The organism is Kitasatospora sp. NPDC087861 (assembly GCF_044742585.1).
Lineage (GTDB): Bacteria > Actinomycetota > Actinomycetes > Streptomycetales > Streptomycetaceae > Kitasatospora.
The window spans coordinates 111,530-169,200 of the sequence record NZ_JBIUUS010000019.1; the positions used below are offsets into that span (position 1 = coordinate 111,530).

Genomic DNA, 57,671 nt, shown 5'->3' on the forward strand with positions numbered 1-57,671 from the left:
CGTCGGTGTCGCGCACGGCGCGGGTGACGTCGTGCCCGTAGGTGGAGGCGGTGACCAGGGCGACGCCCCAGCCGGGCTCGTCGAGGTGGACGAAGCGGTGGTTGCAGGCCTCGAACTTGGCGGCGTCCCAGCTGGTGTTGGTGTGGGTGGGCCGGTAGAGGTGGCCGAACTGGGTCTCGGCGGCGTAGCGCTCGGTGTGGACGTCCAGCGGGAACGCGGCCTTGAGGAACTTCTCGGTCTCGTGCCAGTCGACCTCGGTGTCGATGTCGAGCCGCTGCTCGCCCGCCCGCAGGGTGAGCGTCTGGACGACGGTGGACGAGCCGAAGGAGCGGGACACCCGGACGGTGGCCTGGTCCGGGGCGGAGAGGGCCGTCACCGCGTCCACGGCGGTCAGGTCCGTGACGGTGTTGCGGTAGAACTCGTCGACGTCCCAGGCGTCCCACATGTTGGGGAAGTCGGGGTGCAGCTGGAGCAGGTTGGCCCGGGTGCCGGGGGCGACGGTCTCCCGGCCGCTCGCGACCTCGACCACCGAGGCCACCAGGCCCTCGCCGTCCACGACCACGTCCAGCAGCCCGTTGCGCAGCAGGTAGCCGCCCTCCGGCCGCTCGACCACCTCGCAGGCGCCCGCGCCGGAGGCGGCCGGGGCAGCCCCGCCCGCCGGAACGGCCGAGCGCGGGTGCGGCGCCGCGTTGAAGACCAGTTCGCGCTTGCCGGAGGCGTCCCCGGCGAGGGCCTGCTGGGCCTGCCCGATCAGCGACTCCAGCTCCGCGGCCACCGCCGCGTACGTCGCCTCGGCCTCGCGGTGCACCCAGGCGATGGAGGAGCCGGGCAGGATGTCGTGGAACTGGTGCAGCAGGACGGTCTTCCAGATCCGGTCCAGCGGCTCGTACGGGTAGGCCGCGCCGGTGCGCAACGCCGCGGTGGCGCACCAGAGTTCGGCCTCGCGCAGCAGGTTCTCGCTGCGCCGGTTGCCCTGCTTGGTCTTCGCCTGGCTGGTCAGGGTGGCCCGGTGCAGCTCCAGGTAGAGCTCACCGACCCAGACCGGCGGGTTCCGGTACTCGGCCTCGGCCTTGGCGAAGAACTCGGCGGGCCGCTCCCAGCGGACGGTGGCCGAGCCCTCCAGGTCCTTCATCCGGGCGGCCTTGGCGACCATCTCGCGGGTGGTGCCGCCGCCGCCGTCGCCCCAGCCGGTCGGGGCGAGCGAGTGCCGGGCCACCCCCTTGTCCTTGAAGTTCTTCGCCGCGTGGGCGATCTCGCTGCCCTTCATGGAGCAGTTGTAGGTGTCCACGGGCGGGAAGTGGGTGAAGATCCTGGTCCCGTCGATGCCCTCCCAGAGGAAGGTGTGGTGCGGGAACTTGTTGATCTGGCTCCACGAGATCTTCTGCGTCAGCAGCCACTTGGAGCCGGCGTTGCGGATGATCTGCGGCAGGCCGCCGGTGAAGCCGAAGGTGTCCGGCAGCCAGGCCTCGTGGTTCTCCACCCCGAACTCGTCCAGGAAGAACCGCTTGCCGTGCACGAACTGGCGTGCCATCGCCTCGGAGCTCGGCATGTTGGTGTCGGACTCCACCCACATGCCGCCGGCCGGGACGAACCGCCCCTCCGCCACCGCCTTCCGCACCCGCGCGTACACCTCGGGGCGGTGCTCCTTGATCCAGGCGAACTGCTGCGCCTGGGACATGGTGTAGAGGAAGTCCGGCTCGTCCTCCAGCAGCGCGGTCATGTTGGCGGTGGTGCGGGCCACCTTGCGGACGGTCTCGCGCAGCGGCCAGAGCCAGGCGGAGTCGATGTGTGCGTGGCCGATCGCGCTGATCCGGTGCGCGGACGGCACGGCGGGCGCGGCCAGCACCCCGGAGAGCTCCGAACGGGCGGCGGCCGCGGTGCCGTTGACGTCCTGGAGGTCGACCGCGTCCAGCGCCCGCTCGACGGCGCGCAGGATCTCCCAGCGGCGGGCGCCCTCGACCGGCAGCTCGGCCATCAGCTCGCCGAGCACCTCCAGGTCCAGCACCAGCTGCCAGACCGTCTCGTCGAAGACGGCGAGGTCCATCCGGGTCAGCTTGTACTGCGGCTGGTCACCGGCGGTGTCCTTGTCGCCCAACTCGGTGGGCAGGAAGGGGTGGTAGTCCAGGATCACCGGGTTGGAGGCCGCCTCGACGTGCAGCAGCACCTGCTCGCCGCCGGCCGCGGGGGCGGCGATGCGCACCCACTGGTTCTGCGGGTTGAGGCCCTTCACCGGGGTGCCGTCCGGGCGGTAGACCAGGCCCTCGCACTGGAAGCCGGGCATGTTGGCGTCGAAGCCGAGGTCGATCAGCGCCTCGACCGTCCGCCCGGCCCAGGCCTCGGGCACGGTGCCGGTCACGGTCAGCCAACTGGTGCCCCAGGGCGCGCCCCAGGCGTCGCCGACCGCGATCGGGGTGCGCGGCGCGGCCAGTCCCTCGGCGACCGGCACGGGCTCGCCGGGCGCCGTCCAGACGCCGACCTCCAGCGGGACGGACTCGGGGTAGACGGCCGGGCGGATGCGCTCGTCCAGGACGCGCTTGAGGCGGGACTCGACCAGGGTGCGGTCATCGTGCATGTCGGCAGGCTCCGTTGCGTGACTGAGGGGGAACGGCAGGGGCAAGGGGTTGTCAGAGGGACCGTACGTCGTCCGGGTGGACCACCTCGGTGATTCCGCGCGCCGCCAGGTGCGCCCGGTCCCCGGCGCGCTCGGCGAGGACGGTGGTCGGGCGGGCGCCCGCCTCGGCGAGGCGCATGAACGCCTCGTAGACGGCGCCGCCGGGCCCGCAGACCGAGCGCTTGGGCGAGGTCACCTCGTCCCCGGTGGCCACCACCACGGCGGTGGTGCGCGGCGCGGGCGGCTGCCAGGAGCGGCGGGCCTCGGCGGCGGCCTCGGCCAGCCGGGCGCCGGCCGGCTTGACCTTGCGGTCGGTGGTGAGCAGGCCGAGGCTGTACTCCAGCTCGGGGAAGTCGGCCAGCGAGCGGTCCACGTCGTGCGAGCACCACCAGGTGACGCCCCACAGGTCCGGGCAGTCCAGCACGGCCTCGACGGTGGCGCCGGTGAACCGGGCCGCGTCCTCGGCGGTGATGTGCGGGGCGGGGGCGCCGACCTCCTGGAGCCAGACCGGGCGGGCCGGGTCGTCCGCCCAGGCCTTGGAGAGCTCGACCAGGTAGGCGGCGTGCTGCGCGGTGGCGGTGGAGTGCGCGCCGTAGCGCTGGGCGGTGCCGTTGAACACCCAGGAGTGCACGGCGGTGGCGGCGCCGATCCGGGCCGAGTGCCAGGGGGTGAACGGGTGCCCGTCCAGGTACCAGGCGGCGTCGTAGGAGGCGTGCAGGTGCAGCCGGTCGGGCGCGCCCTGCTCGCAGGCGTCGAGCATCCGGCGCAGCCAGGCGTCGGCCTGCTCCGGGGTGATCCGGTCGGGGTCGGGGTGCGGGTCGCCGGAGAACTGGTTGATCTCGTTGCCGAGCGTCATGCCGAGGAAGTTGGGCCGTTCGCGCAGGGCCTCGGCGAGGGTGCGCAGGTAGGCGGCCTGGCCGTCGATGACCTCGGGGTCGGTGAAGATGTTCCGCCGGTGCCAGGTCTGGGTCCACGAGGGCAGGAAGTCGAAGCTCGACAGATGGCCCTGCAGGCCGTCCACCGCGACGTCCAGGCCGCGCTCGCCGGCCGCGTCCACCAGGGCCGCCAACTGGTCGACGGCGCGCGGGCGGATCAGGGTGCGGTTGGGCTGGAACAGCGGCCAGAGCGGGAAGACCCGGACGTGGTCCAGGCCGAGCGCGGCGACGGAGTCGAGGTCGGCGCGGACGGCGTCGAGGTCGAAGTCGAGCCAGTGGTGGAACCAGCCGGCGGTGGGCGTGTAGTTGACGCCGAAGCGGGGGCGCTGCGGTGCGGGGGTGGTCATGGGCGGGTGCTTCCTCAACGGGGTTGGGGCGAACGGGCGGTGGGGCCAGGGCTGGGCTCACGGTGCGCGTCGCGTCAGCGCGCGGCGGGAACGGTGAGCCAAGCCCTAACCCTTGACGGCACCCTCTTCGACGCCCTTGAAGAAGAAGCGCTGGCAGACGCCGAACACCACGACGATCGGCAGGAAGGCGATCATGGTGCCGGCCGCGATCAGCCGCGGGTTGGCGGAGAAGGTGCCGTTCAGGTACTGGAGTCCGACGGTGAGGGTGTACTTCTGCGGGTCGTTGAGCACGATCAGCGGCCAGAGGAAGTCGTCCCAGGCGCCGATGAAGGTGAAGATGACGATCACGCTGAGCATGCCGCGCACGTTGGGCAGGCCGATGTGCCAGAGCCGCTGCCAGACGGTGGCGCCGTCGACCAGGGCGGCCTGGTCGAGTTCGAGCGGGACGGCGGCGAAGGCGGTGCGCATCAGCAGCACGTTGAGCATCGCGATCGCGCCGGGCAGGGCGACGCCGGCCAGGCTGTCGGCCAGGCCGAGGCTGCGCACCAGCACGTACTGCGAGACGATGGTGACCTCGCCGGGGAGGACCAGGGTGGCGAGGAAGAGGCCGAGGACGAGCTTGGCGCCGCGGAAGCGCAGCCGGGCGAGCGCGTAGCCGGCCAGGGTGCAGCCGACCACGTTGCCGGTGATGCAGACGGCGGCGACGATCAGCGAGTTGAGGGCGTAGGTCCAGACCGGGATGGTGTCGGCGACCTTGCCGTAGTTGCCGAAGGTCAGCTGCTCGGGCAGGAAGCTCGGGGTGCGGGTGTAGACGTCCTCGTTGGGACCCTTGAGGGAGGTGGAGAGCTGCCAGAGGAACGGGCCGACCACCAGCAGCAGGACGAGCAAAAGGAGCAGGTAGCGGGCGGCGGTCTGGGCGGGGGAGGGGGTGTTGAAGCCCCGGGAGCCCCGGGAGGCCCGAGAGGCCCGAGAGGCCCGAGAGGCCTGGGAGGCCTGGGAGTCCCGGGCGGGCTTTGTGGTCGTGGACGGCTGCGAGGTCTCTGAACGGCTGGAGGTCATGGGGTTCAGGCCGCCTTCCGGTTCAGGCGCATCAGGAGCAGCATCGGGCCGAGGGTGATGACGAACAGCATCAGGCTGAGCGCCGAGGCGTAGCCGAGGTGCCCGTTGAAGCCACGGCTGTACATCTGGATCAGCATCACCACCGACATGTCCCGCCCGCCGGGGCCGCCCTGCCCGTGCGAGAGCACGTACAGCTCGGAGAAGACGCGCAGCGCGCTGACCGAGATGAGGACGGAGATCAGCATCATGGTCGGCCGCACCCCGGGCAGGGTGACGTGCCAGAACCGGCGGAGGGGGCTGGCGCCGTCGACGGCCGCCGCCTCGTGCAGTTCGCGCGGGACGTTGGCCAGCGCGGACAGGTAGATGACCATGTAGTAGCCGAGCCCCTTCCAGACGGTCAGGGCGATCGCGCTGAACAGCAGCAGCCAGCGGTCGGTGAGGAAGGAGACCGGGGAGTCGGTCAGCCCGCTCTGCTGGAGCATGCCGTTGACCAGGCCGCGGTCGTCCAGGACCCAGCCCCAGATCAGTGCCACCACGACGGCGGAGGCGATCACCGGGGTGTAGAAGGCGGTGCGGAAGAAGGTGATGCCGGGGATCTTCCGCTGGACGAGGAGGGCGAGCAGCAGCGGCAGGACGGTCAGCAGGGGCAGGCAGACCAGCATGAAGACGATGCTGTTGAGCAGGGCGTCGGCGAGTTGTTCGTCGTCGAGCAGGCGCCCGTAGTTCTCCAGGCCGGTGAACTGCCCGCCGCCCAGGGGCTTGGCGTTGGTGAAGGACAGGATCACCGTGTTGACCGCCGGCCAGAGGTTGAAGACGGCCAGCCAGAGTAGTGCGGGCCCGGCGAGCAGCCAGGGGGTGAACCAACGCCGGTGGGTCATGCCGTTGCCTTCCTGGGGGTGGTGCGGGTCATTCCCGGGGGCGGCGGGCCGAGGGGCTCCCGCCGCGTCGCCGGTACGGTCGGGGTGGCGGTGGGGTCAGCCCTTGAGCAGCTTGTTGCACTGCTCGACGGCGGAGTCCAGCGCCTGCTTGGAGCTCGCGTCGCCGCTGATGGCCAGCGCGATCTGCTGGTTGATGATGGTGCTCATCGCGTCGTCGACCTGGACGGGCTGGATCAGCTTGGCCTTGGCGAGCGAGTCGAAGGCGACCACCTTGGCGTCGCCGGAGTTGCTGCCGTCGCTCTTGCTGAAGAACGGGTCGTTCGCGGAGGCCTTGGTGGACGGGAAGACGCTGGTGAGGTGGGAGAACGCGGCCTGGTTCTCCGGGCTGGTGACCCAGCGGGCGAGGGCGACCGCGGCGGCCGGGTTCTTGGTGGTCTTCGGGATGGACAGGCCCTGCACGTACAGCGGCGGGACGCCCATCGTCGGGGAGGAGGTCATCTTCGGGGCGAGCGTCGGGTTGTCGGTGGCGAGGCTGGTGATGAAGTTGCCGCCGCCGGTGGTCCAGGCCGCCGTGCCCGCGTTGAAGAGCTTGGAGTTGCCGACGTAGGTGTTGGTCAGCACGTCCTTGGGCAGCAGGCCCTCCTTGAAGGCGTCGCGGTACTTGTCGAGCAGTGCGGCGGCCTCGGGGGTGTTGAAGGTGAAGGACTTGCCGTCGTCGGACATGATCTTCACGCCGGCGTTGTAGAGGTCGCCGAGGCCCGGCTTGCGGCTCATCAGGTAGGTCTGGCCGCCGGACTTCTCCTTCATCACCCGGGCCTGGGCGATCAGGTCGTCGAGGCTGGCGGGGAGCTTCTTCGGGTCCAGGCCGTTGTTGGTCAGGAGTTCCGAATTCCAGTAGTTCACATCGGTGTTGAGGTACCAGGGGTAGCCGAAGGTGCCGTTCTGGCCGGTGTAGCGGTAGGCCTCGACACCGCCCGCGACGTACTCGTCGGCGAGCTTGGGGTCGGCCTTGGCGACGTCCAGCAGGAGGTCCTTCTTCGCCAGCGGGAAGGCGAAGTCCGGCGGGAGGTTGACCACGTCGGGCAGACCGCCGGCGGCGGCCTGGCTGAGCACCTTGTCGGAGTAGCCCTCGCCGGGCTGGTCGAGCCAGTCGACCTCGACGCCGGGGTACTTCTTCTTGAAGCCGTCGATCACGCCCTGCATGTAGTCGGTGAACTTGGGCTTGAGCGCCCAGGTCTGGATCGAGACCTTGCCCTTGACCTCGCCGGTGGCGGCCGCACTCGCCACACTGTCGCTGTTCTTGCTGTCGCCGGAGCCGAGTCCGCAGCCGGTGAGCGCGGCCGCGGTGAGGGCCGTCGTGGTCAGTGCCGCCCAGATTCTTCGCATGAGGGTCTCCCGGTCCTGGGGATGGGTGGGGGATCGTGCCGAGCTCGGGGGTGGTGCTGGTCACGGGGGTGGTGCCGAGTTCCAGAACCTGACGTACTAAACCGGTCTAGCTATGCCAGGGACTATGCTCCGGCCTAAACTTGGATGTCAAGAGAAGGAGTCGGGTTCTGTGGCCAGACCGACGATCGCCGACATCGCGCGCCAGGCCGGTGTCTCCAAGGGCGCGGTGTCCTTCGCGCTCAACGGCCGCCCCGGCGTGAGCGAGGCGACCAGGGCCCGGATCCTGCGGGTCGCCGAGGAGATGAACTGGCGCCCGCACAGCGCCGCGCGCGCCCTCGGCGGCGCCCGGGCCGACGCCGTCGGCCTGGTGATCGCCCGCCCGGCCCGCACCATCGGGGTCGAGCCGTTCTTCAGCCAACTGCTCTCCGGCCTCCAGGCGGTGCTCTCGGCCAGCTCCGTCGCGCTGCACCTGATGGTGGTCGAGGACACCGCCGCCGAGATCGAGGTCTACCGGCGCTGGGCCTCCGAGCACCGGGTCGACGGCTTCATCGTCGTCGACCTGCAGGTCCGCGACCCGCGGTTGCCGGTCCTGGACGAACTCGGCCTGCCCGCCGTCGTCCTGGGCGGGCCCGGCCGGGGCGGTGGGCCGCTGCGGATCTGGGCCGACGACCGGGAGGCGATGCTCTCGATCGTCGACTACCTGGCCGCCATCGGGCACCGCCGGATCGCCCACCTGGCCGGCCTGCCGCACTTCCAGCACACCCAGCGACGGATTCGCGCGCTGCGCGACGCCTCCCGCCGGCTCGGACTGGAGGAGGCCGTCTCGGTGCCCACCGACTTCAGCGACGCCGAGGGCGCCGCCGCCACCCGCGCCCTGCTCTCCCGGGCCCGCCGGCCCACCGCGATCGTCTACGACAGCGACGTGATGGCCGTCGCCGGGCTCGGCGTGGCCGGGGAGATGGGCGTGGCGGTGCCCGGCGAACTGTCCATCGTCTCCTTCGACGACTCCGTGCTGGCCCGGATCGTCCACCCGCCGCTGACCGCGCTCAGCCGGGACACCTTCGCGCTCGGCGAGCAGGTCGCCCGCAGTCTGCTGGCGGCCCTCGACGAAACCGGGGCCGGGCGCGACCTGCAGATGCCCACGCCGCGGCTGACCGTGCGCGAGTCCACCTCGCCGCCGGGGGCGGACTCGCCCGCAGGAGTGGTTGTTGCGCGAGTCGTTGACAGCGGTTCTGAACCGGTTTAGCCTCGGCGCCGAGCGGGGGCCCCGCTCGGCGCGCTCTCATCCCGGCACCCCCGGCCGGCCTGCCACCCCGAAGACCCGCCGGCCGTGGCGGCGAACCGTCACCCCGATGAGCACCGCCACGCCACATGCACTCGGACCCGTCCGCGCAGACGGGCCCGTCCCCACCCTCCTCCGCTCGATCGGAGCCACCGCATGTCACGACGGATACCCCTGATGTCACGACGGATGCCCCTGCTGCTCAGCGCCGCGCTCGCGACCGCCGCGCTGGGCGCCGCACCCGCCGCCCACGCCGAGCCGAAGGCGCCCGCCACCCCGGCCGCCACCACCGCCGGCAGCCAGCCCTACGCCTCGTACTGGTACCCCGACACCATCCTGAACTGGGACCCGGCCACCGACCCGGACGCCCGCTTCAACCGCTCCCGTGTCCCGCTCCAGCCCCGCACCAGCGACCCGGCCCTCAAGGCGAGCCCGAACGCCCGGGCCGGCGAAGGCAGGATCGCCTCACTGGTCTCCTTCGGGCCCACCTCCAACAACCCCTCCCAGGGCTCCGCCGACCCCAACTACTACGCCTTCGGCTACTGGCAGTACGTCGACAAGCTGGTCTTCTGGGGCGGCTCGGCCGGCGAGGGTCTGATTCTCGCCCCCAACCCGACCGTCATCGACGCCGCCCACCGCAACGGCGTCAAGGTCTACGGCACCGTCTTCTTCCCGCCCGGCGCCTACGGCGGCCAGCTCCAGTGGGTCCGCGACTTCGTCCAGAAGTCCGGCAACCGCTACCCCGTCGCCGACAAGCTCGTCCAGGCCGCCCGGTACTACGGCTTCGACGGCTGGTTCATCAACCAGGAGACCGGCGGCGGAGACGCGGGCCTGGCCACCGAAGTGCGCAACCTCATGCAGTACACCAAGGCGCAGAGCGGCACCGACTTCATGTGGTACGACGCCATGACCACCTCCGGCTCGGTCAACTGGCAGAACGCCCTCACCTCCGCCAACTCGCCCTTCCTCCAGGACGGTTCGAAGCGCACCTCGGACTCGATGTTCCTGAACTTCGACTGGAGCTCCAGCGGCCTGAACTCCTCCCGCACGCTGGCCCGGCAGCTCGGCCGCAGCGAGTACGACCTCTACTCCGGCATCGACACCGAGGCCAACGGCTACAACACCGGCGTCGACTGGAACAGCCTCTTCCCGGCCGGCAAGCCGCACACCACCTCGCTGGGCCTCTACCGGCCCGAATGGACCTGGAAGTCCGCCACGGACCGGGCCGACTTCTACGCCAAGGACGCCCGCTACTGGGTCGGCGCCAAGGGTGACCCGTCCGCCGTCAACCCCTCCGACAGCTGGCCCGGCCTGGCCGGCTACGTCGCCGAGTCCTCGCCGATCACCGCCAAGCCCTTCGTCACCAGCTTCAACACCGGGCAGGGCGACTTCTACAACTCCGCCGGCACCCGGGTCGCCACCGGCGGCTGGAACAACCTCTCCCTCCAGGACGTCCCGCCGACCTACCGGTGGGTGGTCAACTCCACCGGCAGCAAGCTCACCCCGTCCGTCGACTTCACCGACGCCTACCAGGGCGGCTCCTCGCTGCGCCTCACCGGCACCCTGGACGCGACCAACACCGTGCGGCTGTACGAGACCAAGCTCCCGGTGGCGGCGACCACCAAGCTGGACCTGGTGGTCAAGACCCCGGCCGCCGGGCCGACCAAGCTCAAGGCCGCGGTCTCCTTCACCGACGCGCCGAGCAGCTTCACCACGATCGACCTGGGCGCCAACTCCGGTACCGGCTGGGAGCGGCACAGCCTCGACCTGTCCCCGTACGCGGGCCGCACGATTGCCCAGATCGCCCTCCAGGCCGACGGCTCCGACCCCTCCTACGACGTGCGGATCGGCCAGGTCTCCGTCTACGACGGCGCGGTGGACACCCCGGCGGCGCCCAGCGGCCTCACCGTCCTCGGCGCGAGCGACGTGACGGCGGGCTCCAGCCAGTCGCTGCGCCTGTCCTGGACCGCGGCGCCCGGCGGCAACGTCCACCACTACGAGGTGTACCGGCGCAACGCCGACGGCAGCCGGACCTTCCTCGGCGCGACCCCCAACGACGCGTACTTCGTCGGCCGCCTCGACCGGGCCGGGACCGAGGACGCCACCACCCTCGACGTCGAGGCCGTCTCCACCACCTACGGCCGCTCCACCGCCGCCTCCACCACCGTCGGCTGGACCGGCACGCCGCCCGCGACCGGCAGCAACCTGGCGCTGAACCGCCCGGCCACCGCCTCCGGCCGGTGCAACGCCAACGAGGGCCCCGCGAAGGCCGTCAACGGCAGCGTCAACGGCGGCACCGGCGACAAGTGGTGCAGCCTGGACAGCTCCAAGTGGCTCGAGGTGGACCTCGGTTCGACCAAGAGCCTGTCCACGTTCGTGGTCAAGCACGCGGCGGCGGGCGGCGAGAGTGCCTCCTACAACACCCGCGACTTCTCGATCCAGGTCCGCTCGAACACCACCGACCCGTGGACCACGGTCGCCAACGTCACCGGCAACACCGCAGGCACCACCACCCACCCGGTGACCAGCACGGCCCGCTACGTCCGCCTGGTCGTCACCAAGCCCACCCAGAACACCGATCCGGCCGCCCGCATCTACGAGTTCGAGGCCTGGGGCCAGTAGGCCCCCGTACCGACACCGAAAGGACCCCCCGTGCCGGTCACCATCACCGCCGTCGAGAACACCGACCTCTTCATCGGCCCCGAGGACGCCCCGCGCCAGCTGCTGCGGGTGACGCTCGACGGCCCGGCCGCCCGGATCACCGTCAGCGGCCCGGGCGTGCGCGGCGAGGCGACCGGCACGGGGCCGGTCGAAGTCCCACTGGAGCTCACCGGCGCCGAGCCGGGCGCTCAACTGCCCGTCACTGTCAGGGCAGAAGGCGCCTCGGTGGACGCCCTGGTGGAGGTCGCCGAACCCGGCTGGACGATGTTCCTGGTCTCCCACTTCCACTACGACCCGGTCTGGTGGAACACCCAGGCCGCCTACACCTCCCCCTGGGAGCTGCTCTCCGCCGACGCCACCACCCGGCCGCTCTGGGAGCGCAACGGCTTCGCACTCGTCGACGCCCATCTGGACCTCGCGCTGCGGGACCCGGTGTACAAGTTCGTCCTCGCCGAAGTCGACTACCTCAAGCCGTACTTCGACCAGCACCCCGAGCGCCGCGAGACGCTGCGCACGCTGCTGGAACGCGGCCAGGTCGAACTCGTCGGCGGCACCTACAACGAGCCCAACACCAACCTCACCGGCGCCGAGACCACCATCCGCAACATCGTCTACGGCATCGGCTACCAACGCGACATCCTCGGCGGCGATCCCCAAACCGCCTGGCAGCTCGACGTGTTCGGGCACGATCCGCAGTTCCCCGGCCACCTCGCCGCCGCCGGGCTCACCGGCAGCGCCTGGGCCCGCGGCCCCTTCCACCAGTGGGGCCCGATCCAGAAGAACTTCCGCGAGGCCAAGGACGACGCCCGGGTGATGCAGTTCCCGAGCGAGTTCGAGTGGATCGCCCCCTCCGGCGAGGGCGTGCTCACCCACTACATGCCGCACCACTACTCGGCCGGCTGGTGGATGGACTCCTCCCCGGACCTCGCCACCGCCGAACAGGCCGTCTACGAGCTGTACCGCAAGCTCAAGCCCGTGGGCGCGACCAGGAACCTGCTGCTGCCGGTGGGGACGGACTACACCCCGCCGAACAAGTGGGTCACCGAGATCCACCGCTCCTGGGCCGCCAAGTACCTCTGGCCGCGCTTCGTCTGCGCCACCCCGCGCGACTTCCTCGACGCCGTCCGGGCCGAACTCGCCGCCACCGGCCGCCGGCCCAGCCCGCAGACCCGCGACATGAACCCGGTCTACACCGGCAAGGACGTCTCGTACATCGACACCAAGCAGGCCCAGCGGGCCGGCGAGGTCGCCGCCGCCGACGCCGAGAAGCTCGCCACCCTGGCCTCCGTCCACGGCCTCGGCGAGTACCCCTCCGCCGCGCTCGACAAGGTGTGGCGCCAACTCGCCTACGGCGCCCACCACGACGCCATCACCGGCTCCGAGTCCGACCAGGTGTACCTCGACCTGCTCGGCGGCTGGCGCGAGGCGCACGACCTCGCGGCCGCCGTCCGGGACGAGGCGCTGGACGCGCTCACCGCGCGGATCTCCACGGCGGGCGAGGGTGCGGCCGTGGTGGTCACCAACACGCTCTCCTTCGACCGGACCGACCTGGTCACCATCGCGTTGCCTCCCGAGGGCAGGGCCGTACGGGTCCTGGACGACCGGGGCGAGCCGGTGCCGAGCGTCGTCGACCGAGGGACGCTGCGCTTCCTCGCCGCCGACGTCCCCGCGCTCGGCTGGCGCACCTGGCGGCTGGTGGAGGGCTCGGCGGAGGAACCCTGGACGACGGCCGAGGGGGTGGAGATCACCAACGACCGCTACCGGGTGACCGCCGACCCGGCCCGCGGCGGCGGCCTGTCCTCCGTCCACGACCTGCTGCACGACCGGGAGTTGATCCAGGGTGGCCGGATCGGCAACGAACTGAGGGTCTACGAGGAGTACCCGCAGCACCCCGACTTCGGCGAGGGCCCCTGGCACCTGGTGCCGAGCGGCCCGGTGCGCGGCTCCGGCACGGCCCCGGCCGAGGTGCGCCGCGAGACCGGCCCGCTCGGCGAGCGGCTGGTGATCGGCGGCACGGTCGACGGGATCCGCTACGAGCAGACCGTCACCCTGTGGCGCGGCCTCGACCGGGTCGACTGCCGCACCCGGGTCGTCGACTACTCCGGCGCCGACCGTCTGCTGCGGCTGCGCTTCCCCGTCGACCTGCCCGGTGCGCTGCCGGTCAGCGAGGTCGCCGGCGCCGTCGTCGGGCGCGGCTTCGCCCTGCCCGACGTCGACTCCGCCGAGGCGCCGTGGACCCTGGACAACCCGGCGAACACCTGGTTCGGCCTCGGCGCCACCGCGCGCGCCGTCCTGCGTGATCCGGCCGGATCCCCTTCGGGGGAGCGTGCGTTGGGCGTCGCCGAGGTGGTCGTCCCGACTCTGGACGACGCCGCCGACGCCCGCCCGCTGGTGGTCGCCCTCGCCCGGGTCGGCGTCACCGCCACCACCTCCGGCGCCGACTGGGCCCGGTACGGCTGGCTGGACGTCGACTCCAACCTGCCCGACTTCCGGATCGTCCTCGGCGGCCCCGAAGGCAACGACGCCGCACGGGAGTTGATCGAGCGGGCGGGCGAGGAGTACGCGAGCGTCCTCAAGGCCCACGGCGCGGTCTGGGTGCCCGCCCTCACCCCGCTCGCCGAGGTCTGGCAGCCCGGCGCCGACCTGCGCGACCTGCGGGCGCTGCCCGCCCTGGTCGTCACGGACACCGCTGCGCTGGTCGCCGACCTCGCCGACGCCCGGATCGGCGCCGTCTGCCCGTCCGAGGTCGTGGACCAACTTGCCGACCACACCGTCGCGTTGCTCAGCTTCGGCCTGCCCGGCTTCGCGGTCGACACCACCGGCGCCCTGCACCTGTCCCTGATGCGCAGCTGCACCGGCTGGCCGTCCGGCGTCTGGATCGACCCGCCCCGGCGCACCCTGCCGGATGGATCCTCCTTCCAACTCCAGCACTGGACGCACGAGTTCAGCTACGCGCTGGTCGGCGGCCCGGGTGACTGGCGGGACCAGACCCTGCCCGCGCAGGGGCAGGAGTTCAACCACCCGCTGTACGCGCGGATCGCCCCGGCGCAGGACGGCCCGCTGCCGGCCACCCTCTCCTGGCTGCGGGTCGAGCCGCAGCGCGAGGTGCTGCTCGGTGCGCTCAAGCCCGCCGGGAACCCGATCGCGCACGGCTCGGCCGCGGCGGTCGGCAGCGAACTCACCGTCCGGCTGGTCGAGTCGACCGGTCTCGGGCGCACGGCGGAACTCCGCGGCGCGCTCGGGCTGGGCGAGGTGCGGCCCGCCGACCTGCTGGAACGGCCCCTCGGCGCGGCCGCCGAGCGCCTCGACCTGGCCGGCTCGCAGATCGCCACCCTGCTCGCCGCCCCCGGCGTCGCGGGTGTCGCGGGTGTTGCCGGGGGCGCTGGCGGCGCGAGTGTCGCCGGTGTCGCCGAGCCCGGTGGGCCGGTCCTCGGCCCGGTCGCCGAACCCGCGCAGCCCGTCCACGCCCGCTACTGGCTGCACAACCGGGGCCCGGCGCCGCTCGGCTACCTGCCGGTGTCCGTCGGTGCCTCGCCCGGCCTGCTGCGGACGGACGGCGAAGCGGTCGAACTCTCCGTCGCCCTGTCCTCGCAACTGCGCGATGCGGCGGTCGAGGGCACGGGCGTCGTCCTGCCGCCCGAGGGCTGGACGGCGAGCCTCGGCAGCCGCCCGTTCCGGCTGGAGGCCGGCGGCCACCTGCGCTTCCCGGTCACCCTCACCCCGCCCGCCGAGGCCCCGCCCGGCCTGTACTTCGCCGCCGTCCGGATCACCCACGACGGCCAGGAGATCGAGGACGTGGTGACCATCGCCGTGGGCGAGCTCCCCGGCCTGCTGCCCGTCCCCGGCGACGCTCCCGAGGACTGGACGGCCGCCCAGGGCACCAAGGCCGAGGCGGGCCGGGACACCGGCCTCTCCGTCACCGTCTCCGACGAAACGCTCCGCCTCACGCCCGGTGACCGCACCACCCTCACCCTGACCCTCACCAACCGCACCCGAGGTGAGATCCGGGGCGAGCTGCAACTCGTCTCCCCCTGGGGCACCTGGGAGGCCATCGCCGACCCGGTCCGCGGTTTCACCGTCCTGGCTGAATCCTCGACAACCGTCGACTTCGAGATCGCCGCCCCCGAGTCCACCGACCCCGGCGCGTACTGGGCGCTGGCCAAGGTCATGTGGTTCGGCCGCTGCCAGTACGCCCCGACCGTCGCCCTGGAGGTGGAGGCATGACCCTCGGCCTGCTCGACGGACGGCCCCTCCCGCGCACCGCCCTCGACCGCCGCCTCGCCGCCCTCCGCACCGGCCCGCGCTCCACCGCCCTGCCCCAGCCCGGCAGTTCGGAGGACCGCCAGCTCACCCGCTGGGTCGCGCAGGTTCTTCTGACCGAGGCCCTGTGTGAGACGGTGGCCGCCGAACGGGCGTTGGCTGTCTCCGCACCCGGCCCCGCCCGCCTCGACCAACAGGCCGCCGTCGAACTCGGCTCCATCACCGCCGCCGCGTACGAGGGCAGCGCGGCCGTTCGGGCCGTCTACGCGTCCGTCACCGCCGACGTCGAACCCTCCGCCGCCGACCTCGCCCACTACCGCGGCGTGACCACCCGCCCGCCGATCGTCCGCTGGCACCTCGCCCTCCCCGACGGCGAGTTGGAAGCCGACCCCGACACCCTCCCGACGGCCCTCGCCGAAGCCCTCCGCGCGGCCGCACCGGGTGAACGGGTCACCGCCGGTCCCTGGACGGCCGCCCTCCTCGCCATCCACACCGTCACTGATGACCACGACCCCACCCCCGCCCTGAAGGAGGCCGCCCGCCGCGCCGCCTTCGTCCGCTGGCTCGACCACGAGCGCGCCCGACGCCTCACCCTCGTCGAGGGCCTGGAACACCCCGGTGACCCGGCCCAACCCGACAACCACCACCGCCACTGAGGGGCCCGAGGCCTTGGCCGCCGCGCTCGGAGACCGAACGCGGCGGCCAGGCGGCTTCCGGCCCTCGCTACGGCCTGCCTGACAAGTGATCATCCGGCTGGTCCGCGGAGCCCGTGACCGAGTCAACGGCTTCATGTCAGCGGGGCATGGTTCACCCGTGCTGTGACCGGCTCAGGTCGGGCCGCCGGTGACCCAGCCCATCCGCACGTCGGCCGCCGCATCCGCCCAGGGCGCGCGGCGGCCCGCTGTACCGTCACGGACCCGTACTGCGGCGGATTGGTGCCGGGACTGTAGCTGCTGCTCGGCGGTTCGGACTCACCGGGTCATCGAAGGGTGCGGACCATGACGGCGTAGAGCGGGGCGTCTTCGAATGGACGGTGCTCGCCGACCCTCTTGTATGCCCAGCGCTCGTACAGTGCTTGGACCCGAGGGTGGGTGACATCGACGTAGAGCACGGCCAGTGCTTCGTCCCGTCCGGAGAGCAGCGCATCGTGTGTCTGCTCGGCGATGCCGAGCTTCCGCCAGTCGGGGCGCACCATGACCTCGGACACGGCGAACGTTGACGCGTTGGAAGGCGGCGACATGTGCGGGCGCCACCACTCGCGGCCGTCTTCCAGCGGGGCGCCGTAGCAGTAGCCGACCGGCTCGTCGTCGTCGTAGGCCATGACGCAGCTGTAGCCGGGCCGGGACGTCCAGTGCTTGGCGAACCAGGGGAAGCGCTGGACGAAGGGGTCGTCTGCTTGGTCCCGGTAGGCGTCCGCGTGGACGTCGATGAGCACCTGCGTGTGGTCGGCGGGAATGCTGCCGGCCTCGTGGCGGCGTAGGGCTATCGTCACTGGGTGCCTCCCTGGGCGTGGACTCTGTCGGTCCACTCTCGCGTAACTGCCGAGGTCGGTGCCAGGGTGATCAGGCCGCGGTGGAAGTCGCCGAGGAGGGTGCGGAGCCTCGGCGGAAGCGGGTCGGCGCCCATCAGCGCGTACACACTGGTGGCGGTGGCGCTGGCCTGTTCGACTTCTCTCTGTCCGAGCTGGGCGAGCGGCCGGGCCACCGCCGACCAGCGTCGCGCCGCCGCCGATGCGTTCGACGATCTCGTGGCCGTCCTTGCGCTGGGCGGAATCACCTTGCCGTCCGCAGGCGTCGACTGGCGTGCGGGCAGGCTCACCGGATCCTTCCTCATCGAACTCGGAGCGACGACACCGGAGATGATCGTCCGTCTCGTCGAACTCCTCCGGAGTGGCCTTCGGCAGGAACAGCGGGAAGCAGCCGGTGGCAGCTGAACTCGCCTGCGCCATCGGTTCCATGAAAGGTGTGGTTGTCGTTGCTCGGCTCGTGTGGTGGGTGGCCTTCGCCGGCGCCTTGGTGGCCGGATTCGCCGCAGGACGTGATCGCTGACGGCCGGCGGTGGACACGGACAGGCGATCGGATTCCCGAACACCCCCTGGCAGTAAGAGGTCGCGCAGATAGGCGCGGCGGTAGCCCTGGTGGAAAGACAGGCGCAGGTATGGTGATCACGGAGTTGCGACGCTCAGTGGTCAACGGGGGCGACTTGTGCCTGTACTGCCGTCGTGGCTGGCTGAGCCGCTGTGGGATCAGTTCTCGGCGTTGTTGCCCGCTCGGGCGGCCTACCACCCAGACCATCCCCTGCGCTGCCACCGCCCGCGCATCCATGACCGGATCGTGTTCAACAAGCTCCTGCAGGTGCTGCGGTTCGGCTGCTCCTACGAGGCGATCGCCGACACGACCTGCTCGGCGAGTACCATCCGCAGCCGCCGCGACGAGTGGATCCGACTGGGCATCTTCAGCCAGTTCAGGCAGATCGCACTCGCCGCCTACGACCGCATCGTCGGCCTGGTGCTGGATCATATTGCCATCGACGGCTCCATCACCAAGGCCCCCGGCGGTGGCGAGGTTGCCGGGCGTTCGCCGGTTGACCGGGGCAAACAGGGCCTGAAACGCTCCGGCATGACGGATGGCTACGGAATCCCGCTCGGCCATGTCCTGGAAGGGGCGAACTGCCACGACTCTCCGCTGCTGGCCTCGACCCTGGACCGCCTGGTGGACCTCGGGCCGCTGCCCGAGGACATCACGGTGCACTTGGACGCCGGCTACGACTCGAACAAGACCCGCGCCCTGCTCGACGAACGCGGCCTGCACGGCCGGATCGCGCACAAGGGTGAGAAGGCCCCGATCCAGGCAAGCGAACGGTGGCATGTCGAGCGGACCCACGCCTGGCAGAACGCCTTCCACCGTCTCGCCCGCTGCTTTGAGCGCCGCGCCGTCGTGATTGACGCGTTCTTCGAACTCGCGGACACGATCATCACCGTCCGCAGCCTCATTCGACGAGCCTGGACCACCCACCGCTGGCAGATACGTCCCCGCCGTCGCTCCTGAACATCAGCCCCTGAAGACCCCCATGTCCTCGGGGGACCGCCTCTCAAGTGGCTCGTACTGCGAGACGTCTGTGCGGGGCCCGGTCAACGGCGGGCCAACACCGCGACCTCCCAGCCGAAGCCCACCACCAGCCGACCATCCGGCACCACGGCCACCGCGCAGACCGGCAGCGGGAACACCAACTCCGGCCCGACCTGGACGCCGGTGGCCAGGTCCCAGACCCGCACCGTGCCATCGTCGCCGCCGGTGACCGCCAGGGAGCGGCCGTCGACCACCGCCGCCGCCACCGCGTTCACATCGCCGGTGTGGCCGGTGAGGGGTTGGCCGATCTCCTGGACGGTGGTCAGGTCCCAGACCCGCACCGAGCCATCGCTGCCGCCGGTGACCGCGACGGGGCGACCCTCGACCACTGCCGTCGCCACTGCCAGCACGAGGTCGGTGTGGCCGGTGAGGGGTTGGCCGATCTGCCGACCTGCGGTCAGGTCCCAGACCCGCACGGTGCCATCGTCGCCGCCGGTGACCGCCAGGGAGCGGCCGTCGACCACCGCCGTCGCCACCGCCCACACCCAGTCGTCCTGGCCGGTGAGGTGCAGGCCGATCTGCCGACCGGTGGCCAGGTCCCAGACCCGCACCGTGCCGTCGCCGCCGGTGACCGCCACGGGGCAGCCGTCGACCACTGTCGTCGCCACCGCGTTCACATCGCCAGTGTGGCCGGTGGGCGGCTCACCCACCTGGCCGCCCGAGGCCAGGTCCCACACCCGCACCATCCCGTCCTGACTGCCGGCGATCACATGGGGACGGCCGTCCAGCACCGCTGTCGCCACCGCCCGCACCTTGTCGCTATGGCCGATCACCGGCTCGCCGACCTGCTTGCCCGTGGCCAGATCCCACACCTGGAGCGTCCAGTCCTCGCCTCCGCTGACGATGCAGGGGCGGCCGTCGATCGTTGTCGTGACCACCGACAGCACCCAGCCGTCGTGACCGGTGAGAGGTCGGCCGATCTGCCGGCCCGTGGTCAGATCCCATACCCGCACGGTCTCGTCGTGGCCACCGGTGACCGCCACGAGGTGGCCATCGACCACCGCCGTCGCCACCGCTCGCACCCCCTCCTCGTACGGCTCCACCGGTGCGCCGGAGTCGGCGACTGTGAGCGGCTCGCCGGTCTGCTCGCGCGTGGTCAGGTCCCATACCCGCACGGTGTCGTCGTGGCTGCCGGTGACCGCGACGGGACGGCCGTCGAGCACCGCCGTCGCCACCGAGTACACATAAGAGGTGTGGCCGGTGAGGGGCTCGCCGATCTGCTCGCGCGTGGTCAGGTCCCACACCCGCACCGTGTGATCGCCGCCGCCGGTGACCGCGACGGGACGGCCGTCGAGCACCGCCGTCGCCACCGCCCCCACCGCAGCTGCGTGGCCGGTGAGGGGTTGGCCGATCTGCCGGCCGGTGGTCAGGTCCCATACCCGCACGGTCCGGTCAGAACCGCCGGTGACCGCCACGGGGCGGCCGTCGACCACCGCCGTCGCCACCGCGTCCACCTCGCCGGTGTGGCCGGTGAGGGGTTGGCCGATCTGCCGGCCGGTGGTCAGGTCCCATACCCGCACGGTCCGGTCACAACTGCCGGTGACCGCCACGGGGCGGCCGTCGACCACCGCCGTCGCCACCGCCAGCAACGGTTCGGTGTGGCCAGTCGGAATACGACGCACGGACCGGTCCAGCTGGGAGCCGGTGGCCCACTCGACGCCCCACGGTGCGGCGGGTTCGTCCTCCACCGGTACTGCGGTGATCCGTGCCGACAGCTCCCGGTCCCCGTAACGGGCCGCATCCAGCGCCAGCAGCTGTCGGCGTACCCCCGCAGTGACGTCACGATGCAGGTCTGTCGAGGCCCGGTACACCGACGCGGCCAATCGCGCCGCCGGACCCGACGCCGCATCCAGCAACGCCATCACCGATCCCGGGTCCGCGTTCACCAGGAACCCCGGATCGGCCAACCGCTGGGCGGCCACGGAAGATTCAGCACGCGGGCGGCCGTCCCGCAGATCATCAGACATGACCGGCACACTAGTGCTGTGCCCGGGATGGTTCGCCGTGTTTGGGGCGTCTCTCCGTCTGCCCGCGGTAGGTCTGGTCACTCGGCTACTGCCGCCTGCCATGTCCATGAGGTGCGGCGGGGATGGCCGTCCAGGTCGCCCCGGCCGGTGCACCAGAGGAGGACATGAGCCGGGTCACCGGGTGGGGCATCGGGGAAGAGCCGGTGGAGCACTGCCGCACAGAGCGGCGCCGGTGGCAGCCACGGCACGCCCAGCCCCTGGGCGATGTCGCGGGTGTGCAGGAGCACCTCGGCGACACCCATCGCCGCGAAACCTGGCGGGTCGCAAGGACCCCAGTGCCAGGCCCGGACCTCCGGGCGGGCCGTGGCCAGTGCACTGCCGAGTAGCCCTGCGCAGGCGGTGACCACCTGGAGCACCTCGCGCGGGGAGCTGTCCGGGTGGACGGAGAGGTCGAAGGGCAGGTAGGCGTCCGTCGGGCGTGCGGCGACCTGTCCGGCGTAGGCCAGCAGGTCATGGGCGATGTGGGCGGTCGTCGTCCAGCAGCTCCATTCCAGCGAACCTGCCGGTACCGACCAGTCCTGCGCGTCGTGCGGACCGAGTACCCGCAGCATCTCGGTCACGGCTTCGTTGACGTCTTGGTTGTCGATGTTGCGCATCAGGCGATGCTATGGCTGCGGCGAAGAGGGTTCATCCGTCCACAGTTAGGCTGCCGCGCTCGCGAGGGGGCGTCCGCCCCAGCGCAGGCCCTTCTCGCTGCGGATGCGGGCGCGTTCGCGGCGTTGGGCGGCCAGGACGTCGGGGTGGCGGGTGTTGGCGTTGCGCCAGCGAAGGTATCGGTGCAGTTCACGGGTCTGGACGGTGTGGTTGGGGTGGTTGGAGTTGGCGAGGGTGAACTGCCGCAGCGGTCCGAAGTGCGCCTCGATGGGGTTGGCCCAGGAGGCGTTGGTCGGGGTGAAGCACAGCTCCACCTTGTTCTTCCGGGCCCACTGGCGGATCTTGGCGCCCTTGTGGGCGGAGAGGTTGTCCATGATCACGTAGATCGGGGCGCCGTCGGGGCGGGCGGCGCGGATCGACTTGAGTGCGGCCAGGCTGTTGGTGGTGCCCTTGCGGCGGTGGTTGACGCCCCAGAGGGTGTCGTCGCCGATGGAGTAGCAGCCGTGGAAGTAGGTCACGCCGTGGGTGCGGTGGTAGGTCGCCGGGACCCGGTCCGGTCGGCCCTGCTTGGCCCAGCAGGATCCGCCGGTGGGGCGGATGCCGAGCGGCCCGAACTCGTCGAACGCGAAAACGCGGTCGGGGAAGTGCTCCAGGACGTGCTCGATCCGGTCGAGTTTAGCGTCGCGGTCGGGGTCGGTGGACTCCTTCCAGGTCTTGGTTCGTTGGAAGGTGACGCCGCGTCGGGCGAGCAGGCAGCGCAGGGCCTCGCGGCCGATGCGGATCACCCGGCCGTGGACTCTGCGGAGGTAGGCGGCGAGCTTGCGGATGGACCAGCGGGTGAAGGGCTGGGCGAGCTTGGTCGGGCGGGTGGTGGCCGTCTGGACGGCGAAGTTCTCGTCGTCAAGGCTGAGTTGGCGGGGACGGCCTCCCGCCCACTGAGGGTCCAGACAGGCCAGGCCGATCTGGTTGAAGCGGTGAACGACGTCGCGCACCGTGCCCTCGTCGGCCGCCACCAGCTGGGCGATCACCGGGACGCGGTTACCGCCGGCCGAGGCCAGCAGCATCATCGCCCGCCGGTACCGCACCGAACTGGTACTGCCCCGACGCACAATCTGCTGCAGCCGCTGCCCCTCCTGATCAGTCAGTCTGCGGACCTTGACCGGCTCTGCCACCGCGCCTCCACGCGCTGGCTGGGATGTCAGCCCCTATCCAATCGGCCCCAGCCTCGGTGCGGGCAGAAACCCGGTGAACCTATGCGGTCAGAGCACTAGCCGTACCCAGCAACACAGCACCGCAGAAAGCACGACCGCCAGACCCCCGCCTGCACATGGGCAGGGCACCGACAGGACGCGAGCGCAGGCACACGAACACGAAGCGTCACCATTGCACATTACGCAGGCCCCCGCCTGGACCCCGCCGGTATCCTCCTTTCCGCCTATCCGCGCGAGTTCTAAGCCAAGGTCGGGCCGTTGGGGCGGTCGGCGATGCCAGAGGCGGCGGCGATGGCCGGCCCGCCGAGCAGCGTGCTCGGCGGGCCGGTACAGGTCCGGCATCTACGGTTGGAGTCCCAGGGTGACCTGGAAGCCGAGGCTGCCCAGCATCGTGTAGCCGCCGTAGAGGTCGCAGCGGGCGGCGACGAGGACGCCGGCCGGGTAGGCGAGGACCTTCGGCGGCTGGAGGCCGTAGCCGCGGCGGCGGTCGCTGGTGGGCTTGCCGGGGGAGAGGACGCTGGTGGCGCTTGCGAAGAGGATGGCGGTGCCGTCGGTCCGGTCGCCGTGGGGCGGCGGGAGGAGGGTGCCGGTGTCGTCCTCGGGAACGAACAACAGCAGCCAGAACGAACCGGTGGTCTCCTTCCCGAGGAAGAAGTTGACGGTCGCGTCACCGGTGACGACGTTGCCGAGGACCTTCACGCCGGAGAAGGACAGCGGCAGCGCCGTGGGGTGGCCGGAGCCGTCGATCTCGGCCAGCAGCCGGTGCAGGGCCGGGGCGCTGTCGAGCGTGGCCCACTCCCTCAGCGTGATGAGCGCGTCGTCCTGGGCCGGTACTACCTGCTCTTCGTCCATGGCGCCTCCTCGGAACGGTCCTCCTGGTGTGCGGAGGGTCGATGAGCTCACGGATGCCCGCCGCGGGCGGCCGGGGCACCGGGAGCGGAGAGGTGTCCCCCGAACGGCTGCGGACGGTGACCGATACGGGCCATCAGCGGCACGGCGTGGGCTCGGTCCGCGCCGTGCCGCTGATGGGTTCACGCCCAGGGGTCGGTGAAGGAGCGGCCGCGTACGGGCTCGGTGTGGGTGGTGGGCTGGGGGGCAGCCTCGGTCAGGGGTGAGGGCGCACGTTCGAGGCAGTCAGAGGTGGTCGGCCGTCAGACGATCTTGCAGGGCGCGTAGGCGTGCCCCAACCGGGCGGCCGCGCCCAGGCGGTGGTTCCCGTCCTCGATGCTGATGCCGTCTCCGTTGAGCTTGATCTTGATCGGTTCGAGCGCGGCGCTGTTCCTCATACCGGTGACGGCGGCGTTGAGTCGGTTCTCGACGAGCCCGCCCGCCACGGTCTGCGCACGGCCGCTGGCCCCTTGCAGCAACGCGACGCTCACTTCGACCAGTTGGCCCGACCGTACGCCCTGCGTCTCGAAGTCCTGCAGCTGGTCGATCCGTGCCCCGTGGAAGGCCGCGCCGCCGGCCCGGACGTGATAGCTCGTGTCCCGTTGCCGCGTGAAGTGGCCGCTCAGGTCCGCCTGTGCCTGGTCCGGCCCGATCTCCCCGTTGTTGAGGCTGCGGTAGGTCTCCAGGCCGTCGTCGAACTTGATGTACCTGTAGCTGCTTTCCCCGTCGAAGATCACACGCTCCTCGGAGCCGGCGAGCTGGTAGACCTCTACGCCGTACTCGTCGCCGTGCTCTTCGGTCTTCGCCTCGTCCAGGATGAGCCGCAGCCCCGGATAGTCGGGGTCGACGTCGGTGTGGTCGCCTTCCTCCTCGGCGGGCTTCGGCTGGGGCCACCGCTGCACCGAGGGCTCGGCGGCCCGGGTGCCGGGCGTGTGGGCCGCGTGCACCGGCTCGGGGTCCCGGGCCGGCGGCCGGGACAGCACCCGGGAGGCGTTGGCCTCGGCCTCGCGCTCGAAGCGGTCGGAGGGGTCGCTGACCCGCAGCCCGGTCCCGTTGTCGGTGCCCGCGACGGGGCCGCTGCGCTGCTGGATGACGTGGGTCAACTCGTGGGCGAGCGTGTGCTTGTCGCCTCCTCCGGAGCCGATCACGATGTGGCTGCCCGAGGTGTAGGCGCGGGCGCCGATCCCGGCCGCGGACTCCCGGGCGCTCGCGCCGGTGTGCAGGCGGACGTCGGAGAAGTCCGCGCCGAGCCGGGTCTCCATCTCGCTCCGGAGCCCGTCGGCCAGGGGTGTGCCAGGGCTCCTGAGCACCTCGTGGACGGCGGAGCGCTGCACGTCGGGCGCGGCTCGGTCGTGCCCGCACCCGGTCGAGTGCTCGTGCTGCTCCAGCATCCGGCTCACCGCGGCGTTGCCCACGGCCCGTTGCATGGCGGCGAGTGCCGCGGGAGTCACGACCCCGGCACCGGACGGGCGCCGGGCGGCAGTCGTGGGCCGGCCGGTACGGACTGGTCGTCGGTCGGCGGCAATCGCACTGCCGGGGTCGTGGGCGCGCACAGGAAGGCCCCTTCAAGGTATCGGTGACGGCCCCTTCCAGTCTGTTCGACCCCGCAGGTCCGGCGAAAGGTACGACAGGGCAGCGTCCGATGTCTCTTGGGGCCACCTTCCCCGTCGGCCCGCCGAGCTGGGGCTCGGCGGGCCGGGTTCACGAGGTGGCGGGCGTCACACCCAGGGATCGGTGAAGGAGCGGCCGGGGACGGGCTTGGCGATGAGGGCGATGGCGGTGAAGAAGTTGACCTGGCCGATGGCGATGGTCAGGGTCGTCAGCGCCTTCTCGTCGTAGTGCTCGGCGACCTGGGCGTAGAGCTCGTCGGACACCCGCTCGCCTCGGGTGGTGGGCTGGAGGGTGGCCTCGACCAGGGCCAGGGCAGCGCGTTCGGGGCCGGTGAAGTAGGGCGAGTCCTGCCAGGTCGCGACCGAGGTGATGCGCTCCTCCGACTCGCCCGCCTTGCGGAGGAAGCCGGTGTGCAGGACGGTCAGGTACGTGCTGCCGGCGATCTGGCCGGCCCGTAGCTGGACCAGACTGATCGTGGCGCGCGGCACCGCGCCGTTGCCGGCGGCCTTGAACAGGGCCGCCGAGACCTCGGCCAGTTCGGGGACGAGCTGGACGGGGTCCTGGGCCAGCCGGGGGCGCAGCGGGATCTCGGTGGTGATCGATCGGGTTTCCATGGCGGTGTTCCTTTCGGGTTGCTCCTACCGACCCGACGGATCGCGGCGATGGAATGTGACAGCGGAGGTCAGGGGAGCAGCGAGACCTGGTAGTGGGCGATGGACCAGGCGTCGTCGGAGCGGCGCAGCAGGACACCGAGGTTCACGGTGAGGGTGGGGCGGTCGGGGAAGGCGAAGTCGACGCCCAGGTACCCGAGGATGAGGTCGTCGGCGAGCCGGCGGATCTCCAGGACGCGGTAGTCGGCGGTCAGGCCGGGTGGCTGGGAGGCGTAGTACGCGGCGACGCCCGCGCGGCCCACGCTGTACGGGTGGAGGCCCTGGAAGACCGCGTCCTCGGTGAAGCAGGCGGCGGCCTGCTCGGGCCGGTGGGCGTCGACGGCGGTCTTCCAGCGGTCGAGGACGTCACACAGGACGGCTGCGTCGTTCATCGGGTGCCTTCCGGGCCGGGGTCGTTGGGGTGCGGGCAGAGCGGGGTGACGGTGTCCCGCCGCCACACCCGCAGGGGCATGGAGGCGAGCGCCTGTTCCAGCCGCTCCTCGTCGGGGGCGCTGAACAGGCCCCAGGTGCGCCACTCGCCGGGAGCGAGCGGCGGGCGCCAGAGCCGCAACAGGGTGCCGCAGGCTGCGAGTTCGCGGGCACGATCGGCTTCGCGGGCCCGGATGCCGGCAATCGCCTCCTCGGGGGTGCCGTCCGGGACAGTGGTCACCATGTCGACCAGGAATTCCATGGGCGTCCTCTCGTACGGGGTCTACCGGAGTATCGAGGGGGGTGCGGTCACCGCTGCGCTGCCACGCCGTTCACGGCCGGGCGCCGTGGCCCGCGCGGGTCTCGCGGACGGTGAACCGGGTCAGACCGGTTGGAGTGGCTGGAAGACCATCCCCGGCACCACTCTGATCACGGGCTGACACGCCCCCGGGGGACACGGGGATCACAGCGGCCCGGCCGAAAGTGTCAACAGACAGTCGCTGCCCGCCTCCTGGTGCCACGGCGGTCCGGGCATCGCCCGCGCGCTCCGATTGGCCGGCACCGCCCTCGACGACGCGCCCCTGCGCGACCTCGCCCGCGGCACCCTGCTGGCCGCGACGACGCCCGTTCCACCCGGGTGGGACCGGGCCCTGCTGCTCTCGTGACCGGTCGGCGGAGCGGTGACAGGAGCAGCAGGACCCGGCCCGTCAGAGCCGCTCGGGGACCGGGTTGCCGACGGCCTCGATCGCGCGGCGGACGGGGACCTTCACGAGCACCGCGAAGCCGATCACGAAGAACACCAGCAGCGAGATGATCGCCGACCGGTAGCTGCCCGTGACCTGGTACGCGAGGCCGAAGACCAGCGGGCCCATCCAACTGGTGCCGCGGTCGCTGACCTTGTAGACGCTGAAGTACTCGGCCTCCTTGCCGGCCGGGATGAGGTGGGAGAACAGCGAGCGGGACAGCGCCTGGCTGCCGCCGAGCACCAGGCCGATCATGCAGGCCAGGGCGTAGAACCAGACGGGCTGGTGGGTGGGCATGACGTACCCGAGGGAGAGGGTGATCACCCAGCCGACCAGGGAGCCGAGGACGGTCCGCTTGGCGCCGTACCGCCGGGCGATCCGGCCGAGCAGTAGGGCGCCGCCGATCGCCAGGGCCTGGACCAGGAGGACGGCGGCGACCAGCGAGGTCTGGTCCAGGCCGAGTTCCTCGCTGCCGTAGAGCGAGGCCTGGGAGACGACGGTCTGGATGCCGTCGTTGTAGCAGAGGAAGGCGGCCAGGTAGAGCAGCGTGAGCGGGTGCTTGCGCATGCCCCTGAGCGTGCGGCCGAGTTCGCGCAGGCTGCCGGCGGTGGGCCGTCCGGTCGAGGCCGTGGCCCGGCTGGGTGCGACGCCCGCCCGGGAGGGCAGCCGCAGCATCGGGACGATCGTGAACAGTGCCCACCACAGGCCCGCCGAGGCCAGGCAGATCCGCACGGCGGTGCCGGAGGACACGCCGAGCGCGTCGTGCCCCTCGAACAGCGCCAGGTTGGCGATCAGCAGCAGTCCGCCGCCCGCGTAGCCGTACGCCCAGCCCTTGGAGGAGACCGCGTCGCGCTCGTCGGGGGCGGCCAGGCCGGGGAGGTAGGCGTAGGAGAGCGCGACCGACACCGCGTACGCGATGTTGGCGACCACCAGCAGCGCGCCGCCGAGCAGGTAGCGGTCGCCGTCGAGGAAGAACATCCCCGTCGTGGCGATCGCGCCGACGTAGGCGAAGCCGCACATCAGCTCCTTGTGTCGCCCGGTGCGGTCCGCGAGCGTGCCGGTGAGCAGCATCGCCGCGACCGATATCAGCACGGAGAAGGAGACCGTGTACGGGAAGAAGGAGCCCGCGCGGATCGACAGGCCGAGCGGGTGCACGTCACCGGACGCGTCGGCGGCGTTCTTGGCGACGGTGGTCAGGTAGGGCCCGAGGAACACCGTCAGGACGGTGGTGGAGAAGGCGGTGTTGGCCCAGTCGTTGATGTACCAGCCGAACTGCATCCGGCGCAGGGCGCGGCCGTCGGCGGAGGCGGCGGACGTCGGGTCGGTCGGTTGATCGTCCGGCAGGTGCGTCGCCGAGTTCGTGGTGCTCATGGGGTCCCCGTCACCGTGCTGGAGCCGGTACTGCCGTCCGTCCAGCAGCCGCGCTCGCCGAGGACGTCCCGCAGGACGTCGATGCGATCGGCCATGATGCCATCCACACCGAGGTCGAGGAGAGACCTGATCCGTGTGGGATCGTCCACAGTCCAGACGTGGACCTGAAGGCCGAGGCGGTGGGCGGCCCGGACGAAGGCCCGGTCGACCACCCGCAGGCCCAGGTGCCGCTCCGGCACCTGCGCGCACACCCCGGTGAACGGCGAACGGCGCCCCCGCGGCAGCGGCCCGGCCAGCGAGCGCAGCCGCAGCCGGGCCACCTCACGCGGGCCGAGCGAAGTGGCCAGCCGGGGGCCCGCGGCGGCGCGGACGGCGGCGAGCCGGCTGTCGGAGAAGCCGCCGACGCAGACCCGGTCCCAGGCGCCGGTCCGGCGGATCGTCTCGACCAGCGGCCCGATGGCCGGCGCCGCCTTGACGTCGATGTTGAAGCGGGCGTCGGGGAACGCGCCGAGCAGGTCCTCCAGCAGCGGCACGGGCTCGCTGCCACCGATCCTGGCCCGCCTGACGGTCGCCCAGGGCAGCTCCGCCACCGCCCCGGCGCGATCGGTGACCCGGTCGAGGCGGGAGTCGTGGAAGGCCACCAGCACGCCGTCGGCGGTGGTGTGCACGTCCGTCTCCAGGTACCGGTACCCGAGGGCGACGGCGGCCTCGAAGGCCGCGAGCGAGTTCTCCGGGTGCCCGAGGTCGCCACCCCGGTGCGCGAAGGCCAGCGGCCCCGGATGGTCGAGGAAGGGGTGCATGTCGTGCTCCGAGCTGCCGGGGGAGGAGGCCGCGCCGTCCGCTCCGCCGCCGTCCGGACCGCGCGCGTTACAGTATTACGCATCCTGTCAAGCAGTAACGCCCGAGTGTGCGGCCTGGACCGGGGGCGTGGCCGCTGCGCGTCGTGATGACGAGTCCTGATGACGAGTCCCGACGATGCGATCCGATGGCGTGATCCGCCGGGACCTGTGCCGGGAGATCGTGCAAGAAGCAACATTCCGGCGATGTTTGATCACTTTTGATCGTTTAGAGACTTCATTGCTGTGACCTTTGCCACAAGATGACCTGCCATCAAGGTTTCGTTGACGCGATTCACGTGGCTGAAACATTTCATGGTGGCCTGATGGTGCATGACTATTCGTCAGAAGTTCAGATTTGATGGCAGTGTGTGTGAAGCCGTACCACCTTCTGACCTGCTGCACACTGATCGTGTACATGATGACGAATGGCTGAACTGTGCGCATGACCCGTTCGGATCGCGACAAAGCGACCACGCGGCCCCGCCTGACCGGCGAAAAGCTCACCACCCAGGAGTTTTCCCAGCTGGCCGGCACCATCGGGGGCTATCCCTATGTGAAGATCGTGCTCGACCGGGCCGAGTCGGTGCTCCACTTCATCGACAGCGCCGACGGCACCCTCCACGTCCGCTACATCGGGTGCGAGATACTCGGCATGTCGCTCGACGAACTGGCCCGCGGGCTCGATTCGTTCAATGACGACGTCTACCGGAATCCCGATCGCCGTTTCTATCTCGGTACCCTCGCCCTGCACTCCCGGCGCGGTGACGGGGGCGGTACCGGAGAAGGCCGAGCGGATGACGCCTTCCTGTCCCTGGAGACCGTCGACGTCGACACCATGTCCCAGGAGATGCTGCGCTTCTTCTACCACCGGGTGCGCGACCACATCGACCCGACGCTGCCGCTGGTCCTCAAGCCGGCCAACCATCGGCAGGAGGACTACGTCGCCGGGATACCGGAGAGCGAGATACCGCGCGTCCTGTCCCACGAGCTCTACTCCACGGCCTCCTTCGTGCCCCTGAACGACGGGCAGGCCCACGGGCGGCTGCGGGTGTTCCGCTCCGAGGCGGAGTACCGGGCCGACCCCGAGCCGCTGGAGTGGCACGACATCGTGGTGATGCCCCGGGTGCCGGAGGACATCCCCCGGGTGTCGGGCATCATCCACACCGAACACACCACGCCGCTCTCCCACATCAACGTGATGGCCGCCGGGTGGCGGATCCCCAACGCCGTCGGCACCGAGGCCGTCGACCGGATCGAGCGGGCCGGGCTGGCCGGGCGATGGGTCCACTACCGGGTCGACGCCGACGGCTCCGACCTCCACCTCGAAGCCGCGCAGCCGCATTCCGACGGCGTCCCGTCGACGCCCCCGGCCGAACGCGTCACCGTGGACCGGCCCGACCTCGCGCCCACCCCGATCACCGCCCTGTCCGAGCTGCGCGCGGGCGACCACGTCCGGTTCGGCACCAAGGCCGCCAACCTCGGCGAACTCACCCACCTGCTGCAGCACGGCTCACCTCGCTGGCTCGGCTTCTACCGCGCCCCCAGGCCGCCCCGGGACAACCTGCTGCGCTACCTGGCCCGGCAACTCGGCCTCCCGGAGAACGCGGACGAGGTCGAACTGGTCGCCGCCGCCCAGCACCTGGTGAAGGAGTACACCCAGGTGCCGCGCGGGATCGTGCTGCCGTTCTCGCTCCAGCAGCGCTTCCTCGACTCCTCGGCGGAGTTCCGGAGCGTCCTCGGCCGGCTCGACTCCGCGCTCCTGAGCGGGACTTGGCTGGCCTCGCGCACTTCGCAGACCTCGCCGACCCCGCAGGCCGCGCAGGCCACGCAGCTGGGAGAGCTCTGCCGCGAAGCGCAGCGGCTGATCCGCACCACCCCGCTGCCCGACCCGGTCCGCACCGAGATCGACCGCGCGCTCGACCGGCACCTGTACGGCGCACCCGTCCTGGTCGTGCGCAGCTCGTCCAATGCCGAAGACCTGCCCGGCTTCTCCGCCGCCGGACTCTACGAGTCGGTGGCGAACGTCGGCGGCACGAGCCCGGTCCACGGCGCGGTCCACGGCGCGGCCCACGAAGCGGTCGACGGAGAGGTCCACGAAGGGGCCCTCGACGGGGTCCTCGATGCGGTCCGGGAGGTCTGGGCCTCGCTGCTCTCACCGCGCGCCGTACTGCTGCGGCACCAGGCGGGCATCCCCCTGGACCACTGCGGCATGGGCGTGATCGTCCAGGAGCAGGTCGGCGCCACCGTCGGCGGCGTCCTGGTCACCTGCAACCCGCTGAGCCCGCAGGATTTCCGCAACGTCTACCTCAACATCTCGCCGCGCTCGGTGACCGAGGTGGTCTCCGGCCAGGGCGCCCCGCTCCAGTACCTGTGCAACACCATGGAGGGCGGCAGCCGCACGGTCTCGCTGGGCACCGCCACCGCCGACCTGGACGCTGCGACCAAGGACCTCGTGGGCCGACTGGCCCTGATCAGCCGGCTGTTGCAGTCCCACTTCTCGCCCGACGAGAGCTACGCCGCCCCGGTCGACATCGAGTGGGCGATCGAGGACGACCGAGTCAGCCTGCTGCAGCTGCGCCCCTTCCGCACCGCCGGGTGACACCGGCTGAGTGACACCGCCCGGTGGCACCGGCCGAGTGGCACCCAGCAGGGTGCGACATCGCCCGAACGCGACACGGGCCGAGTGAACTTCCTTCAGGAGAAAGTACGTTGAACAGGATTCTGTACGTCTACGTCAAGGGCGGCGCCCCGCTGGAGTACGCCTTCCCGCGGATCGCCGCCTGCGGGGAACTGCACGTCCTCGCACTGGCGCCACTGCCCACGACCGCGGCGGACGCATGGCGGCCCAGCTGCACCAGCATCGAGCTGGTGCCCGAGGCGCCGCGCGGCGAGGAACTGGTCGAATTGATCGTGGAGTACGCGAAGGCCATCGGGGCCGACGCGGTACTGACGCTCTCGGAATTCGCGGTGCTGGCCGTCGCCCACGCCGCGCACCGGCTCGGCCTGGCCGGAGCCGGCGAGGGGATCGTCCGGGCCAGGGACAAGCGGCTGATGCGGGAGGCGTGGGCCGCCGCCGGCGTGCCGATCCCCGGGTTCCGCCGGGTCGACAGCCTCGCGGACCTGGACGCCGCGCTGGCCGAGTTCACGCCCCCGCTGCTGCTCAAGCCGGCCTGGGGCGCCGGGTCGGTCGCCCAGATCGTGCTCGACTCGGCCGCGGACGCCGCCCCCGCGTGGAGCGAGATCGAGCGCGGCCTCCGGGCCGGCAGCCGGGTCGGCATGAACGAGCTCTACGCCGCGGACACCGACCGGGACCGGCTGGTCGAGGAGATCGCCCAGGGCTCCACCGAGGGCTGGTACCAGGAGCCCGGCTACGGCGACTACGTGAGCGTGGAGGGCATCGTCGCGGACGGCGTCTACCGTCCGCTGGCCATCACCGCCAAGCTGCCGACCGTGCCGTCCTTCGTCGAGGTGGCCAGCACCTCGCCCTCCGTCATGCCGGTGCCGCTGCAGCGCCGGATCGAGGAGGTCTCGCGGCATGCCGTCGACGCGCTCGGGCTGGAGAACTGCGGCACCCACACCGAGCTCAAGCTGATGAAGGACGGCGAGCTGGTGGTCATCGAGACCGCCGCCCGGTTCGGCGGCCTGCTGACGACCCGGCAGGTCCACGAGGTGTTCGGGTTCGACCCGATCGGCATGCTGGTCCGGCAACTGCTGGGCGAGCGGGTCGACTACCCCGAGGTCATGCTCACCGACGGGGTCCGGGCCGCCGCGTCGGTGGCCGTCGTCCCCGCCGACGCGTTCGGCGTGCCCTGGCGCACCAGGCCGGTCTGGAACCCGCAGGCCGTGGACTGGCAGAGCCTGCTGTCACCGGGCAGCACCATCGAGGCCGTACCCGCCTTCGCCATGCCCGCGGGACAGCCGGTGCCCGCCTTCGACCCCTCCGCGGGATCGCGCAACTGGCTCGGGGTCTACCTGCTGAGCGCCGTCGATGCCGTCACCCTGCAGCGCGACTGCAACGCCGTGCTGAACGGCCTGGAGGCCGCCCTGCACCGGGCCGCCTCCTGATCCCCCCATCCCGAACAATCGAGGTTCCTTCATGCGTGTACTGTTCGCCGGCGCGCCCGGCTTCGGCCACCTCTTCCCGCTGGTCCCGCTGGCCAGGGCGATGCGCGAGCTCGGCCACGAGGTCGCGGTGGCCTCGATGGACGGCGGCGAGCCGGTCGCCGGGTCAGGGCTGCCGTACCTGCCCATCGCGCCGGGCGTGGACTGGCGCAAGGAGATCAGGGAGGCCGGCCGCACCCGGCGGCCCGACCTGATGCGGCGGGTGGTCGAGAGCAATTCGGCCGATCGCGAGGCGTTCGTCCCGCTGGCCGCCCATGTCAACAGCCGGGTGGCCGACGCGATGGTCGAGCTCGCCACGCGGTGGCGGCCGGACCTGGTGGTGTACGAGTACCAGTTCCCGGTGGCCCTGCTCGCGGCGGCCCGCCTGGGCGTGCCCGCGGTCCAGCACGACCTGGGATTCGTCCGCACCCCGAAGCTGCGCGCGCTGATGCTCGCAGAGATGGCGGACACCTTCGCCCGGCACGGAATCGACCGGCTGCCCGAGCCGGCGGACACCATCGACCTCGCGCCACCGAGCATGGCCGGGGAGGAACGGTACGGCAGCTCGATGCGGCCCGTCGCCTACAACGGCGAAGGTGACGTCCCCGATGACCTGGCCGTGCCCGCCGACCGCCCGCGCGTGGCGGTGACGCTGGGCACCGTTCCGCCCAAGACCGACGGCCTGACCAGGATCGAGCGGGTGATCGCGGCGGCCGCCGACGTCGACGCGGAGTTCGTGCTGGCGACCGGCGAGCTCGACCTCGGCACGCTCGGCACGTTGCCGGACAATGTCCGCCCGTACGGCTGGGTCCCGTGGCGGGCGCTGCTGGAGACCTGCGCGGCCGCGATCCACCACGGCGGCAGCAGCAGCGCGCTCGGCGCACTGGACGCGGGCATCCCGCAGCTCGTTCTGCCCGACGGGTCCGACCGCTTCATCACCGCGGACGCGGTACGGGAGCGGGGAGCCGGGCTCAGCGCGGGCGCCGAGGAGATCGGGCCCGCGTTGCTCGACCGGTTGCTCACCGACGACACGCTGACCCGGGCCGCGCGCGAGGTCAGCGCCGAGATCGCGACGATGCCGAGCCCGCGCGAGCTGGCGCAACGGCTGACCGCCCTCGGCGCCATCGCCGGCTGAGGCCGGGCCGCCCCTGCTCCCCGTTCACCGGCTACCACTGACAGCCCGTCGGAGCGGGGCGGGTGCCACCCCGCCCCGGCCGGCCTCATCGGCTCTCGAACACGGTCCGGCGGCCGGGTGGGAGGGGCCGGTCCGTCAGCCCTTGCCGCCCGCCTTCAGGACCTGGGCCGCCGCCACGCCGGCCGCGCTGTTGCCGTGGCCGCCGCCCTCGACCTCGGCGGCGACGGCGAGGTCACCGCGGTAGGCGATGAACCAGCTGTTGGTGGCCTGGCCTGAGCCCGCCTCGACGGTGCCGGTCTTGGCGCCGATCTGGCCGGACAGACCGGACATCGGTGCGCGGGCGGTGCCCTGGGTGGCGGTCTTGGCCATCATGGAACGCAGGTCCCGGGCGACGTCGGCGGGGAGCCTGCCGGGCGCCGTCACGCGTTTGGCGTCCCCGCGCAGGACGGGCTGGCGGAACGTTCCGCTCTGCACGGTGGCGGCGACCGAGGCCATCACCAGCGAGTTGACCTGGATCTGGCCCTGGCCGATGTACTCGGCGGCGGCCTCGTCCTTGTTCCCCGGCATGGGGATGGTGGCATCCCGGCTCGGAATGCCGATGTGCCACTCCAGACCGAGGCCGAACTGCTCGCGCGCCACCTCGGTGAGCCTGCCGGGCTGCAGCTTCTCCAGGGCCTTGTCGATGAAGCCGGTGTTGCAGGAGTGCGTGAAGTCGTCGGTGAGCGTGTACGAGGGGAAGTCGCCGCGGTCGTCGTTGTGCCAGGACCGCGGGGAGTAGGTGGTGTCCTGGCACGGCACCACGGCGTCCGGGGACACCCCGGCCTCCAGCAGGGCGGCCGAGGTGATCACCTTCATCGTGGAGCCGGGCGGCTGGCCGCCCGCGACCGCGCGGTTGAACCCGCCCTGCGGGGCGTACGCCATCGCCAGAATGTGGCCGGTGCTCGGCTGGACGGCCACCAGCGAGGCCGGCTTGCCGTCGGCGGACTGCTGCTTCACGGCCTCCTCGGCGACCTGCTGGAGGTCGGCGTCCAGGGTGAGCTCGACCTGCGGCGCGCTCGGCGGGGTCAGGACGAACAGCTGCTCGGGCTCCTTCGCGGTGCCGCCCGAGATCACCACGGCCCGCCCGGTGACCACGGCCGCGCCGTCGGCGGGGGCGACCTGGGGCAGTGCCGTGCGCAGCGACGGGAACCCGTCGAGCGCCTTGCCGTTGCGGTCGGTCGGTTTGGTCACCGGGCCGGCCAGCGGCTTCACACCGATCGCCTTGCCCGGAGTGAGGTGGGGGTGGATCACGGTCGGCACCCAGCGCACCACGGCCCGGCCGTCCTGGGCCCGGACGACGCTCAGCGCGCTGTCGTACTCCCAGGCGTCCGCCGCGCCCTCGAACTCGGCCTTCACCCGGAAACCGAGGGCCGGTTCGCCCACTGTGCCGGACGGCGCCGGGCCGGTCCCGGTCAGCGCGAGCGAGCGCGCCCCCACCTGCTCGTGGAACGCCGTCAGCGCGGCGCGGGCCGTCTCAGGGCTGTCCGTCAGACCGGCGGCGGCCGCGACGTCCCCACGGCTCCAGGCCGCCAGGAACTCCGTCGCCACCGACGCGGCCTGCTCGGCGGTGGCCGGCTCCTGCGGGGCCCGCGAGGCGGTGGCAGCCCCCTGTCGGCCGCCGGTGCCCGGGGCGTCGCCGCCGGTCACGGCGTTCATGATGGTGTAGGCGCCGTACCCGCCGACCGCCAACAGCGCCGCGAACACCCCGCCCGCCGTCACCAGGAGGGCCCGCTTCGCGGCCGGGCGGCGCGGGGCGTCCTCCTCGTCCGCCGACTCGGCGTATTCGTGGCCGAGTTCGGCGTACCCGGCGTACCCGGCGTACCCGTCGTGCTCCTGTTCGTCCCGCATGCTTCCGTCCCCCCTGCGTACTCCGTGTGACGCGGGCCCGCCCCCTCCGGCATTCCGGCCCGCCGCCCGGACGGCCTGGTGGCGATCCGTTCGGGCGCGGATCAGCCTATGCGGAGAGGAGTGACAGGTCGACAGAAGGCGGGCCGTCAGCCGAAGTTGCCTGCTCATCGGGGCTTCCGACGGGCCGTCCGTCCGACCGGCCGTCCGTCCGACCGGCCGTCCGTCCGGAAGGGGAGTCCGCTCCTCTTGAGGTGAACCGTGCGGTCACCGGTTCGACGGATCGCGGTGCGGCTCTGTGGCAGCGTGGCCCGCGCGCAGGCTGCGGACGGAGCCGGCCAGGAGCAAGGCGACCAAGGCGAGCAGCGGGGTCGTCCAGGTGCCGGTGGCGCCGTGCAGGGCGGCGGCGAGCGCGGGGCCGGTGGCGGCGAGCAGGTAGCCGCGGGTCTGGGCCATCGTGGAGAGCGCGGCGACGTGGTCGTGGTCGGTGCCCCGGCGGACGAAGAGCACTCCGGCCAGTGCTTGGCCGCCGCCCATGCCGATGCCGAGGACGCCGGCCCAGACCGGCGCGCCGGCGGTGGGGGCGAGCAGGACGCCGAGTAGGCCGAGGACGCAGACGGCCACCACCGCGAGGATGTGCGGCCGCTGGTCGGTGCGGGCGGCGGCGAGCACGGGGACGAGGAAGCCGCCGACGGCGAGCCCGAGGATGAGCGCGGCCTGGTCGGTGCCGGCGGCCGTGCGGCTCAGGCCCGCGTCGACCAGGATGGTGGGCAGCCAGGCGAGGGTGGCGTAGAAGACCAGGGTCTGGATGCCGAAGAAGGCGGTGAGGCTCCACGCGAGCGCCGTCCGGCCGACGGGGCGGTGGTGCACCGGCGCGGCGGCGGCCGGTATCGGCCGTTCGACCCGCAGTTGCGGGGCCATGCCCGCTGCGGCGAGCACCGCCGGGACGACGGCGAGGGCGACCGTGGCCCGCCAGGACCACGCGTCGGCGACCGGCGCGAGTGGCCCGACCTGTCCGAACGCGACCCGGGTGTTGAGGCTGGCGGAAGAAGGGGGCGCGTGGGTACCCGAGGCGGGATTGCTGGTGCAACCGCTCAGTGTCGGCGTGCTTGCCAACCCGCTTTCCAAAGGTTCGTCGGGGACCGGGGCGGGGGTTCCTGACCTGCGGAAGAGCCGGCGCTGAGAGGGTTCGTGAACGGTGCTGGACGCCCGTGAAGGGAACCGAGGGCCGCTCTCGCTGGCCGGAGGGTCGCCGTGCCGCCGACTGTGAGTGGGGACATCAGGACCTCGCTGAGGAGGAGGGCATTCCGTGTGCTCCTGGTCTTGAGAGCACACGGAATGGTGGCGGTTGCCCTGGTGACCCGCCGACTGCTCGGGCGCGGTGTGGCACGGTGCTCGGGCTGCGCCCGTCGGTGCCGCCGGGTCGGCCGGTGGCCGGGCGGGGGTCAGGGTTCGATGACTCCCGCGTGGTCGCTGGACGGCGACAGGATCGCTGACGGGGTGCTTCCGCCGGCGAAGGAGACGTCATAGCCGCCGTTGGCGAGGATGAGCGTCAGGATGAGCGTCTCGTTGAACCGAGCGATGCCTTGGGTGTCGGTGGCGGCGACGCCCAGGAGGTTGCTGCCGATCTTGAAGATGATGGTCTGGCCGGGCACCGGAAGGCCGGTGGCCTGGTCGGTCAGTGTGGCGGTCAGGAACGGGAAGTACACGTGCGGCGGGAACAGCTTCGCCAGCGCCGGGGTCGCGGTCAGCGAGGTGGCGTGGACGGGCAGGACGTAGGTGAAGCCGTTCACCAGGCTGGCACTGCCACCAGGAGTGGTGACGGTGACCGTCGCGGGACCGAGCGCGCCGGGCGGTGTGGTGGCGGTGAGCTGCGTGCCGGCGGCGTTGACGCTCACTCCGGTGGCGGGGTTGCCGCCGATGTCGACGCCCGCCCCGGTCAGGTTGGTGCCGATGATGGTCACGACCGTGCCGCCCGTGGTGGGCCCGTGGATGGGGTTGATGCTGGTCAGCGTCGGGGCGAATTGGATGACGCTGACGTTGTTCGAATTGATGTTGCTGACGTAGACCTTGCCGTTGACGGCGACCGCCACGGCGATCGGTCCGCTGCCGACGGGGATCGGGGCGCCGGTGACGGTGTTGGTGGCGGTGTCGATGACCGACACGCTGTTCGACGCCCGGTTAGCCGTGTAGGCGATCCCGTTGAGGCCGACCGCGATTCCCCATGGCTGGTTGCCGACGGGGATCGGGGCGCCGACGACGGTGTTGGTGGCGGTGTCGATCACCGTCACGTTGTTCGACCCGATGTTGACGACGTAGGCGTTGCCGTTGGGGGCGATCGCCACGAAGTTCGGCTGGTTGCCGACGGCGATCGGGGCGCCGACGACGGTGTTGGTGGCGGTGTCGATCACCGTCAGGTTGTTCGACCCCCGGTTGCAGACGTAGGCGTTGCCGTTGGGGGCCACCGCCACCCCGACCGGCTGGGAGCCGACGGGGATCGGGGCGCCAGTGACGGTGTTGGTGGCGGTGTCGATCACCGACACGGTGTTCGCGGCGAAGTTGGTGACGTAGACGTTGCCGCTGGCCGCCGCCGTGGCCGGCTGGTTGCCGACGGGGATCGGGGCGCCGGTGACGGTGTTGGTGGCGGTGTCGATCACCGTCACGGTGTTCGACCCGCTGTTGGGGACGTAGGCGTTGCCGTTGGGGGCGACGGTCAGCCAGACCGGCGTACCGCCGACGGGGATCGGGGCGCCGACGACGGTGTCTGTGGCGGTGCTGATCACCGACACGTTGGCCGACCCGGAGTTGGTGACGTAGAGGTCGCCGCTGGGGGTGAACGCCAGCCCGACCGGGTTGGACCCGACGGGGATCGGCGGGATGGTCAGAAGTGTGAGCGCCGGGGCTGCCACTCGGCTCACCTCACCCGCCCCGGCGGGCGGCCACGCCTGGCCGGGGAGGTAAAGAAGCGGTGGCACTTCCTGCTGCGTTGTCTGGAGGGTGGTACTCATGCGGACCCCTTCGGAAGGGGGCCGCCCTCGGCCCGGCAAGCTCCCACATGGGAGCACGCAGGTCCAGCGCTCCCTGTCCGGGCTGCCACAACCCACCATCACAGAAGCCACGTCACGAAAACGCAGCGGGCTGCGCACCCCGAGAGGGATGGGCAGCCCGTTTGGTTCGGTGCGAGGCACTTCCCCACGCTGAGGGGTACCGAAACATCCATCCGGTCCTCAACAGCGGAAAGCCCCCCTGCTGCCGGCGTAGCGGACACTATGACCCAACGGTGCCGTGGCTGCTGCCTCGCCCGTCCGTACCGGCCCGAAGACGTTCCTGACCGCGGCCGTCACGGGATCCGGGCTCCGGGTCCATGCCCCTGTGCCGGCCGTGCCCGTGGAGCGGGCCGGGCCGGTGAAGCTCGGCGTGTGCGCGACGCCGAGCAGGATGTTCCGGTAGTCGCCGGTCATCTCCACGGCGGATATGACCAGTTGCCTCACCATGATGCCGGAGCCGCCGGAGCCTGTTCACCGCGATCGCGACCTGCCAGTTGGTGGTGCGCGCCGGCAGGCGGCCGAAAGGGTGCCGTCGGCCTGCGGGATGGAGGATGGCGCCAGCCGGGCTGGTGCTCTCACCAGTCGTTGCCTGGCTGGTAGTTGATGTGCCGTCTCACGGTGTACTGGACGATCCGCACGGTGTGGCCCTCTGGTGGTTGGGCCAGGGAGCGGTCGGCAGCACGTACCTGGCCGTGCCGGACGGTCTCCTTCGGGGTCGGCATGACCGAGATGAACGAGCCGTCGGACAGGACCCGCAGAGGCACGAATACCTGGTTGCTCTTGATCCACCAGGCCAGGTGAGCGCCCGTCGCCCGGGTATGGCCCCACAGTTCGTGGCCGTTGAAGCCGCGGTCAGCTAGCAGAAGCATGTCCGGCTGAAGGCTGGTGACAACCTGGCGGGCCAGCGCGTGCTCACTGGCCCGCGCCACCCCGTCGAAGGCACCGTCGGCCAGAGCGTGGGTGCCGCATTCGGTCAACGCCATCAGCCTGATCTGCGGGTTTCCTGGTCGATCTTCTGTCCTACCGGGGGCTCCGTTGCTGTGTCCCGAGGTCATCTGGCGGACCATCAGATCGCGGTGAACCTCCCCATGCCTGGGGGGGATCCATCCGCCCAAATCGGCCACCGGCATGCGCTCTACCTGTAGAAACGCACTAACTCACCGGCATTGCGGCTAGCGCAGCACCGCCGGCGTCGGCCCGTCGGGGCGGACGGTGATGCTGTAGGCGGCGCCCGTCGGCTTGGACCGGAACGCCAATTCTCCCAGTGGCAGCAGCAGTTCCAGCAGCGCCGTGGTCTCCCGCAGAGCGAACTGGGTGCCCAGGCAGGCGCGGGCGCCGAGGCCGAAGGGGACGTAGGAACCGAGCTGGGTGGGACGGGTGCCGGCGGCGGCGAAGCGGGTGGGGTCGAAGCGTTCGGGGTCCGGCCACAGGGCCGGGTCGCGGTGGGTGAGGTAGGGGCAGGCCAGGACGTCGGTGCCGGCGGCGATGCGGTGGCCGTCGATCACGTCGTCCTCGACGGCGTGCCGGGGGAGCAGCCAAGCCGAGGGGTAGAGCCGCAGGGTCTCGCTGACCAGGGCCTGCGGGTCCGCGCCGCGCGCCTCGGGGTGGCGGTCGAGGAGGAGGAAGAGCCAGGTGAGGGTGGTGGCGGTGGTCTCGTGCCCGGCGACGAGCAGGGTGACGAGCTCGTCGCGAATCAACCGATCGGTGTAGTCCGGGGATTGGCCGCCCGCGTCCAGCAGCACCCGGAGCACGCCAGGCTCCTCCACCGGGCCGCCCGATCGTGCCGCCGCGATGGCCGCATGCGCCACGGCGTCGACCCGGGTCAGGTCCCCGGCGACCGCGTCCCGGGCGTCCGCCGCGCTGGTCGGCAGGGTCGGCATCGCGGCCACCACCCGCTCCACCGCGCGGAGTTCGTGATCCGTCCGGTCGTCCAGCGGCAGCCCGGTGAGCGCGCGCCAGACGGTGTCCAGGGCGAAGCGCCGCATCTCCTCGCCGACGTCGAACGTCTCCCCGGTGCGGAGGTAGCCCGCCCAGCGCGCCGCCGTCCGGCGCGCTGCCGCCGCGATCCGCTGTTCGTAGCGTCGCATCCCGGTGCCGGTGAACTGCGACTGCAGCAGCCTCCGTTGACGCCTCCAGGCATCCCCGGTGGCGGACAGCACGCCGTCCCCGACGAGCATCCGGGCGCGGTGCGAGCGCTTGACGTACCGGTCCGGGTGGCGGCCGAGCACGTGCTGCACCGCGCCCGGGTCGGTCACCAGGACGGTCGGGGTGGGGCCGAGCCGGAACGCGGCGATGCCGCCGATGCCTCGCTGCGCCCGGGCCAGCAACTCGACGAGCTCGGCCTCCTCGGCCCGCCACTGTTCGACGACCTCGGGGCCCAACTCCGGTACCGGGCGGGGGTCCGTGCTCACTGGTCGGTTCCTTCCGGGCTGCTGACGGTGCGTCCGCCCCGACTCTATGCCAGAGCGGGGGGCCGGCCGGGCTGCACCGAACGGCTGGCGGGCCCGGCCGGGGTCCGCGCGGCAGCCCATCGGGCCGTATGCGAACGGGTATCCTGCGGTGGGGCCGACCGGCCCCTGCTCGCTGCGCGGATGGGAGAAGGCATGCCCGGGACCCGGCACATCGGATACGGCAGGGGCCGCCGAGCGGCCCGGTGGCTGGGAGCCGCCCTGCTCGTTCCGGTCCTGGCGGCCTGCGGCGGTGGCGGCGGCGGTGGCGGCGGCTCGGGCTCGGCCCGGCAGAGCGACAACGGCCAGGGCGGAAGCGGCGGGCAATCCGATGGGCAGCGGACCAAGGACGCCGGGAACCAGGGCGGGTTCCGGACCGCGGGCGAGCCCTCCGCCGGTGTTCAGGGCTCGGACGAAACCGCTTTCATCATGCTGTCGTTCCCGTCGAAGACCAGCTTCGAGGCCACGATCAGCAAGGTCGCCGACTGCGGCAGTTCGACGTACGCCACCCCCGCCTCGCGGCAGGTCCCGGTGACCGACGGCAAGGGCCGGCAGGTCACGTTCACCCTTCCGAAGCCGACGTCGGGTGCCGCGAGCCGCACGATCTGCCTCACGGTGACGGTCGACGGGTCCAGCAAGCGGATCCAGGCGGAGGGCGCCGTGGAGGTCATCACTCCCGGCAACGGCAGCACCCCCGGCAACGGCGCCACCTCCAGCAGCGGCAGCACTCCCGGCAACGGCAAGACCCCCGGCGGCGGGGCGAGCCCGAAGAGCAGCGCCTCCACCGGTGCCCCGACCGGCGCGGGGAGCAACCCCTGAGCCCTGCCGAGGAGGAGCTCCGGCGCGGGCCGAAGCAGCCGGAGCCGCGGCCCTGGACCGACTGGATCGGCAAACTCGCCACCTGGGTCGCCCCGACCACCCTCCTCACCGCGCTGCTCTTCTTCTTCGGCTACGCCTACACCAGCTCGCTCTACAGCTACTTCGGCATCGACGCCGGCACGATCGGCTTCGCCACCCAGGACCTGTTGCTCCGCAGCTCTCCCGCGCTCTACGTCCCGGCCGGGGTCGCCCTGTGCGGGGCGCTGGCCGGTGCGCTGGGCTACCACCTCGTCACCAGGGCGGCCGGGAGCCGTGGGGACGCCGCCCGGACGGTCCGGCGGGTCTGCCTGGCCGTCACCGCACTGGTCGTCCCCCTCCTGGTGCTCGGCTTCCTGGCCGGCTTCGAGGTGATCGACGCCGGCCCCATGGGCACCCCGCTGCTGATCGGCGGCGCGCTGCTGCTCGGGATCCTGGCGCGGCTGATGTACGTGCGCGGCACCGGCGCGGACCACCCGCTCACCGGGGAGCGCGCGGCGCTCGGCATCAGCGTGGCGATCACCGTGCTCTGCTCGTTCTGGGCGGTGGACGGCTACGCCCAGCAGAAGGGGACGGCCGACGCCGAGGACCTCGCGCACCACCTCTACCGGCGTCCGGCGGTCGTCGTCGACACCTCCGAGCGCCTCCACCTGGGGTGGGCCGGGGTGCGGGAGACGCTGCTGCCCGACGTCGAGCAGGGGGCGCGGTTCCGCTACCGCTACGAGGGCCTGCGGCTGCTGGCCCACTCCGGCGGCCGGATGTTCCTCATTCCGCGCGACTGGACCTGGGAGACGGGCAACGGGCTGATCGTCCCCTTCGACGCCACCGTCCGGGTCGCCTTCCACCCGGGCTGAGCCCCCGCCCCCGGGCTGCGCCCCCGTACACAGCTGCGCCGCGATCCGTCCCCCTCGACGGACCGCGGCGCAGCGGCTCATGCGGTGTCAGGCCGGTGCCCTACGGGTCACACGGCCTGCCACAGGGCGGGGACGATCGGCGGCTCCCAGCCGACCTGGGCGGTGTGGCCCTGGAGGCAGCGGTAGCTGACCCCGTTGTAGGTCACGACGTCGCCCGCCTGGTAGGTGGTGCCGGCCGCCCAGGTGCCGCCGGGGTTGGTCGGGCCGTTGCCCACGACCAGCGAGAAGCTGGTGCTGTGAGTGGCCGAGCCGCTGCCGGTCAGCGTGATGCTGTAGGTGCCGGCCGCCGTGGAGGCGGCGGTCGAGACGGTCAGCGTGGCGGAGGCGCCGGACTGCACCGAGGACGGGCTGAAGGAGACCGTCACGCCCGCCGGGGCGCCCGAGGCGGTCAGGTTGACCGTCTGGGCCGAGCCGGAGGTGGTGGCGGTGGAGACCGTCGCGGTGGCCGAGGCGCCGGGGTCGACGGTGGCGGTGGCCGGGTTCACCGAGAGGGAGAAGTCGTTGGCGGGGGTGGTGCCGCCGACGGAGGTCTTCCAGATGGTGTAGGCCACGCCGTCGGCGCTGCGGTTCAGCACGGTGGCGTCGATGTTGCCGGTGGTGTCGCAGGACTGGTGGTAGCAGGAGTCGTACGAACGGCCCGCGGAGCCGCCCCACTTGGACGCCTGGCCCGAGGTCTTGACGGCGTCGGCGCCGGCCGCGTAGCCCGAGGTCGGGATGCCGGCCTGCTGGAAGGAGTAGTCGTCCGAGCGGCCCTGGCCCTCGACGTTCTCCTCCGGCTGGAGGTTGAGCGAGTCCCAGTAGGCCTTCATCGGGGCGGACGCGGAGGAGGTGATGTTGTTGATGAAGTAGCCGGCGTTGGGCGAGCCGACCATGTCGAAGTTGTAGTAGAACTTCATCGGCCGATCCGGTGAGGAGATCGTACAAGCATGAAACGACTGGGAAAAGAGCCCGCGCTTCGGTGACGTGCACGGCTACGACGGCGCCCGCCTGCGGGCTCCGGAGCTCCCCGACCTCCCGCTGAAGGCGCGCGGGCGGGTGCGCTGACCTGGCGAAATGCGCTCGTGAGGCACGCGCCTGCGGTCCTCTCCAGAGGTGGATCCGGATCATGCGGTGTGCCGGGTTGAGGAGGGCGTGGGGCGCGCTGGTTGAGTGAAAGGGCCCTGCGGGGATGTCACGTCGAGTCGCGTGTTTGGGACGGTGTGACAGCCTTTAATCGGATCGATGCTGACCTTTTGCTGACTTTTCTGATGGGCCATCAGCTGACTCGCCCGGTCCTCCTGAGACCACGGCACATGGAGCCGGGCGATCTGTTCGCACCGTGCGCTCGCACGGCGGCGCTGCGCCGCGCTGTGAGTTCGCACGTCGCTGGCACCGACGTGTAGCCACCATCGCGGAGGGATGCAGCTCCGCTTCGAGACCGAGCTGTCCGCAGGCCTCGGCCCGGCCGGCTCCGGCAAGACCACCGCGAAGCAGGCGTACGCCCACGTCGCCGCCCAGGCCGGGCGGCGTGTCGTTCCGCTCGCCACCTCCGCCGCAGCCGCCATCCTCGACGCCGACCTGAACCAGCCCGCCGAGAACCTCCACAAGTTCCTCTGGGAGTACATGGGCGGCACCTACGTCGCCCAGCTCCATAGAGGCGAGAACATCCCCGTGAGCCTCAGCCTCAAGGGGCTGGTGCGGCGAACTCCAGCAGCGGATCGGTGACCGCCGCGCGCCAGCGTTCGCGGTGGCCGTCGGCGTGCAGTCGGAAGTACACGGTCTCCCGGCGCCCGTCGGTGTCGGTGCCGAAGTGGCCGCCGATGTTGTGGGCGAGCAGGTAGTGGAGGAGGACCAGGCTCCCAGCCGGGCCGGTCACCTGGCGCGGGGTGGGTAGCTCGACGGGCGGGTACGGGATGGCGTTGCGCAGGGCGTCCGCTCCGTGCGCGCGCAGCCAGGTGCCGGTACGCAGGTGGCTGCCGGGCCAGACCCACAGGTTGCCGCGGTCTCGCTGGCTCTGGTTTGTCAGCAGCAGGCCGGCCAGGACGGTGAAGGTGCCAGGGCGGCCATCGTCCTCGGTAGGGGTGAGGCCGTCGATGTGCGGGGCGCCGGGGTGGTGCGGGTGTGGCGGCAGGGTGAACGCCAGTTGGGCGACCTCGGGAGTCGGTAGGCCGAGCCCGGCGCGCAGGAGAGGGTGGACGGCGTCGGCGATGCGGCTGTCCTCGTAGAGGGTGCGCAGGTCGGTCTCGTCGGCGAGTTCCGGCCAGAGGAAGTACGGGCCGGTGTGGTCCGGGGCGGGCGGTTGGGACACGAGGTGCCGATCGAGCAGCGAGCGCCAACGGCCCACCTGCCCGACGGTGAGGAAGCCGGGCAGCACGCAGTAGCCGTCACGGCGAAATGCGCTGGTAGTACTGGGAGTTGTCATCTCCATCAGGCCATGGAAGCGGTTGGGGGCAGCTCGGGCAACGGGATTTCCGCGCGGCTGGATCATCAGACGGCCTGGCCTCCCGTTTCCGGAATCGCTCGTTTCCCAGACGGTCTGCTCGTGGCGGGTGTGTCGGCTGGCGCATGGACAGGTGCCGGGTGAGGTGCACATGCCGCAGCGGCAGGACAGCCTCGAGCGTTCGATGTTCGGCGTACGTGACTGTCGGTGCTCTGACAAGATCCGCGTATGACTGACTCCTCATCAGCTGGTGTAGTTCTCGGACCGGATTCCGTGCTGCGCTGGGCGCGGAGCGCGGGGTTGGTGGCGGATGCCCGTGAGGAGCGGCGCCTGGTGGCGATGCGCCTGGAGATGCTGGCCGCGCATACCCTGCCGCAGGGAGCTGCGGCGGAGGTGGCACTGATGGCCCGGTGGGCAGCCTTCATCTGCTGGGTGGACGACCAGATCGACCGGCGGGGTTTGGGCTCGGTGCCCGGGGAGTTGGAGGAGTTCACCGGGTCGCTGCGTCAGGTGCTGGCGCCTGCCGGTTCGGACGCCGTGCCGAGCACGCCGCACGCGGTGGCGCTGGCGCGGCTGTGGGAGTGCACGGCTGCGGGTATGGCGGCCCGTTGGCGGCAGCGATTCACTTCCGACTACTTCGAGTTCCTGGATGCCAGTGAGCGGGAGGTGGCGTTGCGCCGCAGGGGGGTTCGGCTGCCGTTGGCGGATTACCGCGAACTGCGGGGGCGCACGATCACCGTGCTGCCGATGCTGGACGTGCTGGAGTGCGTCGGTCACGCCCGTCTGGTGGAGGAGCCACGGGTGGACGACCAGGTGCGGGATCTGCGCAGGGCGGTGGCGGATGTCACGGGCTGGGCGAACGATCTGGCCTCGGCGGCGGACGACGAGGCGGCCGGTCAGGACAACCTGGTCGTGCTGCTCGCTCGTGAGGAGGGCTGCTCGACGGCCGAGGCCCGTGAGCGGGTAGCCGCCATGATCGAGGAGCGCCGAGTGGGTTTCGGGGCCACCGCCGCGTCACTGCGTGCGACGCCAGTTCTGCCGGCGGACCGCCTGCACGACCTGCGCCGCTACGTGGATCTGGTGGAGACGTTCATGGCCTCCACCCTGCACTGGCTGGCCGTCACCGGCCGCTTCACCCCCGACCCTCAGGCGCCCGTGCACCCAGACCCGGCGGCACCGCAGCCCGGACGACACCCCCTGCCCTGACGGCGGCGCTTGACTTCCCCGGGCCCCGGACGGCGGGCCGATCGAGACGACCAGGACGGACCCTGATGAGACTCGCCCCGCTGCACGCGAACCATACCCGCTGGCCCCGCACCGAGTTCCCCAGCACCCTGGCAGCCGCCACAACCCTGTAGGTGCCAAGAACCACGTCCGTGCTGGTCGCGCTGCATGTTGGTATTCGTGCAGGATGCCGCCGAGGCGGTCGCGTCGGCGGGCGTCGAGGTGGGTGAGCCGGTCGGGTTCGGTGATGGGTTCGGCCAGTTGGCGGAGGGGCGCGGCGCCGGCGAGGCTGCGGTGGGGCCGGTGCGTGTTGTAGAACTGCTCGTACTCGCGTAGCGCGTGGAGTAGGTGGGCCTGGTTCCAGATGAGGGTGCGGTCGAGGAGCTCGGTTCGGCAGGATCGCACCCAGCGCTCCATGATGGCGTTCATGCGCGGCATCCGGACGCCGGTCTGGACGACCTCGATTCCCTCGGCGTGCAGGACGGCGTCGAAGGCGGCCGGGTAGCGGACGTCCCGGTCGCGGATCAGGAACTTCACCCTGGTGCCTGTGTCCTGAAGGTCCATGACCATGTTCCGGGCGAGCTGGGTCATCCAGGCCGCGGTGGGGTGGGCGGTCGCGCCGAGGACCCGCACGCGCCGGGTGGCGTGCTCGATCACCGCCAGGACGGTCACGGTCGCCCCGGTCAGTGTCCTGGTCTCGAAGAAGTCGGTGGCGAGGATGGCGTGGGCTTGGGAGCGGAGGAAGGTCGCCCAGGTGGTGTGGTCGCGTTCGGGTGCGGGGTCGATGCCGTGTTCCTTGAGGATGTTCCACACGGTGGAGGCGGCGACCTTGATGCCGAGGGCTGCGAGTTCGCCGTGGATGCGCCGGTAGCCCCAGGTGCGGTTCTCGTCGGCGAGCCTGAGCACGAGGGCGCGGACGGAGTGCGGGGTGCGTGGTCGGCCGGGACGTTTGGGGCGGGAGGCCTTGGCGTGGCGGCGGCGCAGCAGGTCGCGGTGCCAGCGCAGGAGCGTGTCGGGGGAGACGATCAGCTGGAGTTGCCGAAGGTGTGTCCGGGGGAGGTGGTGCAGGAGTGCGGCGAGCAGCGCGCGGTCGGGCCAGGTGAGCTTCGGTTTGTCGGTCTGTCGCTGTAGCACGGTCAGTTGGTGGCGTAGCGCGAGGATCTCGGTGTCCTTGTCGCGGTCGCTCATGGGCAGGAGCCGTATCAAGGTGAACACACTTGTCAAGGCCAGGTAGGGCAGTCGCAGTAACACCGGACCATCCTGGAGCCAGCCGGAGCCAGCTGGCAATCACCGAGCGAGACCTCCGCTGTCACTCGACCGGTCTGCCTTGCGACAGTGCCCGTACGTCAACTGACCAGCACGGACGTGGTTCTTGGCACCTACAGCGCTGCTGCTGTCGGGGAACGAGCGCGGCTTCGGCCAGATCACTGCCGTCCTGGTCCCGCTCGAACTGGCATTGAACGCCGTCTATAACGCGGGCCAGGCCTCCTGTGAAACCGGTCGCGGACAGGGCGGCGGCCTGCTGCCCGATCTGCTGTGCGGCGGTGCGGCAGTGCGCCGGTCCAGGGCCTCGGGCCCGTCCCCGTCCTGCCGGGGCAGCTCGCCGGCGCCCAGCCGACCGTGGTGTTCCTCGCGCACGATGCGGCCGGTGCGGATCCTGCTGCCCGCCGAACCCCGCCCCGCCGGGCCTGCCCGGGCGTTTCCCGACGAGGAGCACCGCGGTCCGCAGGAGGCCCTGCGGCGCGGCACCCGGCGGCGCGGCCCGCCGTCCCCCGTCCCGGCGCTGACCGGCTGACCGGACCGTCGACGCGCAGCGCTCGTGTGAGCACGGCCGCCCCGGGACCGACAAGCACCCAGCGTCTTCCGCAGCCCGCCGGGCCCGCCGCGCCGTGCACTGCGCGCGCCTGCCCGTGTCCCCACCCTGCACGGAGACGTCCGGGCCCTGGCGCACGACCGTGCCGGTCGCACCCGGGGCCGCGAGACGGGAGACGAGACCATCATGAGCAAGAGGAACGACCAGGCGGCCAAGAAGTCCGCCCGTGAGCGGATGCGCGCCGAGCGCGAACGCCAGGAGCGGGCCGCGTCCCGCCGCAGGAAGACCGTCATCGCTGGCATAGCCGTGGCCGTCGTGGCGGCCGCCGTCGGCATCAGCATCGCGCTGGTCGGGTGTCGCCCCGGCGGTGGCTTGCGGCCCTCGCAGTCCATTCCCAACTGTTCTTCCGGCGCGTGGTGTTCGAGCAACGGGCGGTTCCCGTCTGGACTGTGGAACGCGATCTGTCCCGGAAGGACGGCGGGCGGCGTCGGGTGACGCTCGGTCAGGTCGTAGGCTACGCGGATGCCAGCACATCATGAGCAGCCGCTGAACGGCCGGGCGGCGTCGGGACTGCCGTTCACGCCGGTGGACCGGGCGGACCCGAACGCCCCCGAGATCGACGGCTATCGGCTGCATGCCAAGATCGGCGAGGGTGGCATGGGGACCGTCTACCTGTCGTACTCGCCGGCCGGCCAGCCGGTGGCGCTCAAGGTGGTTCGCCAGGAGCACTCGGCCGACCCGCGCTTCCTGGAGCGCTTCCAGCGGGAGGTGCAGCTGGCCCGGTTGGTCCAGGGCGGCTACACCGTCCCGGTAGTGGACAGCCGGACCGACGGCGCGCGGCCCTGGCTGGCCGGCGGCTACCTGGCCGGCCTCTCGGTCGAGGACGCGGTGCGCCGGCACGGCCCGCTCCCGCTGGAGACAGTGCTGCTGCTGGTCGCGGGGGTGGCGGAAGGCCTGAATGCCGTTCACGCGGCCGGGATCATCCACCGGGACCTGAAGCCCTCGAACGTGCTGCTGACCGCGGACGGTCCTCGGGTGCTGGACTTCGGCATTGCGGCGGCACTGCACCGCAGCTCGCTCACCGGGACCGGGCAGTTCCTGGGCACCTACCCGTTCAGCGCGCCGGAGCAGATAAAGGGCGCCCGGGAGCTGACGCCGGCTCTGGACGTCTTTCCGCTGGGGCTGCTCGCCCACTACGCGGCCACTGGTGAGCACCCGTTCGGCGAGGGTGACCAGACCGCGATGGCGTACCGGATCGTGCATGAGGAGCCGGAGTTGGCCAGCTGTCCGGCCGAGCTGCGAAGCCTCGTGGCGTGGTGCTTGGCGAAGGACCCCGCGCGGCGGCCGGGGACGACTGAGGTGATCGCCGCCTGCTCGGCGGTGGCACCGCAAGCGTTGCGGCGCGGGGTGGACTGGCTGCCGCAGCTGATCCGCACGGAGATCGACGCGCGGACCGTGGGGGCCGTGCCTGGGCGGCCTGTCGGTGAGGCTGCCGGATCGCCGCCGGGGTGGACGCCGACCGCGGTCGGCGGTGCGACGGCCTACGAGCCGACGCAAGGACTGGGTTTCCCGCCGCCGCAGGGCGGCGGTTTCGGACCGGCCACTGCCACCATCGGCCATGCCGGCACTGGCTATGGCACGCCACCGGGCGAGCCAGGCCGCAAGCGCTCGCTACTGCTGGTCCCGGTCGTGATCGGCGGAGCCCTGCTCCTGGCGCGGGTCGGCGGGGCATACGCCGGCTCCGACCCGTCCCCGCGGCCCGCACCCACCGTCGCGCCGAGTGGCAGCTCGACGCCGGCCGCCGCCCCCACCGGCGCGGCACCGTCCAGCGCGCAGCCCGCAGCCACCGTGCGTTACCAGGACAAGGTGCTCACCTGGGCGGCGTCCGACTGCGACCAGGCGCACTGGCTCGACCTCGACCAGCCGGCCTTCGGTACCGGCGAGATCTACGATCGGCAGAGCACCGCCACTGCCGACCTGAGCTATCAGGGCTGTGTGATCGCTCTGGACGGCGGCTCAGGAGCGATTGAGCCGAATCCCTACAGCTCGAACGTGAAAGTCGGCCTCGCCGACGCCTCGGTCACCACCGCTGCTGCCTGCCAGGCCGCAGCGCGGGAACGGCAGGTCACCATGCCCGCGCCGGTCAAGGACCTCAAGCCCGGCACCACCTGGTGCGTCATCACCACGGACCTGCGGGTGGCGAAACTGGTCTTCACCAAGGCCGGACCACCGGTGAAGGTGGGATTGCGCCAGCAGCTCAACCCCACCTTCGAGCTATCGGTGACCCTCTGGGACGCCCCGTAGCCGGCCAATCCGCTGGGACCAGCATGCTTTTGGCGATCCTGCACCCGGCAGTGCTGAAGCAGGGTGGCCGTACCGAGCGTGCGGGCCCGGCCGCGAGCGGGGTCCGCCATCGCTGCAGCCGGTCGCGCGGCAGATTGGGAGTATGAGTAGGTATGAGTGGGCGTTTAGAGATGGTTTGCGACGAGTATTTTGATCGGCTTTGTCGCATTCGTCGCCAAGATGCATGGCGCGAAATGTCCGGAAGCTCCGCACTGGAAGGAACATTTCCCTCTATTGCTAAACCAGACGGGATCCAGCGTCGAGAAGCGGATCAAACGGTCACGCGGGCTGGCGCCCGGAAGGCGGCGAAGGTGAACGTAAGGTGCGAATCATGTCGAAGATGTTGGCTATCGAGGCGACTTAGCACCGCAAACCATCCCTAAACGCCCACTCAGAGTGCGGTAAGCGAGGTAATGCCCGTTTCGGGCTTGGAGTTGGGTGAGGGTCCCTGGTCGGCGGGGTGGGTCGGTGGTCAGGCGCGGGGCTGAGTGAACAGGCCGGGTTCGGGTTCGGCGAGGATGCCTCGTGCGACCAGGCACGACCGATACCTGGCCATGTCGAACGGTAGTTGGCCGGGCTCGGGCCATGTGAGCAGCTCGGAGGTGTCGGATCGCAGGGGGTTCTCTGGATCTCCTCGAGGGCGGCCGCCCTGGTCATAGGCTGATGGTCGGCATGGCTTCGTCATCGGAGGTGGTGCGTGGAGCGCGGTGAGCTGATCGCGGAGCGGTACGAGCTGATCAAGCGACTGGGACGGGGCGGTATGGGGGAGGTGTGGGCCGGCAGGGATCGGGTGCTGCACCGGGATGTGGCCGTCAAGATACTGGTGCTTGACGACGGGGTGCAGGTGGATCTGCCGCGCCGTTTTGAGCGGGAGGCGGTGGCCGCCGCGCAGATCGGTCATCCGAACGTGGTCGCCCTGTATGACCGCGGGTTCCACGAGGATCTGTGGTTCCTGGTCATGGAGCGGGTCGAGGGAGCCAATCTCGCTGAACACATCCGCGACGAGGGGCCGATGGCCGTGGCGCGCGCGCTTCAGATCGCCCAGGACATCTGTGCGGCCCTGGTCGCTGCACACCAGGCTCAGGTCATCCATTACGACATCAAGCCGCACAACGTGATGATCACCCCGGACGGCAGGGTCAAGGTCGTGGACTTCGGCATCGCCGGATTCATCCAGGGTGCCTTCACCCTTGCCCGTTCGTCACAACTCGCCCCTGCCGGCACTCCGGAGTACGGCGCGCCTGAGCAGTTCCTCACCGAGCGCGGCGACGCACGCTCTGACCTGTACGCCCTGGGCAGCGTTCTCTTCGCCCTGTTGGCCGGCCGGGCGCCCTTCACGGGTCACAATGGTCTCGCGATCGCGCAGCGGAAACTGGTTGAGGAGGCTCCGCGGCTCGACGCGCTCGGCCTGAACGTGCCGCCGGCAGTGACCCAGCTGGTGTCCGACCTGCTGGAACGTAACCCGGACCGGCGCCCCCAGACGGCCGTGGCGGTCCATGAACGGCTGGTCGGACTCCGGTCCTCTCTGAATGGCACTCCTGGCATCTCTGACGCGACAACCGTGACCGCCGGACCACGTCGCACTCTCATTCCGCCGCCTATCAGGCAGGAGCCTGCTCACGGCGATGCCTTTGAGGTCGCCTGGACCGGCCAGGAGCCGGTCACCGACTACGCTCGCCCGATCTGGCAGGCCTCCGTGTCCACACCCCTCGCGGTGATTTCTGGCGCGATCTGGGCAGCCGACTCTTTCGCGCTGGCCGGGGCAGGAGCCTTTCCCTTCGGGTCGAAGGGCGAGAACGGGGTGGGGGACGGCCTCTGGGGGGTCCTGGGCGTGGTGTGGATCATCGCCATGGCGGGAACGCTCGTGGGCATCGCCGCCGTGGCGAGCGTGAGCGGAGCGAAGAGGCACCACCGACGCATGCTCCCGAACCGAACTCCATGGTCCCTCACCGTCGCCTCGCAGGGCATCGTCACCACGGGCTCATTCGGCCGCACGGTGACCTGGGACCTAATGCAGACGGTCACTGTGGACCGCATAACATCAGAAAAGGCGGCGTACACCTATACCGGACTACGCATCCGCTTGATCCAGAAGTCCAAGGCTAACAGCGTCTATCCCGCGGGCTGGTTCTACCGCAACCGTCCTAACACCAGCTGGGACGACACACTCCCGCTCTGCGTCCTCGGCCCGCTCTCCGAGCAGCAGTACTCCGAGCTCACCAAAACCATCGCCCGCTACGCCGGCAGCCGTTGGCGACCCGGTAATCGTCCACTCAAGCTGTCCAGTTCCTAGAGTCCGCCCCACAGCACGGGGGATACCGCACCCTCAAGGCCAGTTAGCAGGAGCCGACCTTGCCTGACGGCCTGTGAGTCCCATCACTACGGAAGGGCCGTCTGCGCATCGAAATGGGACACTTGCCCACCCGAACGGTAGTGACTCGGGCTGCACCTGCGCAGCCATTCAGTGCGACACGCCTTACGTGGGACACGGTGACTGCCGCAACAAACAGGCCCGGCGACCCGTAGGCACGGAATCCGCCGGGCACCGGGGTGACCGTTTCCGGACGCCACAGCACGGCCGTGTACCAGGGGCGGTGGGCGTTGCGGGCCATCGCGACTGCGCCGGCGCTGCCGTCGGAGCGGACGATCGTGGCGGTGAGGCCGCACTCGCGGGCCAGGCGTTCGATGACGGTGGTGGCCTGGCTGTCCCAGCGGCGCAGCCTCTTCGTCTCGTCGACGATGCCGTCCGCGTCGGTGTCCTCGGGCGCGTCATCGTCGACGAGGACCTCCTGCAGGCACAGGATGTCCGGGGAGACCTCGCGAATCGCGGTGACCCGGGCGCTCCACCCCTCCGTGCCCACGTCGCGGGGGTGCAGCTTGTAGGCGTTGAGATTGGCGATGCGTATCACCGGCTGGCTCCTCATGGTCGGGGCGGGTTGGGCGGTTACTGGCATCGGGGGCTGCATCCTGGTGCCTGTCGGTTCGTCAGGCCGATCCCCTCCGGAGCCGGGGAGGGCTGGGACGGTGCCGTGAGCGACGTGTAGTGCTCGGTTCCGAGGATCCGGTGCCTGACGTCCTCGGGCAGGCGGGCCAGGATCCCGGGGAGCGGGCGCTCTCCCTCGACTTGGCTGCGGTGGGCCGTGATCGCGGCCCATTTCCGGTCCAGCCACTGGCGTACATCGCATGTCACGTTGGCCAGGCTGTCCGGGACGCTCAGCACGGACTTGCCGACCTGGCCCAGGAGTGGCCCGAGGTCGGCGATCGCCGAGTGGGGGTGGGTGGCCATGTGGACGGCGGCGGGTTGCCAGGGTTCCCCGGCGTCCGGGTAGAGGTGTTCGAGTCCGGAGGCGGCGATGGCCAGCAGGGTCACCCGGTGGGTCTGCCGGTGGTCCGGGTGGCCGGTCAGTTGCCCGTAGGCGTCGTGGGTCAGCACGATGTCGGGCCTGACCGCGCGGATGTGCCGCACGACGTCCTCGACCACGCGGTCGACGGGAGCGTCGCACAGCCGCGGCTGGCCGGGAGCGGACTGCGGGACGCGGGCGTCGGCGTAGCCGAGCATCCGCGGTCCGCCGGCGCCCAGGATTTCCAGGGCCTCGGCGAGTTCGGCGGCGCGGTGGCTGTCCTCGGCCCAGGTGGCGGTGACGACCGCGGTCCGGGCCCCGGACGCGGCGTGCTGGGCGAGGATGCCGCCGACGAGGAGCGACTCGTCGTCTGGGTGCGCGAGCACGGCGAGCAGGGACGGCAGTGCTGGCATGGCAGGTCCTCCTTGTTCGGCGGGCGCCGGGCGAGCGGCTGGTGACGGCAACCCGGGTCGAAGGCTTGCGGCGGTCCGGCCGGGCGCGGATTCACCTGGCTGCCGCGGGTAGGTGGAGGGGCGGAGACGGGCGGTGAGGGCGGCCATGTCGGTGGTGAACCGGTCTGCGAGGTCGACGCCGGTCTCCTGGGCGATGACCATGAGCGAGAACAGGCAGTCGGACAGCTCGTGGCCGATGGCCCCGGCACTCGCGGCCACGTCGGCACGGTGGCCTTGGTGGGCCATGACCAGCTTCGCGAGGTCGCCGACGTCGCCGGTGAAACCCAGGACGAAGTCCGACAGGCCCCAGGTACGGCCCAGCTTCCGCCGGTTGGTCTCGTCGTACAGGTCGCGCACTTCGCCTGCGGCGGCACACATCTCGTCCCAGGTGGGCATCGGCTGCTCCGTTTCGGGTGCGTGGTCAGGCGAGATCGGCGGCGGGTGCGGTCATGTTCCGCTGGTCGGGGATCTCGGTGGCGTACTGGCGGGCCTGGAGGAGGTAGGAGGATCGGTAGCCGCTGTTCGGGTCGGACATCAGTTGCGCGTGGGTGCCCTGTTCGGTGAGCCGGCCCTCGCGCAGGACGTAGATGAGATCGGCGCCTGCGGTGGCGGCGAGGCGGTGGGTGATCAGGATGACGGTCAGGCCCTGGTCGGCGAGTTCACGGATGCGGGTGAACGCGGCGATCTCGCTGCGGGCGTCGAGGGCGGAGGTCGGCTCGTCGGCGATCACGAGGTGGGTGGGGCGTCCACCGGGCCCGGTGGTGGTGGCCCGGTGGTGGGTGCGGGCCATGCCGACGCGCTGCCACTGGCCGCCGGACAGCTGGACGCCGCCCTTGAAGCCGCGGGCGGCGAGGGTGTCCCAGCCGTTGTCCTGGGCCTCGATGATCGGGTGCAGGTCGGTGTAGTCGGCCGCGCGCTTGAGCAGGGCCGGGTCGTCGCCGTGCTCGGGGCGGCCGATCAGGACATTGGCCCGCAGGGTGAGCGGCCACTGCTGGAAGCCCTGTTCGAGGACGGCGGAGGAGGCGAACAGCTGGTCTCGGTCGGCGGTCGCGGCATCGACGCCGTCCCACAGCATCCGGCCGGCATCGGGCAGGTAGAGGCCGGTGAGGATCTTGACGAGCGTCGACTTGCCGGACCCGTTGTCGCCGACCAGGGCGACGACCTGTCCGCGCGGGATCCGCAGGGTGATGTCGGACAGGGCCGGGTGCGTGCGGCCGGGGTAGGTGAAGGTTACTCCCTCCAGGGTGATGGCCGTGGGGCGGTGCGGGAGATCGGTGCCACCGGCGGGGATGGCGCGCCGGTCGGCCTCGCGCTGGAGGCGGTCGAGGTCGGTGACGAACAGTGCCTCCTCGTACAGGTTGTTGACGGTGCCGACGAGGGAGGTGATGTCGGCGGCGCCGGTGCGGATGCCGACGACGGCGGTGCCCGCGACGGCGAGCGCCATCTGCCCGTCGTGGACGAGCCAGCCCAGGACGGCGAAGGTCGCGGCGGCGGCCAGCCCGGAGAGGACGGAGGCGAGCAGGGAGGTGGTCGCGGTGGCGCGGGCGAGGCGGTTCTGCTCCTGCTCGGACGCCTCGGCCATCGCGATGTAGTGGCCCAGGATGAACGGGCCGATGGCGTGGACGCGGACCTCGGGCGCGGAGTGAGGCTGGGTGAGCAGCTGGGCGAGCAGACTGGCGGCCCGGTGGTGCTGGAGCCAGGCCATCACGGAGCCGTAGCGGCGCCGGGCGGAGCGGACCGCGCCCCACCCCTTCGGCGCGGCGATGAGCACCAGCATGGGCAGCAGCACCGGGTCGAGGGTGAGTAGAACGCCGCCGGCGGCCACCATGCCGAGCAGGGCGGTGAGGACGGCGATGCTCTGGCCGATCAGGCGCCGCACGGCGGCGGTGCCGTACCTGGCGGACTCCAGCAGTCTGCTGAACTCGGGGTCCTCCACCGCGGCCAGCTCCACGCGGGCCGCGCGGCGCAGGTAGGCGACGGTCGCGGCCCGCTCGGTCTTGGGCTCCAGTCGGCCTCCCGCCCAGGAGGAGACCGCTCCCAGGACCGCGGACAGCGCGGGGGCGCCGCCGATGGCGAGGGCGGCCGGCAGGGCCGCGCGCAGCAGTTGGTCGGTGCTGCCGGAGGCGAACAGGGAGGCGAGGGCGCGGTTGGTGGCGAGCAGGCCGAAGGCGGCGGCCAGCGCCCGTCCGGTTTCGGCGACGGCGATGGCCACCAGGGCCACCCGGTCGGCCTGCCAGGCCAGGCACAGGGCGGTGCGGAGCATGCCGGGGATCTGGCGGGCGACCGTGAGGAAGCTGATCCTGAGCATGGTCTGTTCATGGGAGGTGAACCCCCAGTCGGGGAGCAGCCGTCCGCCGAACAGGAACTGCTCACTGTCGGAGACGTGGTCGGACGGCGTGGGTTCGGACGGGCGGGACTTCAAGCGGTCTCCTCCACAGTGCGGTCGGGGTCGGGCGGGGTCGTCATCCGGGTTCGCCCGGCCGGCGGGGTTCTGAGACGAGGTACTCGGCGACGCCGGTGCGGCGGGCGGTGAGCGAGGCGCGGAGCGTGCGCAGTCGGCGCGGGGTGACGATGCGCTCCCACTCCTCGACGGTGCGGACGGCGAGCCCGCTGTGCTCGGCGGGGTCGGGGGTGATGCGTTCGATCTCCTCGTCGGTGAGCCGGCCGCCGTCGAAGGTCACGCCGATCTTCCAGGGCCACGGTGGCTCCGGCGGGGTGAAGGAGAGCATCAGGAGGCGGGGGGGCGTCGTCGAGGGCGGCGGGGACGAAGCCGATCTCCTCGGCGG

The 57,671-nt window shown here is 71.5% G+C and carries 44 protein-coding genes and 2 pseudogenes (1 of these 46 cut by a window edge); 18 read left to right on the top strand and 28 right to left on the bottom strand.

Annotation, left to right across the window (positions count from 1 at the left end; all coding sequences use genetic code 11):
• The 5 genes from ACIOJE_RS25880 to ACIOJE_RS25900 form a co-directional block, all read right to left on the bottom strand.
• On the bottom strand, positions 1–2,572 hold the 5' portion of the coding sequence (locus tag ACIOJE_RS25880; protein WP_400779173.1) for an alpha-mannosidase. It extends 470 nt beyond the left edge of the window; the window shows 2,572 of its 3,042 coding nt (coding positions 1–2,572); its start codon is at positions 2,570–2,572; its stop codon lies beyond the left edge, outside the window.
• Positions 2,573–2,624: 52 nt separating this feature from the next.
• Positions 2,625–3,893 carry a glycosyl hydrolase gene (locus ACIOJE_RS25885; RefSeq protein WP_400779175.1) on the bottom strand — a complete coding sequence of 423 codons (1,269 nt, stop codon included), beginning with the start codon at positions 3,891–3,893 and terminating at the stop codon, positions 2,625–2,627.
• 105 nt (positions 3,894–3,998) lie between these two features.
• On the bottom strand, positions 3,999–4,952 hold the full coding sequence (locus tag ACIOJE_RS25890) for a carbohydrate ABC transporter permease (RefSeq protein WP_400779177.1): 954 nt from the start codon (positions 4,950–4,952) through the stop codon (positions 3,999–4,001).
• Between the two features lie 5 nt (positions 4,953–4,957).
• A complete protein-coding gene (locus ACIOJE_RS25895; protein WP_280684061.1) occupies positions 4,958–5,830 on the bottom strand; it encodes a sugar ABC transporter permease in 873 nt (290 codons plus the stop codon).
• 96 nt (positions 5,831–5,926) lie between these two features.
• A complete protein-coding gene (locus ACIOJE_RS25900) occupies positions 5,927–7,216 on the bottom strand; it encodes a sugar ABC transporter substrate-binding protein (RefSeq protein WP_280684059.1) in 1,290 nt (429 codons plus the stop codon).
• A 169-nt stretch (positions 7,217–7,385) separates the two neighbouring features.
• Between ACIOJE_RS25900 and ACIOJE_RS25905 the strand changes: the two genes are divergently transcribed.
• From ACIOJE_RS25905 to ACIOJE_RS25920, 4 genes are all read left to right on the top strand, one after another.
• A complete protein-coding gene (locus ACIOJE_RS25905) occupies positions 7,386–8,462 on the top strand; it encodes a LacI family DNA-binding transcriptional regulator (RefSeq protein ID WP_280684057.1) in 1,077 nt (358 codons plus the stop codon).
• A 213-nt stretch (positions 8,463–8,675) separates the two neighbouring features.
• Positions 8,676–11,120 (top strand): discoidin domain-containing protein, encoded by a 2,445-nt coding sequence (locus ACIOJE_RS25910; protein ID WP_400779180.1) that lies wholly within the window; start codon positions 8,676–8,678, stop codon positions 11,118–11,120.
• 30 nt (positions 11,121–11,150) lie between these two features.
• Positions 11,151–15,383, top strand: a complete 4,233-nt coding sequence (locus tag ACIOJE_RS25915) for an NEW3 domain-containing protein (protein ID WP_400779182.1) — start codon at positions 11,151–11,153, stop codon at positions 15,381–15,383.
• Positions 15,380–16,075: a hypothetical protein gene (locus ACIOJE_RS25920; RefSeq protein ID WP_280684051.1), complete on the top strand. Its 696-nt coding sequence runs from the start codon at positions 15,380–15,382 to the stop codon at positions 16,073–16,075. Before ACIOJE_RS25915 ends, ACIOJE_RS25920 begins: the two co-directional genes overlap by 4 nt.
• A gap of 323 nt (positions 16,076–16,398) precedes the next feature.
• On the opposite strand, the gene ACIOJE_RS25925 is transcribed toward ACIOJE_RS25920, so the two are convergent.
• Entirely contained in the window at positions 16,399–16,911 is a 513-nt protein-coding gene (locus ACIOJE_RS25925; protein ID WP_400779185.1) for a GNAT family N-acetyltransferase, read from the bottom strand.
• Positions 16,912–17,067: 156 nt separating this feature from the next.
• On the opposite strand from ACIOJE_RS25925, the gene ACIOJE_RS25930 reads away from it, so the two are divergent.
• Together ACIOJE_RS25930 and ACIOJE_RS25935 are read left to right on the top strand one after the other, a co-directional pair.
• Positions 17,068–17,352: a hypothetical protein gene (locus ACIOJE_RS25930; RefSeq protein ID WP_400779187.1), complete on the top strand. Its 285-nt coding sequence runs from the start codon at positions 17,068–17,070 to the stop codon at positions 17,350–17,352.
• A gap of 271 nt (positions 17,353–17,623) precedes the next feature.
• Positions 17,624–18,466: an IS5 family transposase gene (locus tag ACIOJE_RS25935; protein ID WP_400779189.1), complete on the top strand. Its 843-nt coding sequence runs from the start codon at positions 17,624–17,626 to the stop codon at positions 18,464–18,466.
• Positions 18,467–18,549: 83 nt separating this feature from the next.
• On the opposite strand, the gene ACIOJE_RS25940 is transcribed toward ACIOJE_RS25935, so the two are convergent.
• From ACIOJE_RS25940 to ACIOJE_RS25975, 8 genes are all read right to left on the bottom strand, one after another.
• Positions 18,550–20,595, bottom strand: coding sequence for a WD40 repeat domain-containing protein (locus ACIOJE_RS25940; protein WP_400779191.1), 2,046 nt, complete (start codon positions 20,593–20,595; stop codon positions 18,550–18,552).
• Complete coding sequence (locus ACIOJE_RS25945) at positions 20,592–21,170, bottom strand: maleylpyruvate isomerase N-terminal domain-containing protein (RefSeq protein WP_400779193.1); 579 nt, start codon at positions 21,168–21,170, stop codon at positions 20,592–20,594. Before ACIOJE_RS25945 ends, ACIOJE_RS25940 begins: the two co-directional genes overlap by 4 nt.
• A 45-nt stretch (positions 21,171–21,215) precedes the next feature.
• The gene (locus tag ACIOJE_RS25950) at positions 21,216–22,340 is read right to left on the bottom strand and encodes an IS630 family transposase (protein ID WP_400779195.1); all 1,125 of its coding nucleotides are present in this window, start codon (positions 22,338–22,340) and stop codon (positions 21,216–21,218) included.
• 381 nt (positions 22,341–22,721) lie between these two features.
• Positions 22,722–23,231, bottom strand: a complete 510-nt coding sequence (locus ACIOJE_RS25955) for a hypothetical protein (RefSeq protein WP_280684037.1) — start codon at positions 23,229–23,231, stop codon at positions 22,722–22,724.
• A 299-nt stretch (positions 23,232–23,530) separates the two neighbouring features.
• Complete coding sequence (locus ACIOJE_RS25960) at positions 23,531–24,718, bottom strand: DUF4157 domain-containing protein (RefSeq protein ID WP_400779198.1); 1,188 nt, start codon at positions 24,716–24,718, stop codon at positions 23,531–23,533.
• 267 nt (positions 24,719–24,985) lie between these two features.
• Positions 24,986–25,492 (bottom strand): carboxymuconolactone decarboxylase family protein, encoded by a 507-nt coding sequence (locus tag ACIOJE_RS25965; RefSeq protein WP_400779200.1) that lies wholly within the window; start codon positions 25,490–25,492, stop codon positions 24,986–24,988.
• Between the two features lie 68 nt (positions 25,493–25,560).
• On the bottom strand, positions 25,561–25,920 hold the full coding sequence (locus tag ACIOJE_RS25970; RefSeq protein WP_400779202.1) for an SgcJ/EcaC family oxidoreductase: 360 nt from the start codon (positions 25,918–25,920) through the stop codon (positions 25,561–25,563).
• A complete protein-coding gene (locus ACIOJE_RS25975; protein WP_400779204.1) occupies positions 25,917–26,219 on the bottom strand; it encodes a muconolactone Delta-isomerase family protein in 303 nt (100 codons plus the stop codon). Before ACIOJE_RS25975 ends, ACIOJE_RS25970 begins: the two co-directional genes overlap by 4 nt.
• Before the next feature lie 238 nt (positions 26,220–26,457).
• Between ACIOJE_RS25975 and ACIOJE_RS25980 the strand changes: the two genes are divergently transcribed.
• The gene (locus tag ACIOJE_RS25980; protein ID WP_280684140.1) at positions 26,458–26,622 is read left to right on the top strand and encodes a hypothetical protein; all 165 of its coding nucleotides are present in this window, start codon (positions 26,458–26,460) and stop codon (positions 26,620–26,622) included.
• A 42-nt stretch (positions 26,623–26,664) separates the two neighbouring features.
• Here ACIOJE_RS25980 and ACIOJE_RS25985 read toward each other — a convergent pair whose 3' ends face one another.
• Positions 26,665–28,071 (bottom strand): MFS transporter, encoded by a 1,407-nt coding sequence (locus ACIOJE_RS25985; protein ID WP_400779206.1) that lies wholly within the window; start codon positions 28,069–28,071, stop codon positions 26,665–26,667.
• Positions 28,068–28,871, bottom strand: a complete 804-nt coding sequence (locus ACIOJE_RS25990; protein ID WP_400779208.1) for a glycerophosphodiester phosphodiesterase — start codon at positions 28,869–28,871, stop codon at positions 28,068–28,070. Before ACIOJE_RS25990 ends, ACIOJE_RS25985 begins: the two co-directional genes overlap by 4 nt.
• Positions 28,872–29,352: 481 nt before the next feature.
• Here ACIOJE_RS25990 and ACIOJE_RS25995 point away from each other — a divergent pair, with 481 nt between their 5' ends.
• The 3 genes from ACIOJE_RS25995 to ACIOJE_RS26005 all read left to right on the top strand — a co-directional run bounded on the left by ACIOJE_RS25995 (position 29,353) and on the right by ACIOJE_RS26005 (position 34,146).
• Entirely contained in the window at positions 29,353–31,509 is a 2,157-nt protein-coding gene (locus ACIOJE_RS25995) for a PEP/pyruvate-binding domain-containing protein (protein ID WP_400779210.1), read from the top strand.
• Positions 31,510–31,619: 110 nt separating this feature from the next.
• Entirely contained in the window at positions 31,620–32,975 is a 1,356-nt protein-coding gene (locus ACIOJE_RS26000; protein WP_400779212.1) for an acetyl-CoA carboxylase biotin carboxylase subunit family protein, read from the top strand.
• Between the two features lie 31 nt (positions 32,976–33,006).
• Positions 33,007–34,146, top strand: a complete 1,140-nt coding sequence (locus ACIOJE_RS26005) for a nucleotide disphospho-sugar-binding domain-containing protein (RefSeq protein WP_400779214.1) — start codon at positions 33,007–33,009, stop codon at positions 34,144–34,146.
• Positions 34,147–34,281: 135 nt separating this feature from the next.
• Here the strand turns inward: ACIOJE_RS26005 and ACIOJE_RS26010 are convergent, their stop codons facing one another.
• The 5 genes from ACIOJE_RS26010 to ACIOJE_RS26030 all read right to left on the bottom strand — a co-directional run bounded on the left by ACIOJE_RS26010 (position 34,282) and on the right by ACIOJE_RS26030 (position 41,488).
• Complete coding sequence (locus ACIOJE_RS26010) at positions 34,282–36,033, bottom strand: penicillin-binding transpeptidase domain-containing protein (RefSeq protein WP_400779216.1); 1,752 nt, start codon at positions 36,031–36,033, stop codon at positions 34,282–34,284.
• A gap of 264 nt (positions 36,034–36,297) precedes the next feature.
• On the bottom strand, positions 36,298–37,146 hold the full coding sequence (locus tag ACIOJE_RS26015; protein WP_400779218.1) for an MFS transporter: 849 nt from the start codon (positions 37,144–37,146) through the stop codon (positions 36,298–36,300).
• A 329-nt stretch (positions 37,147–37,475) separates the two neighbouring features.
• Positions 37,476–38,939, bottom strand: coding sequence for an IPT/TIG domain-containing protein (locus ACIOJE_RS26020; protein ID WP_400779221.1), 1,464 nt, complete (start codon positions 38,937–38,939; stop codon positions 37,476–37,478).
• Between the two features lie 713 nt (positions 38,940–39,652).
• On the bottom strand, positions 39,653–40,060 hold the full coding sequence (locus ACIOJE_RS26025; protein ID WP_400779223.1) for a hypothetical protein: 408 nt from the start codon (positions 40,058–40,060) through the stop codon (positions 39,653–39,655).
• A gap of 189 nt (positions 40,061–40,249) precedes the next feature.
• Positions 40,250–41,488, bottom strand: coding sequence for a cytochrome P450 (locus tag ACIOJE_RS26030; RefSeq protein WP_400779225.1), 1,239 nt, complete (start codon positions 41,486–41,488; stop codon positions 40,250–40,252).
• Positions 41,489–41,680: 192 nt separating this feature from the next.
• On the opposite strand from ACIOJE_RS26030, the gene ACIOJE_RS26035 reads away from it, so the two are divergent.
• A complete protein-coding gene (locus ACIOJE_RS26035; protein WP_280684011.1) occupies positions 41,681–42,343 on the top strand; it encodes a hypothetical protein in 663 nt (220 codons plus the stop codon).
• A gap of 206 nt (positions 42,344–42,549) precedes the next feature.
• Positions 42,550–43,233, top strand: a complete 684-nt coding sequence (locus ACIOJE_RS26040) for a hypothetical protein (RefSeq protein WP_400779228.1) — start codon at positions 42,550–42,552, stop codon at positions 43,231–43,233.
• Between the two features lie 107 nt (positions 43,234–43,340).
• Here ACIOJE_RS26040 and ACIOJE_RS26045 read toward each other — a convergent pair.
• A pseudogene (locus tag ACIOJE_RS26045) lies at positions 43,341–44,183 on the bottom strand (carbohydrate-binding protein); the annotation flags it as partial.
• 508 nt (positions 44,184–44,691) lie between these two features.
• Here ACIOJE_RS26045 and ACIOJE_RS26050 point away from each other — a divergent pair.
• On the top strand, positions 44,692–44,997 hold the full coding sequence (locus ACIOJE_RS26050; protein WP_280684006.1) for an AAA family ATPase: 306 nt from the start codon (positions 44,692–44,694) through the stop codon (positions 44,995–44,997).
• Here the strand turns inward: ACIOJE_RS26050 and ACIOJE_RS26055 are convergent.
• Positions 44,957–45,700, bottom strand: a complete 744-nt coding sequence (locus ACIOJE_RS26055) for a phytanoyl-CoA dioxygenase family protein (RefSeq protein ID WP_280684004.1) — start codon at positions 45,698–45,700, stop codon at positions 44,957–44,959. The two genes, ACIOJE_RS26050 and ACIOJE_RS26055, sit on opposite strands and share 41 nt — an antisense overlap.
• 351 nt (positions 45,701–46,051) lie before the next feature.
• Between ACIOJE_RS26055 and ACIOJE_RS26060 the strand changes: the two genes are divergently transcribed.
• Positions 46,052–46,918, top strand: a complete 867-nt coding sequence (locus ACIOJE_RS26060) for a terpene synthase family protein (RefSeq protein ID WP_280684136.1) — start codon at positions 46,052–46,054, stop codon at positions 46,916–46,918.
• A gap of 180 nt (positions 46,919–47,098) precedes the next feature.
• Here the strand turns inward: ACIOJE_RS26060 and ACIOJE_RS26065 are convergent.
• Positions 47,099–48,187, bottom strand: a pseudogene (locus ACIOJE_RS26065) (integrase core domain-containing protein); the annotation flags it as partial.
• A 121-nt stretch (positions 48,188–48,308) separates the two neighbouring features.
• Here ACIOJE_RS26065 and ACIOJE_RS26070 point away from each other — a divergent pair.
• The 4 genes from ACIOJE_RS26070 (at position 48,309) to ACIOJE_RS26085 (ending at position 53,385) form a co-directional block, all read left to right on the top strand.
• Entirely contained in the window at positions 48,309–48,731 is a 423-nt protein-coding gene (locus ACIOJE_RS26070; protein ID WP_280684002.1) for a hypothetical protein, read from the top strand.
• A gap of 204 nt (positions 48,732–48,935) precedes the next feature.
• The gene (locus ACIOJE_RS26075) at positions 48,936–49,244 is read left to right on the top strand and encodes a hypothetical protein (protein WP_280684000.1); all 309 of its coding nucleotides are present in this window, start codon (positions 48,936–48,938) and stop codon (positions 49,242–49,244) included.
• Between the two features lie 27 nt (positions 49,245–49,271).
• Positions 49,272–51,053, top strand: a complete 1,782-nt coding sequence (locus ACIOJE_RS26080) for a serine/threonine-protein kinase (protein WP_280683998.1) — start codon at positions 49,272–49,274, stop codon at positions 51,051–51,053.
• Positions 51,054–51,789: 736 nt separating this feature from the next.
• Positions 51,790–53,385 carry a serine/threonine-protein kinase gene (locus ACIOJE_RS26085; RefSeq protein ID WP_280683996.1) on the top strand — a complete coding sequence of 532 codons (1,596 nt, stop codon included), beginning with the start codon at positions 51,790–51,792 and terminating at the stop codon, positions 53,383–53,385.
• Positions 53,386–53,428: 43 nt separating this feature from the next.
• Here ACIOJE_RS26085 and ACIOJE_RS26090 read toward each other — a convergent pair whose 3' ends face one another.
• From ACIOJE_RS26090 to ACIOJE_RS26105, 4 genes are all read right to left on the bottom strand, one after another.
• Entirely contained in the window at positions 53,429–54,001 is a 573-nt protein-coding gene (locus ACIOJE_RS26090; protein ID WP_280683994.1) for a hypothetical protein, read from the bottom strand.
• A gap of 35 nt (positions 54,002–54,036) precedes the next feature.
• Entirely contained in the window at positions 54,037–54,846 is an 810-nt protein-coding gene (locus ACIOJE_RS26095; RefSeq protein WP_280684134.1) for a PIG-L family deacetylase, read from the bottom strand.
• 460 nt (positions 54,847–55,306) lie between these two features.
• On the bottom strand, positions 55,307–57,307 hold the full coding sequence (locus tag ACIOJE_RS26100) for an ABC transporter ATP-binding protein (protein WP_280683992.1): 2,001 nt from the start codon (positions 57,305–57,307) through the stop codon (positions 55,307–55,309).
• Positions 57,308–57,347: 40 nt separating this feature from the next.
• Positions 57,348–57,566 (bottom strand): hypothetical protein, encoded by a 219-nt coding sequence (locus ACIOJE_RS26105; protein WP_400779252.1) that lies wholly within the window; start codon positions 57,564–57,566, stop codon positions 57,348–57,350.
• Positions 57,567–57,671 lie beyond the last annotated feature (105 nt).

Excerpts from the sequence above, each read along its gene's own strand:
- ACIOJE_RS25885 (WP_400779175.1), bottom strand. The coding sequence starts at position 3,893 with ATGACCACCCCCGCACCGCAGCGCCCCCGCTTCGGCGTCAACTACACG.
- ACIOJE_RS25890 (WP_400779177.1), bottom strand. The coding sequence starts at position 4,952 with ATGACCTCCAGCCGTTCAGAGACCTCGCAGCCGTCCACGACCACAAAG.
- ACIOJE_RS25895 (WP_280684061.1), bottom strand. The coding sequence starts at position 5,830 with ATGACCCACCGGCGTTGGTTCACCCCCTGGCTGCTCGCCGGGCCCGCA.
- ACIOJE_RS25900 (WP_280684059.1), bottom strand. The coding sequence starts at position 7,216 with ATGCGAAGAATCTGGGCGGCACTGACCACGACGGCCCTCACCGCGGCC.
- ACIOJE_RS25910 (WP_400779180.1), top strand. The coding sequence starts at position 8,676 with ATGTCACGACGGATGCCCCTGCTGCTCAGCGCCGCGCTCGCGACCGCC.
- ACIOJE_RS25920 (WP_280684051.1), top strand. The coding sequence starts at position 15,380 with ATGACCCTCGGCCTGCTCGACGGACGGCCCCTCCCGCGCACCGCCCTC.
- ACIOJE_RS25945 (WP_400779193.1), bottom strand. The coding sequence starts at position 21,170 with ATGCGCAACATCGACAACCAAGACGTCAACGAAGCCGTGACCGAGATG.
- ACIOJE_RS25955 (WP_280684037.1), bottom strand. The coding sequence starts at position 23,231 with ATGGACGAAGAGCAGGTAGTACCGGCCCAGGACGACGCGCTCATCACG.
- ACIOJE_RS25965 (WP_400779200.1), bottom strand. The coding sequence starts at position 25,492 with ATGGAAACCCGATCGATCACCACCGAGATCCCGCTGCGCCCCCGGCTG.
- ACIOJE_RS25970 (WP_400779202.1), bottom strand. The coding sequence starts at position 25,920 with ATGAACGACGCAGCCGTCCTGTGTGACGTCCTCGACCGCTGGAAGACC.
- ACIOJE_RS25975 (WP_400779204.1), bottom strand. The coding sequence starts at position 26,219 with ATGGAATTCCTGGTCGACATGGTGACCACTGTCCCGGACGGCACCCCC.
- ACIOJE_RS25985 (WP_400779206.1), bottom strand. The coding sequence starts at position 28,071 with ATGAGCACCACGAACTCGGCGACGCACCTGCCGGACGATCAACCGACC.
- ACIOJE_RS25990 (WP_400779208.1), bottom strand. The coding sequence starts at position 28,871 with ATGCACCCCTTCCTCGACCATCCGGGGCCGCTGGCCTTCGCGCACCGG.
- ACIOJE_RS25995 (WP_400779210.1), top strand. The coding sequence starts at position 29,353 with ATGACCCGTTCGGATCGCGACAAAGCGACCACGCGGCCCCGCCTGACC.
- ACIOJE_RS26005 (WP_400779214.1), top strand. The coding sequence starts at position 33,007 with ATGCGTGTACTGTTCGCCGGCGCGCCCGGCTTCGGCCACCTCTTCCCG.
- ACIOJE_RS26010 (WP_400779216.1), bottom strand. The coding sequence starts at position 36,033 with ATGCGGGACGAACAGGAGCACGACGGGTACGCCGGGTACGCCGGGTAC.
- ACIOJE_RS26025 (WP_400779223.1), bottom strand. The coding sequence starts at position 40,060 with ATGGCGTTGACCGAATGCGGCACCCACGCTCTGGCCGACGGTGCCTTC.
- ACIOJE_RS26035 (WP_280684011.1), top strand. The coding sequence starts at position 41,681 with ATGCCCGGGACCCGGCACATCGGATACGGCAGGGGCCGCCGAGCGGCC.
- ACIOJE_RS26050 (WP_280684006.1), top strand. The coding sequence starts at position 44,692 with ATGCAGCTCCGCTTCGAGACCGAGCTGTCCGCAGGCCTCGGCCCGGCC.
- ACIOJE_RS26055 (WP_280684004.1), bottom strand. The coding sequence starts at position 45,700 with ATGGAGATGACAACTCCCAGTACTACCAGCGCATTTCGCCGTGACGGC.
- ACIOJE_RS26060 (WP_280684136.1), top strand. The coding sequence starts at position 46,052 with ATGCGCCTGGAGATGCTGGCCGCGCATACCCTGCCGCAGGGAGCTGCG.
- ACIOJE_RS26075 (WP_280684000.1), top strand. The coding sequence starts at position 48,936 with ATGAGCAAGAGGAACGACCAGGCGGCCAAGAAGTCCGCCCGTGAGCGG.
- ACIOJE_RS26080 (WP_280683998.1), top strand. The coding sequence starts at position 49,272 with ATGCCAGCACATCATGAGCAGCCGCTGAACGGCCGGGCGGCGTCGGGA.
- ACIOJE_RS26095 (WP_280684134.1), bottom strand. The coding sequence starts at position 54,846 with ATGCCAGCACTGCCGTCCCTGCTCGCCGTGCTCGCGCACCCAGACGAC.